Here is a 52,270-nt window from a genome sequence, read left to right as displayed (position 1 = left end):
GGCCGCGGCCCGGCCGGCGGCCCCGGTGGTGTGGGTGGCGCCGGTGCGCAGGGCGCGGGCCCCGCGTCCCGGCCCGTGGAGATATCCGGCGACCACGGTGATGATGGCTACGATCAGCCAGGTCAGCGCGCTGTCTCGCAGAAAACGGACGAGAACGTCGTAGATGGCCGCTGCCGCGTCGTGCGGCAGGGTGTCGGGCGGGACGGAGTCCAGATAGCGCTGGCGCGCGACGGCCAGCACCACGAGCAGGACGATCATCGTCACGCCGAGGCCGACGCCCAGGGCCATGAGCCCGGCGCGGTGCGAGGGCGCCAGCCACACGCCCAGCGCGGCGAGCGCCACCACGGCGACCGGCAGCCACCGGCCGAGGACGGCGAGCAGGTGCAGGGCGTCCTGGGTCGTGGTCAGGGTGTCCGTCCGCAGCAGCACGATCTGTCGGTCGACGTCGGGAATTCTGCCGGCCTGCTCGAAACCGGCGTCGGCCAGCCGCTGCCGCACACTGTCGACGATCGGGCCGATGTCCAACACGATCGTGTCGTCCTTGGCCTGTAGGACGTTGCTGCCCTGGTCGGTGAGCACCTTCACCACGGCGGCATGCGCCCGACGGTTCGCGTTCTGCCATACCAGGGGGAACTGGTCACTGGTGACCACTCCCTGAACCACCTGATGTACCGCGCTGGTCAGGGCGTTTTTCAACGCGCCGGTCAGGGCGTCGGCGTGGTCCACGACGACGGGGGAAACGTTGTTTCGGGTGAGGACACCGTCGAGTGACGCGGTGACCTGGTCGACGTTGACGTTCCTGACGACCAGGTCGGTCAGATGGTTGATCACCATGTTCTGCACCGCGGGGTCGGTGGCGAGCGGTGCGACGGTGTCGGCGTACCGGTCCGTGTCGGAGATCGTCGTGTCCGCCCAGGTGGCGACCACGGCGAGCGGCGCCAGCACGGCGGCCAGCAGGAGCAGCAGGGATGCCCCGACGGTCCTCAGCCGGTCGTGGCGCACCGCTGCCGCGCCGCGCAGCCGCTCGTACTCCGCGCGTTCCCCGCCGGACAGGAAGGATGTGTCGTCCGAATGTGCCGGGCCGTCGGAACTGCCGCCAGCACTGGTAACCATGGTGCGGTCCCCCCTGCTTTCTGCCTGGTGCGGCTGCCAGCGCGGTCTCGCGGCCGGTTCCTGCCCGGCGAGGAGCAGCCGAAAACCGGTCGTGGACGAGGCGGAGAACGGCGCCGCGAGATTCCGGAAATATCGGCGCCTGCTTCCGCCTCCTCAACCAGGTGGGATGCGCCGACCCTCACTTCGGGTGATGCTGTGGGAGTGGGTCGGCGGCGGGGAGGAGTCGGCGTCCGGGATAGCCGCGAGTACTCGGAAAGGCGCCTTTCCGAGGCTCGGAGGCGGGCGCAGAGAAAATGCGGAGGGTATCGGGAAAGGTGGCGCGGTTCGTCGGCGGAGGGCCTGGCCTGCCAGTTGTGGGAAAGTGACCTGATAAACGGGGCGATGACTCTCGCCGCGCTCATCCTGATGCTGTTCTTCCCGTTTGTCATCACGCTGGCCGCGGTGTCGCCGCTGCGCCCCGGCGGCGCGGCCGAGATCATCGTCCGGCGGATGGGGCTGAACCACGACGCCGCGCTGGCCGTCGAGCGTCTGTTCACCCCCCACAGCGGCGGATCCGCGCAGGCTGAGTGGACGGTCCTCGGTGCGGTCTGGCTGAGCCTGGGGGGACTGAGCCTGGCCGGGGCGGTGCAGTCGGTCTATCTGCGGGTCTTCCGGGTTCCGGCGTTCGGTCTGCGCGGTGTGCCGGCCCAGGCGGTCTGGCTCGCCGGACTGATCGTCTTTCTGGCTGGCACCACCGCCACCGGGGCGGCGCTCACCGGCACGGTCGTCGGCCAGGTATGCCAGGCTCTGATCGTCATCGCCGCGATGGGGCTGCTGTTCTGGATCGGCACCTGGGTTCTCGTCCGCGGTCGGCTGGCCTGGCGGGACATCCTGCCCGTGGCCGTGTTCACCACGATCGGCCTGACCGGCCTCGGGGTGGTGAGCCGGCTGCTGTTCTCGACGTCGATCGTGGAGAACGAGCGGAACTACGGCGAGATCGGAGTCGTTTTCACACTTCTTTCCTGGCTGATCGGACTCGGGGTCGTGCTCACCGGAGGGGCGATCGTCGGGGCCTGGTACAACACGCAGGAAATATCCGTGATCGGCACGGTCGGACGGCGGGTGAGATCCCTGTTCAGGTGCTGAACCGTGGCCATCTGAGGCCACCGGGTGCAGGTCAGTCGTGCGGGCCGATAGCGGGCCGGCCGCCATCCGGTGCGGTGACCGTGGAAGCGGTCCGGGACATCAGCACGGCGGCGACCAGGCCGCCGACGCCGAGGACGGCGAGGGTGGCCATGGCGGTGGCGTAGGCGTTCGTGGTCAGGCCGGCGACGAGGATGGTCCCGGCGATGGCGGTGCCGAAGGAGGAACCGAGGTTCGAGACGCTGCGGGACAGGCCGGAGATCTCGCCCTGGCGTTGTTCGGGAAAGGAGGACTGGACGACGTTGACCGAGGGGGTGAGCATCACCCCGAGGCCGAGACCGATCAGCAACAGCCCGGGGGTGAACGCCCAGGGGCTGCGTGATCCGGCGACCAGGCCGATCAGGACGATGATTCCGGCGATGGCCAGGGCGAACCCGGCCGTGATCAGGGCGCCCTGGGAGTGACGTTTCGCGAGCCGCTCAGCGGCGGTCGACGAGGCGAGCAGACCGACCGTGGCCGCGGTGAAGATGAGGCCCGTCCTGATGGCGTCATAGCCGCGTACCACCTGCAGGAACGTGGCGACGGTGAAGGACGAGCCCATCAGCAGCAGCCACTGGATGTTCTGGGTGATCAGGCCGAGGTTCGAGACCCGGTTGCGAAACAGGCTGGTGGACAGCAACGGCTCCCGGCCGGCTCGCTCCTCGCGGCGTACCCAGTGCAGGAATCCGGCCAGCACAAGCAGTCCGGCGACCAGAAGTGCGGCGGTGAGTGCCAGGTCGTCGTCGGCGGCGAGGATGCCCAGGACGATCAGGGTGAGACCGCCTGCGGACAGGACCGCGCCCGGGATGTCGAAGTGACGGTGCGGGTCCGCCGGGAGCGGGTCGGTGATGGACCGGCTCAGCCCGATGACGAGTGCGATGATCAGGGCCTGGAAGGCGAACGCCGCGCGCCAGCTGATCGCGGAGGTGATCAGGCCGCCGATGAGCGGGCCCGCCGCCGCCCCGAGGCCGCCGCCGGCCATGATGACCCCGAAGGCGCGGGCCCGGGCGGTGAGGTCGGTGAACAGCACCGTGGTGAGGATGTAGACCGGGGGAATCAGCAGGGCGGTGCCGATGCCCTCCAGGATCGAGTTGCCGAGAAGCAGCACGCCCACGCCCGGTGCGGCGGCGCTGAGCAACGCACCCGTCCCGTACACCGCGAGCCCGACGAGAAAGCAGCGTTTGCGACCGAGCAGGTCGGTCAGCTTGCCGCCGGGAATCATCAGCGCGGCCATGACGAGCAGGAAGACCGTGATGACGACCTGAACGGCCTGGACGGTCGTGTCGAGGTCATGGCTGATGTCGTTGATCATCACGTTCATGTTCGACCCGGCGAAGCTGCAGATGAACTGCGCGAGCGCGAGCGGTGCCAGGACTCGCCGGTCGGCGCCGGCCGACCGTGGCAGGGTGCGGAGACCCACGTCGGGCGTCTGCTCGGTCATCGTCGCCACGTACCTCGCTTTCGGTCGCGTCGCAGACGGTCAGCGGGCCGGATTCTCGGCGCGGTCGAGCTCCTCGTCGAGGGCGATGGCGGCGTCGATGAGCGCGAGATGGGTGAAGGCCTGGGGGAAGTTGCCGAGCTGTTCGCCGGACGGTCCGATCTCCTCGGCGAACAGGCCGACGTGGTTGGCGTAGGTGAGCATCTTGTCGAAGGCGTAGCGGGCCTGGTCGAGGCGGCCGGCGCGGGCCAGGGCCTGCACATAGAGGAAGCTGCAGAGGTTGAAGGTGCCCTCGGAGCCCCGCAGGCCGTCGGGAGAGGCGGCGGGGTTGTACCGGTAGACGAGGCTGTCACTGACGAGTTCGTCGTTCATGGCGTCGAGCGTGCTCAGCCAGTCGGGGTCGGTCGGGGCGAGGAAACCGACGCGCGGCATGAGCAGCAGGGAGGCGTCGACGACGTCGGTGTCGTAGTGCTGGACGAAGGCATGGCGCTTGTCGTTCCAGCCGCGGTCGATGATCTGGTGGAAGACGGTGTCGCGGGCCGTCCGCCAGCGGGTGAGGTCGGCGGGACGGGAGTAGGCGGTCGCGATCCCGATGGCCCGGTCGAAGGCGACCCAGGTCATGAGGCGGCTGTAGGTGAAGTTCTGCCGGCCCCCACGCGTTTCCCAGATGCCTTCGTCCGGGCGGTCCCAGTGGTCGGTGAGCCAGTCGATGACGGCGGCGAAGGCCTTCCAGCCGCGGACCCCGCCGATGTCCTTCGCCTCGGCGAGGGCATAGGCGGCCTCGCCGTAGATGTCGAGCTGGATCTGGTCGGCGGCGGCGTTGCCGGCGCGGACCGGCGCGGACCGGCGGTAGCCCTCCAGATGGTCGAGGACCTCCTCGGTCAGGTGGGGTTCCCCGTCGACGCGGTACATGATCTGAAGCGGTTCGCCGGAGGCGGTCCAGCCCGCGTCGAGGCGCTCGCGCAGCCAGCGGCGGTAGGCGTTCGCGTCGCGGGTGAAACCGAGGGTGCTCAGGGCGTGGACGGACAGCGAGGCGTCGCGGATCCAGGTGTACCGGTAGTCCCAGTTGCGTTCGCCGCCGATCTGCTCGGGCAGACCCATCGTGGCGGCGGCGATGGGAGCGCCGGTGGGCGCGTAGGTGAGCAGTTTCAGGGTGATCGCCGAGCGGGTGACCATCTCCTGCCACCGGCCTCGGTAGCGTGACGCCCGCAGCCAGCTCAGCCAGAAGGCGCGGCAGGCGTCGAATGCGGCGGTGATGCTCTCCACCGTGGGTGGCGGACCGCCGAGACGTTCGCCGCGGGTGGCGGCGTCACCGCTGTCGCTGGTGAGGACGACCGCGGCCAGCTCGCCGGCGTCGAGGGTGAAACGGGCGGAAACGTCGTGGCCGTCCGGATGAAGCGCGATCGGGGCGGTCGCCTGCACGTGCAGATCCGTGTCAGGACCGTGGAACACCACCGATCCGTCGTCGAGATGGCGCAACGTGTGGGCCGCGCGACCATAGTCGAACCGCGGCCGACACAGCAGCTCGAAGGGCAGACTGCCCCGAACCACCCGGGCGACCCGGATCAGCCGGTGGCGCGTCGACGGGGTGGTGGAGGCATCGGGCTCCATGAAGTCGACCACCTCGCCCACCCCGCCCGGGGCCATGAACCGGGTGACGAGCACGGCGGTGTCGGTCAGGTAGAGCTGCCGGACGCCCACCTCGTCGGCCTCGCCGAGATCAGCGGCCAGGCGGCAGTGGCCCCCGCGATCGCTGTCGAGCAACGAGGCGAACACGCTTGGCGAGTCGAACCGCGGGGTGCACCACCAGTCCAGGGTCCCGTCCGCGGCGACCAGCGCCGCGGTCTGCAGGTCGCCCACGAGACCGTGGTCCGCGATCGGTGGATAGGCGTTCATGCTGGTTCCTCCCGCGATCGTCGCGTGCCACTTGAGAACCCAGGGCGGCTTCCCGCTTCCTACCCGGGCGGCTGTGGACGGAAGGTGCGCTGATGGGGCGTCTCGGTGACGACGATGGCCGTGGACGGGGGTATTTCCCGCCATACCCCGGGTAGTTCGCTCAGCGGTTCCGACAGGATGGCGCGGGCGTCGCCGGGTATGTGCCGCAGGCGTTCGTGCTCGGGGTAGAGCATCCGGATCGCGTCGACGCTCTCGCTCATGTACAGCGTGTTGACCACCGGCCCGCTGGCGTATCTGGCCGCGAACAGTGTCTCGCCGTCGGCCAACCCGACCGTCATCTGCAGGGGCTCGGCAACACCCGCAGCGGCTCCGACGCTCTCGACGAAACCGGCCATGCGTTCCAACCCCCCGACGGGATCTTCCTCCAGACCGAACGTCAGGGCAAGATGGAACATCACCTCGGAGTCCGTGGTGCCTTTTATGTTGCTGAAAAGGTCAGGATGTACGGCCATCAGCAGCTCACGGCGAAGCGAACCGAAGCCGTCGATGTACCCGTTGTGTACGAAAATCCATTTCCGATAGCGAAACGGATGGCAGTTCGTCTTCTGCACCGGTGTTCCGGTGCCCGCCCGCACGTGCGCGAGGAACATCGGGGAACAGATCTCCTCGGCCAGTTCCCGAAAGTTCTCATCACCCCACGCGGGTGAGTCGCTGTGGAAGATGGCCGGGGTCCTGCGCCGGCTGTACCAGCCCAGACCGGTCCCGTCACCGTTGGGTTCGAGCAGGTCCGGTCCATGCCTGACGCTTTGGGCAATCAGTGATCTTTCGGGTTCGTACAACAACGCGTATGGGACGATGGGATCGCCCCGATACCCCATCCATCTGCACATGCCACCCTCCAGTCCGCTACGGCAAGGGTGCCCACGCGGGGCCGGGGCAACCGCCGTTTTTATGGCCAGATCTTTAATGTTCGGAGTTTGACCATGGAGCGCTGAACCAAGGGTCAGGCCGGTTTGGCCGGGGAAGAAGGTGAGGATGCGGCGGCGGTACTGAATACGTCCGAGCAGGGTCCTGATCGTTTTTCGGCCCTACACGGAGGATTCCCAGCCGTCTGCGCCTTCCCCTGATCACCTGGGCGAGTCGATGTGAGACAGGAGCACAGCATTGGAGTCCGCGGTCGCGGTCGTGGCGGTGACGCTGCTGGCCTACGCGCTGGTGGAGCGGCGCCTGCGGCAGACGCCGATCAGCGGCGCACTGGTGTTCACCGCGGCCGGCCTGCTGGCCAGCGGCCAGGTCTCGGGACTGATCAGCTCGTCCATCGGTGAGCATGGCGTCACCGCCGTGCTGGAACTGACCCTCGTGGTCGTGCTGTTCACCGACGCGATGGGGGCCGGTCTGGGCCCCTGGGCGACCGAGTCGCCGCTGCCCGGCCGGCTGCTGGGAATCGGGTTCCCGTTGACCATCGCCGTCGGCTGGCTGCTGGCGTCCGCGCTGTTTCCCGGCCTCGGCGGGTGGGAGACGGCGCTGCTGGCGGCCATCCTGGCGCCCACCGACCTGGCCCTCGGGCTGCCGGTCATCAACAACACGCGGGTTCCCCGGCTGATCCGCCATGCCCTGAACGTCGAAGGTGGCCTGAACGACGGCCTGGCACTTCCGTTTGTGACCATTTTTCTGGCCCTGGCACTGGAGGAGGAGAAGACCGTCGGCCGCGGACATGCCGTGTCGGTGTTTCTGCGCGCTCTGGTGGCCTCCGGCGCCATCGGGATGGCGCTGGGCGCCGGTGGCGCACTGGCCCTGCGGTGGTCGGTGCACAGGGGTTGGTCCAGCCGGTTGTGGCAGTCGCTTGCGCTGCTGGCTGTGGCGGCCCTGGCCTACGTCCTGGCAGACCTGATCGACGGTAGCGGCTTCATCGCGGCCTGGGCCGCCGGCCTCGTGGCCGGCCTGGTCGCGGGCGAGAGCCTGTCCGCGGCGCAGCAGACGCCGCAGGATGTCGCCCAGCTTGGTGTCTGCGTGAGCCTTGTGCTGTTCGGCGCCCTGCTTCTGGCGCCAGCCCTCGCACACGCGACCTGGACCGCGCTCATCTATGGGCTGCTCAGCCTGACCGTCGTCCGGATGATCCCGGTCGCCGTCTCGCTGTGGGGATCAAAGGTCGCCCCTCCGACCGTGGCATATGTCGGCTGGTTCGGGCCACGGGGGCTGGCGTCGATCGTCTTCGCGGATCTGGTCGCCACCAGTGGACTGCCCGAACAGCACCAGATCGTCCCGGTGGTGATGCTGACCGTGGGTATGAGCGTGGTCCTGCACGGCCTCACCGCGCCGTGGGGCGCGCGCAGCTACGGACGCTGGTACGAGGCCGCGGCAGCGCGCCACCCCAGGATCCGCGAAGCCGCCGAGGCACCGCCGCCAGACCGCCTCGCCGTCCCGCCCATCCCGCCCGTCCCGCCGACGGGCAGGTGATCGAGACCGGACGGTGACCCCGCACCACCCCCACCGGGACGGTGGTGAGGACGAGGCCCGCGACCAGCGGCGAACGGCCCCCGACCCGCTGCGGCATGCGCGGGAGGAAATGTCATGCCCGATGACGCGCCGGAGCAGTGGCATCCCGTCTGCCATATCGACGAGATTCCCGAGGGCGAGGCCGTCGTCCTCCCCACGACCCCGCCCATCGCGGTGTTCAACGTCGACGGCGAGCTGTTCGCCACTGACGACACCCGCAGCCACGCAGAGTCGTCCCTGGCCGAGGGCTACATCGAGGACGGCACGGTCGAGTGCGTGCCGCACTTCGCCCGGTTCTGCCTGCGCACCGGCAAGGCGCGCTCTCCCCGCCCGCGGCCACGTCGGCACCGCCCGACGGCCACGCACCGCGGCACGTCCCTCGACCATGGTTACCTTCTGTGACGCCGCTTTCAGCAGGCTACGGGTGTGCAGGGTGCACGCGGGTCGCCGTGGGGGTGTTCGTGTCCGATATGCCCCCCACGGCGACCCGTATAGATGGATCTTGCTGTGGGGTCGGTTGCGGGGGGGATCACAGCGCTGCGGTTGCCACCGAGCCGGCCGGCAGAGTCATGGCCGTTCCATTCGTCGGCGCCAGGAGCCGTCCCCGCGGGGTCCGGGCCCGGGCTGACTGCCCGAGACTCGGGTGGTGTCACCCCTGGTCGGGGTCGTTGCTGGGAGGTGCTGATCCCTGACGTGCCGGTGCGGATCCCAACCCGTGCTGGCTGGCAGCGCGGGACAGGTCCATAACGGCTGCAAGGACGACGGGGACGGCGGCGAGGAGAAAGCCGCCGCTGACGACGTTGTTCGCCGCGCCCCACGGGTAGTAGCGGATCGACTCGGCGATGGGCATCAGTGACCAGGCCGCACCGACGACGAAGACCGCGACGGCCCAGCCGGGTCGCCTCAGGCTGATCACGGTCGCGGCTGCAACGCCCACGAGGACCGTGGCCGGGAGGATCCTCTGGATGCTGTCGACCAGACCGTCCGGCCCTCGGTAGGCGGCGAATGGGTTGTTGTAATACACGTAGCCATTGGAATGGACGAGGGAGAGACTGTAAGTTCCGGCCGCCGCCAAGAACAGGCAGAACAGTGCCGCCGCGGTGAATAGGTCGCGGCGGCGGAGCGCCGTTGGCATCCCCGCCGACGCCATCCCCGCCTGCAGGAACAGCACCGCGAGCAGATAGAGCGGTGGCCGCGCGATATCGGTCCACGCGGCCACGAGCACAGCAGCGCACACCGCGATGCACGTCAGACCCAGCAGCACGCGAGCTGTGCGGCGTGCGCCGGCCGACGCGGCGACGAGGGCGGCAACCGGCAGCGGATAGATCGCCGCACCGAGGGTGACAAACGGCCCGAAGGTCAGACCGGCGCTCGGCGGATTGCCCGCATAGGCCGGCAAAGGTTTCGGTATCACCTCCGCGACTACGAACAGCCCCGCCGACAGCACCGCGAGGGACGACAGGGCCAGGATCGCGGTCCGCTGCCGCACCACCACGGGCACCAGGCCCAGCGATGCGCCGAGCCGGGTGGCCAGACCGTGGCCGACCAGATCCGCGATGTCCGCCGGGCTCGGTCTGGTGTGACCGGTCGCGTCGGCCAGGTCCAGCAGGGTGGCGATGAGCTCGTCCCCGTGGTCGTGGCGCCAGCGAGGCGGGTAGCAGCGGAGCAGCCGACGGTAGGCGATCTCAAGCCGGGAAGCGGTCATGCCGGTGCCGTTCCCAGCCGCCGCCGGGACCGCAGCCGGCGGTCGGCTTCGGCGGCGTTCGACCGAAGGCGGTCAACCTGCGCAGCAAGAATCTCGGCGCCCGGGTCGGTGAGGTCGTAGTAGCGGCGCAGCCGGCCCTCGACCACCTCCTCGCCGCTCTGGCGCACCAGGCCCTCCCCGGTCAGCCGGTCGAGCGCGGCGTACAACGTGCCGGCCCGTAACGTCACCCGCCCGCCGGAGATCGCCGAGACCTCCCCGATCAGCGCATACCCGTGTTTGGCCCCGTCGGCGAGCGCCGCCAGTACCAGGAATGTGGGTTCCCGCATCTCCTCGATACCCATGTGGTCAGCATATACCGATGATCTTATTGTAAGTCTGACCGGCGCTGAGCGCACCATGGCCTACTGCCGGGCGCGGGCGACCACTTCCTCGGTGGTGAGTGGCCCGCGTGGGTGGTAACTCAGGCTGAGGGGCGTTCGGATCTTGCGCGGTGCCTCGCCCTCCAGCGCGACGTAGAACTCGCCGGTGCGTAGGCGGGAGATGTCCGGGACATCTCCGCCCTTGGCCTTCGCCATCTCCCGGGCCACTTCCACCTGCGTGGGGCTGTTGAGCAGGCCGTACATCTGGGTGGCGGCATTGCCTGGCACCCGGTTGTGCAGGGCGCGCGGTGCCTGGGTGGCGAACACGAGGCCGAGACCGTACTTGCGGGCCTGGGAGGCGAGGGCGAGTGTGCTCTGGGTGCACGCGGTCATCGCACCCGACGGGACGAACGTCTGGGCCTCGTCCATGACCAGCAGCCCGAGCAGGGGACGGTCCACCGCGGGGTTCTTCTTGATCCAGGAGAAGAGCGCCATCTGAAGCTGGTTCACGAAGCTCTGCCGGACGCCCTCGTCGGGCAGACCGACGAAACTGATGACCGAGATGCGGGCACGCTTTCCCGCCGCCGGGGTGAGCAGGACGCCGGGGTCCGCGGGCGTGCCGGAGCCGCCGAACAGCGGGTCGTTGACCATCGCGGCGCTGAGTGTCTGGGCGAGCCCCGCAGCTATCTTCTCGGCGCCGTCCAGGTCGATGATGTCCGCCGGTAGATCGGCGAGAAGGGAGATCAGGCCGGTCAGCCGGGTGCCACCCCGGTGGCCGAAGTGCTCGACGGCCCGGCGCAGCACCGCGCGGCCCAGATGTGCCTTCGCCGCCCTTCCGTCCAGCATCGCCCGCGGCACCAGGGCGGCGACCGCCACTTCCACGGCCTCGGCGAACTCGTCAGGGTCGGCCAGGGTGGCCGGGAAGTCCGGCAGGGGCTGAAAGCTGAGCGTACGACCGGCCTCGCGGCGTGGGGTCCACACCACGACCTCGGTGTTGTCCAGGTACTCCACGGCTCTGGGGCCGTCGTCCGCACCCCAGAGGCTCGGCGGCTCTGGCCAGGCGTCCCCGAGGCGAGCCAGGTCGTTGTTGGGATCGAGCACGATCGCGGATACGCCCCGCAGGGCGCATTCCTCGACGATGCGGCGCAGGAGCACCGTCTTGCCCGAACCCGAGCCGGCGATGACGATCAGATGCTTGCGCAGGGCCTCCAACTCGAGTGCCACGGGCTCCGCGGTCGCGTGATCGTGTCCGATATCGAGGGTCGGTCGCACCAGCGGGGGGGTCCCGGTGGTTCCGGTGCTCCCAGCGGTATCCGCCACGGAGGTCGTCTCCGTGGGCGTGCCCTTGGGTCGCGTGACGGTGGCGCTCGCTTCCGGGGGCAGCCAGTCGGCGACATCGCGGAGCGCCTTACCCAACACCGTGACCGTCTCGGTGGGGCGTCGGGCCAGCAGCCACTGGCCCAGGTCGGACGTCCCGTGGCTCGGTGAACTCCGGTCCTCGTCGAGCATCGTCCGCAGCGCCGAGAGGATGCGCAGATCCTCGTGGTCGAGCGCCAGGGTGTCGCCGTGGGAGGCTTCCACGACGTCCAGCGACTCGCGCGTCTTGGCCCCGGTCGACCAGTCCTCCTGGCGGAGTAGAAAAAGCTTTCGCTTGCTGATCTCCGGGTCCAGGGCGGCGGCTGTGATGGATCTGCGGAGTCGGTTCAGCGCGGCGTTTCCGTGGTGCCCACCACTGACCGCGCGAAAGCACCAGTGAACCTCATCCTCGATATCCTCGGCGAGGGTGAGGCGCAACCGGGCGTGCAGGTCCGGCCGCCCGCTCGGCGCGGGATCGATCGAGAAGCGTTTCGGGCTGTCCGGCCGTTCCAGAATCCACGCGGTGAGGCCGGCGGCCAGCAGGGGCGGCACCGCGGTGTCCTCGGTTTCGGGCTCCAACGGGGTGATCACATCCGCCTTGTGCTTCAGCTCGGCGAATCGCTCGTCGTAGCGGGCGAGAACAGTCGTGCTGATGGTCGGAAGGTCGGGATCCACCTTCAGGGGTGGTCCCGTCGTCTTCTCCTTGAGGGTGCGCATTTCAGTGGCCTCATCGCGCAGTCGGCAGGCGCGGATGTGGGCGTCGATGAGGATGAGAAGTTGCCGTGGGGTGAAGTCCCCGCCGGATGAGAAGGCGTCCGGATGAATGGGCCAGGTCGGATACGGTGGATCGAAATCGGCCGCCGTGAAGTAGGGCTTGAAACGCTGCGCCACGATCTCACGGGCCAGGTCCGGGCGGTTGATCGACTTCAGCTGTGGAGCTTCCCGGAAACGGTCGCGGACAGTGTCGACCGCCTTCTTTTTGATCAGATCCCAGGAGCCGGGGATGCAGGCGACCACCGTCAGGGTGCGCCTGGTCCGTTCGCGCAGGGTCATCAGACCCCCGGCGATGCTGTCGAGCAGAAGCAGCTGCGCCTGGCTGGGAGCGTGGCTGGGCTCGCTGCCGGCCGCGGCGGAGTCGACGAGCAGATTGGACTGCGAGAGCAGGACGTCGATCTGGTCGAAGGCCATCACCGAGGGGCCGGTCAACGCGATCAGGCGCGACAGCTCCTGGACGATCTCCTCCGCGGTGCGGGTGGTGCGACGCATTCCCCAGAACGCGCGGTCTCCGGGTGTGCTCTCCTCGTCGCAGGCGAAGTAGTCGTCGGCGATGTTCTGGTGGTCGGTGCCCGGGGACGCGCTGAGGGCCAGCGCTCGGGCGGTGTCCCGACTGGTCCGAAAGACGTAGCCGTCCGACGCGGAGATCGCGGAGATGAACAGGTCCAGCTTTTCCTTCGTCAGCTCGGTCTCGCCCAGCAGCGCACGTCGCTCCGCGGGCGGAACGCCCACTCGGGCCGAGAGTCGCCGTAGGAGCACGCGAAGCTGGGTCTCACCGTCCGCCATCGGTCGGGCCAGCCCGTCGAGCATGGACGTCAGAACGCTTACCCAGATGTCCTTGGTGCTCAGAAGGCTGACGAGAAAGAAATAGCCACCCTGCTCCTGGGCCTCGCGCCGTAGCCAGCCCAGCAGGTGGGTCTTGCCGGAGCCACGCTGGCCCTGCAGCACCAGACCGATGGGGCTGGCGTCCGCGCTGTCCGCGGCTTCGCGCAGACCGATCTCCACCGCCTGGACCACACCTGGATGCAGGCCGTCCACATGGTAGGAAAGCGACCGCCAGACGTCGTCCGGTACCGGCGCCCAGGTGAGCTGGATCGAATCCAGGGCGGCCCGCTGCGCGCTGTCCATCACACTCCGATGGCGAGCAGATGCTTGTCCTGACCGCCGATGCTCACCGACGCGGCCCAGTCGGCGTCGGTGAGCATCTTCTGGTTGTTCTCCGGGACGAGGTTGACGTCGCCGCCCCGGCTGAGAATGACCAGCGCCGCATCGAGGTCGGCCGGCGCGACGTCGGTGAAGAACGGTCGGATTCTGGTCAGTGACACCCAACCCCCGGGCTCCGCGGTGAGTGCCGTGTAGGCACCGCGCAGCCGGATCTCCAGGTTTCCCGGCCGGCGCGTCGGGGTGACAGCGGCGCGGGAGAACATCTCGCCGAGACTTTCGAACTCGCTGCGGGGCACTACCCGGTTGAGCAGGTTCAGGTGTACCGCGAGCAGAGCTCCGCCGATGGCCCGTGCCCGCGGGCTGCTCACATCCACCGGCGTCTGGAGCCGCACCCAGCCCTTCTCGTCCAGGTCATGCTGATAGGTGCGACGGGAGCGCACGCTGCGCAGCAGCCGCAGCCGGTTGAGCTTGTCCCGCTGAGGCTTGCGGACGTCGATGCCGTAGAGCTCGAAGAGCTCGGTGTTGAGCATCGCGCGGGCCTCCGCCATCAGGGCGAGTAGGACGGCTCCGTCGGAGGGGGTGAGATCGTCGTCGGCCACGGTTTCCCTTTCGCGGGTCTGCTGTCCCGCATCGGCCCGCCCGGAGGCGTGCTGGATGGTCACGGTGTGGTGGTGGTGGTGGTGGCGGCGGGCCGGCCGTCGGCATCCAGGCCATAGGCCCGGATGGTGCGTACGGTGATCCGGTCGACCGTGGAATCGGCGGCCAGCAACGCCAGATATCGCTCGGCGGCCCGGTGGGTACCGGCGTTCACCTCGGCCAGCAGCCCGAACCGGTCGCCCGCGTCGAAGAGCAGTTGGGTCAGCTCGTTGGCTTCGGCCTCGCGGCCGCTGTCGGCGACCGCCCGCAGCTGGTTCAGCTGATCCGCGGACGGTGGTTCGCGGGGCTTGTCGCGTACGCGCACCAGGTGGCGTCTGGCGGCGGCATCGGAGGCGTTCGCGCGTGCCTCCAGCTCGGAGACCCGGCCGAGGCTCGCGAGCAGCCCGGCGAGCAGCTCGGCCGCCATCCATTCACCGCGCTGGGCGAGTTCCCGTAGTTCGACGACGGCGCCTCGCTCGGCCAGGAGTTCGGCGAGGTTCTCCGCCGCGCGGGCGTTGCCCCGCTCGGCGAGGCTGCGTAGCTCGTACGCCCGTCCTCCGTCGGCCAGGAGTTCGGCGAGCTGCGCCGCGCTGTGGGGATCGTCCTTCGACGGGTCCCGGAGCTTGTCGACGTGTACCTGCAGTCGGATCAGGGCATCCCAGCGGTCCCGTCGCTGCTGGTCGGCGGGCTTCGCCGCCAGCGACACGTCGGCGACCTCGAGGGCCTCGTCGAGCCGGTCCTGGCGGCGCAGGAGCGCGATGAGCTCCGCGCTGGCCGCGGAGTCGTCATGTTCGTCGTGGAGCCGGCTCAGTGCGCGCTCGGCGTAGGTGTAGCGCATCCGGGCCAGCGCCGCGCCGGCCAGCCGGCGCAGATCCTCGGCGCCGCGCAGATCCCTGGCCAGCGCCTGCCACAGGCTCTCCGGCGGGCAGATGGTCCGGCGGGCCCGACCGATGTATTCCGTCAGATAGTCCGCCGCGCGGTAGGAGACGGCCGCTTGGTGGTCGCCGAACGTCTCCGCCGAGCCGTCGTCGCCGTCCGGGACGAGCGCGGTCACCTCACCGTGGCGCGGGCTCGCGGCGTGCGCCAATGCGCGTTCCAGCCAGGTCCGCGCGGGCGAGGCGCGTTGCGAGCGGGTCAGATAGCCGGCCATCGCCGTGGCGAGGGTGTCGGTGGACAGCGAGACGCGTACACCAAGCCGGCGCGCGTCCGCCGCACTGGAGATGGCCGCCTGACAGTACGGAGTAGGCGGGACCTCCCACAGATGGACGAGGTCAGGTGCGGCCGCCAGGACCTGGGTGAATCCCGTGTCGACCATGCTGAGAGCGGTCGCCACGCGCTGATCGGTGGGCGCGAGCGCACGAGCACGCCGCAGTTCGCCCTCGCTGAGCTGGGCCGAGACTGGGATCAGCTCCGAGGCTTCGAGGATCTTCCGATCCTCGGCGTAGATGTCACCGGTATCGCCGTAATCCAGTTGTCGGCGTGAATGATAATGGACGGGCCAGACCGTGCCGACGATGATCATCCCCGCTTTGCGGAGGGCTTTGAAGTCCGCCTGACGCAGCGGCGGATCGGCACCGAGGAACTGGTGGAAGTCATCCAGCCAGAGCACGGTGTCCTCGGTCGGCACCTGGACGAGATCGCGAATCTCCTGGGTGGTCGTCGGCTGCGCCAGCCACCACGAACCTGGCACGAGCTCCCGGACGGCTTCGAACAGCGATCGGGTCTTACCGCAGGAGGAGCCGCCGAGCAGCAGGACGAAGACGCCCTCCTGTAGACCCTTTTTGATCATCTCGCGGAGGGTCTGGTCAAAATCCCGTTCGACATAGCGGGGAAACTCGCTGCTGCTGCTGCTGCTGCTGCTGCTGCCGCCGCCGGTGGTTGGCCGGCCGAAGCCGTCGGAAAGCGGAATCGCGGGATGGACCCCAAGATCACGGCCGGTTGCCTCGGCGACGTGGCCGGCGAGCGCCGGCCCCTGGCCGACGCTCGTGCTCAGCCGCTGCCATGCCCGCCGTACCTTCTGTCGTTCCTCGGACGGCACCTCCAGGACCTCGAGCAGGGTCCTGAGCAGGTCGTTTCTGATCGTCCTGCGGCCGTTCAGCGCGTCGCTCACGGTGCTGGTGGGCAGTTCGCAGTACGGCGAACCCGAGACCGCGAGTTTCTTTGCTGCTCGCTGGATATCGCCGAGGCTCAGGCCGCTTCGTTTCTGGATGCCCTGGAGATGGGCGGCGAGATCACTCCACGAACGCACCGTCAAGAGATCACCGGAATCGGCTGCGCTCAGCGTTGTCATCCCTCCGGCCCCCCGCCTCGGACGTTCCGGGACAGCATACGAGCACGCGCCGCCGCGCGTCATCGTGCAGGTCAGGGATCTGGCATCGTTAGCCGCTTCCGGCTTCCGCCGGGTTCATCCGTAGCCATCGACCGGTCAATATTCATCCTGCTGCACTCGGTCCAGTTCAACGGAAACTGTGACTGGTTGCGGGGTGTGCAATGGAGAATCAGGCCGTACGAGGACGGTCAACGGGAAAGGTTGCTTCGGCGGTCAGTGTCCGTCAGGTGATGACGATGCTGGGTCGGCACGGCCTGAGCGTGCGTGGCTACGACATCGAACATGTGCGTGTTCTGCCCGGGCCGCGGGGCCAGCCCGCGTTCGGAGCGAGCCCGCACGACGGAGGCGGCCGGCCGCTTCTCGGGTCACGGCGGCGACCACTCATCCAACTGTCGGACCTTGCCCTCACTGACAGGCGGACGGCGATCATCACGATCTTCCACGAGATCGCGCATCACCGCTCCTTTCTGGCGGCCGGCCATGGTGGGAGCGAGTACGAGGCGGAACGGTTCGGCGAACGGATGTACCACCGGTTCGCCCGGCGGCTGGCATAGCGCTCCGGGCCTCTTGCGCTTTCACGCCACGCTGACCTGTTCCGACCTACCCGCAGGCCATCCGGTGTGGGCGTGCGGCGCGGGCCAGATCGAGCACGGCGACCAAGGCTGTGGGGCCGAGAACGAGGACGAATCCGCCGCCGGTGTCGGTGCCACCTCGCGACCGCGCAGATATCGCCGTGTCGAGAAATGCCGACCGTGCTAATTGTGTTGGTTGCTTGTCGCGGCGGCGAGAAACCAGGACTCGAACTCGCGGTTGGCGAGCACGACGGCGATGTGCCGGTCGGGCCGGGTGGCCTGGGCACGAGAGAGCAGGGTCGGAGCCAGCGCGGCAGGACAGTCGTCGTCGGCATCGAACACGACGAGGATCGCCGGCGCGGTGGGAGTGAGGACGGCTACCTGCTCGATCGTGCAGTCCCAGCTCGGGGTCCTCGACGGCGACGAGCGGGACCACGCCGGTCCAGGTGCCGGGCTGGAACAGCGCGGTGAGCAGCCCGGCAGCAGCCAGAGTTCCATCGGACATCGCGACCGCGGGGAACACCGCCACGCCCTGCTCGGCGGTCGGGTCGGCCATGCGCAGCCGGACGGTCTGGTACTGGTCGATGGTGAACGTGTCGATTCCGAGCGCGCCGGGCAGGATCGCGCCAAGATAGTCATCGACGCGCTGTTTCGCGGCCGGGTTACGGGCGGCGAGCTGGTCGAGGATCTCGGCGAGCCGCCCGCCGGCCGGGTCCAGGGTCAGCTGCGCGGCACGCGGGTGCGCGGGCCGCATCGCGGCCGGGCTCAGGGCGTGGAACGCCATCCCGCGCAGCGCGGCATGAACGGGGGCGAACGGCAGCCAGCGGGCGGCGGCGGGCAGCACCAGGGTGCCGGTGTCCGCGACCGGCCCCATCAACTGGTCAGGACCGCGAAGAACCCGGCCGTGGTGGGCCAGGTAGCTCGCTGACATTCCAGGTTCGGCGCTGGTGACCGTGCATTCCTCGTGTTCGATCACCGTGCCGGCCTCGGCTTCGGCCGCATCGTCAAGCCGAAGCCCGATGGCGTAGCGGGCCGTCAGCCGCTGGGCACCGGTGCTGGACGAGCCTGTTGGCGGACGCACCTCGACGTGTACCTCGAGGTGCACTCGGCCCGGACCTGCAGGTGAAGGCCCACGGTGAAGCACCACGGCAGGGCCCTGGCGGTCGGTGACAGCTTGGCCCGGAGAGCTGGCCAGCGCGTCGCCCACGAAGCGCACCGCGTCCAGAACGTTGCTTTTGCCTGCGCCGTTCAGCCCGAGCAGCACCGTCAGCGGCCCGAACGTCACCTCCGCGTCGCGGATCGACCGGAAGCCCTGTACCCGCACCCGGCGCAGAAACGGTACCGGCTGAGCGCTCCCGTCCACCCCACGACCTCCCACCGCACCAGCCTACGGCCCAGGATGTCGGCTTCCCGTGCTGCGCGCAGTAATCACCCGGATGGCCTGTGCGGAGGTGATTGCGACCAAGCGTGGCCACCAGTTCGCTCTGGTCGTACAACAGTGGTCTAGTCTCCCTCATTGCGACAAATGGGGGTGCGGCGTCTGGGGGTGGGCGTCGCGACGACGGCGGGGGTCGGTGTGCGCGAGGGGGAGGGCCGGTGGGAGACGGTCACGGCGTCGCAGTTCTCGCATGAGCGGGAGGCCCTGGAGCAGGTCAGGGCGCTGCTGCCGGATGCCGAGCCCTACCGGGCCTGGTCGAACTTCACGTTCACCGCGACGACCGGGCACATCCGCGAGGTGGACCTGCTGGTCATCGCCCGCGGCGGGGTCTATCTCATCGAGATCAAAAGCCTGGCCGGGCGGCTGACCGCCTCGGGGTCGAACTGGACCCAGCATCGTGCCACCGGTCAGCCGCGGATCTTCGACAACCCGCTGCACCTGGCGAACCAGAAGTCCAAGGAGCTGCGCTCCCTGCTGGAGAACGCCAGCCGCGCGCACGGCAAGGGGCGGGTCCGGGTTCCGTTCATCCAACCGGCGGTCTTCCTGTCGAACCCCACCCTGCGGGTCGAGCTTCCCGACCACCAGCTGCACTGGATCTTCGGCCCCGCTTCGGCCACGGGCACCGCCACCAGGAACGCGCTGCCGTCGATCTGGTCCGGTCTGCTGGACGCGCCCCTGCGCGACGAGCGGCAGCGGATCCTCCCCGACCTGTCGAAGGCGCTCGCCAAGCTGCTGCCGGCGGTCGGGATCGCGCGAAGCCGCCGCCACCAGCAGGTCGGCTCCTGGCAGCTGGAGTTCCCGGCGTACGACTCGGGCCCTACCTGGCAGGACTACCACGCCGCCCATGCCCAGGTCGCCTCCGAGCGCCGCCGGGTGCGGATCTACCTCGTCGAACGGGCCGCGGGCGAGGCCGAGCGGGCAAGCCGCGAGGCAACCGCCCGCCGCGAGTTCCTGGTGCTGCACGGAATCGACCATCCGGGCATCGTTCAGGTCGACGGACTGGAAAGCCACGAGGCCGGCCCGGCGCTGATCTTCCGGCATCGGCCGGACGAACTGCGCCTCGACCAGTATCTCGACCGCTACGGCGACCGCCTGAACGCCGAAACCCGACTCGGAATGATCCGCCAGCTGGCGGAGGCCGTCGCCTACGCGCACGGCCGCCACCTCTATCACCGGGCGCTGGCGGCCCGCAGCGTTCTGGTCGTGCCCTCGGGCCGCCACAGCAGCCGACAGACCGGCGACGAGCAGGGTTGGCTCGCGCCCCGGCTGGTCATCAGCGACTGGCAGGCCGCGGCCCGCGACGTCGGCTCCGGGTCGGGTACGGGCGTCCTGACCAGCGCGATGAGCAAGACGTCGATGGCGCTGGCGATCGAGCCGGCCGCCCGGTTCCTGCCGCATCTGGAGCTGGCCACCGCCGGCTACCTGGCACCCGAGATCGGCGCGCCCTTTCCGGACCCGGTCGGGATCGACGTCTTCGGCCTGGGCGCACTGGCCTACCTCATCCTCACCGGCCAGCCGCCCGCGGACGGTCCCAACGCCCTGAAGGCCCGCCTGGAGCAGTCCGGCGCCCTGCATCCCGCCGAGGTCGTCGACTCGCTGTCCGAGACCGCGAACGATCTGGTCGCGGGAGCAACCCAGCCGCTGCCCGAGGACCGGCACGCGAGCGTCGGTGAATTCCTGGACTGGCTTGTGCTCGTGGAGGAGGAGCTCCGTCCGGACTCAGCCGCAGCGGCCGGTAACTCCGCGGCGGGGGATGCTGCGGCCGGCGACTCCGGGGTCTCCGGCGACGCGGACGCAACGGGGACGGCGTCGCCGACGAACCCGCCGGGCCAGGACGAGCCGGAGCCCGACCCCCTGGAGGCCCAGCGCGGCGATCTGCTCGGCGGCGAGTGGCGCGTGCGCGAGCGCCTCGGCACCGGCTCGACCAGCCGGGCGTTCCTCGCGCACAACGAGCGGACCAACCGCGACGAGGTCCTCAAGGTCGCCCTCTCTGACGAGCGGGCGGCGCGGCTGGCACATGAGGCCTCGGTCCTGCGCCGCCTCGGCGACTCCCGGGTGATCCGCCTGGCCCGACCGGACACCCTGCTGATCGGCGGGCGCGCCGTCCTCGTCCTGGACCATGCGGGCGAGCAGACCGTGGCCCGCAAGCTGCGCGAGGGCCGCCTGTCGGTCGACGAGCTGGAGACCTACAGCGACTACCTGTTCGGCGCCGTCGACTACCTGGACGGCGAGGGCGTCGCCCACCGCGACCTGAAGCCCGACAACATCGTGATCAGGCGCCGGCCGAACCGCACCTACCAGCTCGTCCTCATCGACTTCTCGCTGGCCAACCACTCGGTGCGCGACGTCGCCGCCGGAACCCCGCGCTACCTGGACCCGTTCCTCGGCACCGGCCTGCGCACCACCTACGACGACCACGCGGAGCGCTACGCGCTGGCCGTCACCCTGCACGAGATGGCCTCCGGTGAGCTGCCGCTGTGGGGGGACGGCTCGGCCGAGGCCCGGTTCACCCAGGGACCGCCGACCGTGGCGACGGAGGCGTTCGACCCCGCGATCCGCGCCGGCCTCACCTCCTTCTTCCTGCGAGCGTTCGACCGGGATGCCACCCGGCGCTTCGCGGCGCTGAAGGACATGCGGGACGCCTGGCACGCCGTCTTCCGCGCCGCCGACTCGACCCCGCCGACGAACACCGCTCATCCCGCGGCGCACGACGGAGCGGGCCCGTCTGGCCGTGCATCCCTCGTTGTCGCCCCCGGGTCGGTGGTGGCCGGGGGCGACAACGATGAGGAGTCCGCGCGACGGGCCCGTGACGCGGCCGCCGCGGTGGCGACGAGCGAGACCCCGCTGGAGGCCGCGGGTCTGTCGCCGCGGGCGGTTTCGGCGGCACACCGGCTGAACGCGACGATTGTCGGCGACCTGCTCGCCCTGGGCTCGAAGGAGATCATCAGTCTGCCGGGCACGGGTGCGAAGACCCGCCAGGAACTGCAGTCCCGCATCCGCCAGTGGCGCCGCGCCCTCGCCGCCGCCGCCGCAGCAGCAGCGGCCGGAACTGGCACGACGACCGGCGCCGCCCCGGAGACAACGGCTGACCAGCCTGGCTCGGCCGGCCAGCAACCGCCCTCGGCGGACGCCCCGGGCGCCGCGGCCGACTACGCCCGGATGCCCGTCGAGGAGCTGGCCGGCCGGTTGCTGCCCCGAGCCCTGCCCGGCGGTCGCAACGCCACCGAACGAGAGGCGACCCGTCTGCTGCTCGGCCTCCCCGACGGCGAGGGACGGCTCCCGGAGGTGCCCCTGTGGGCGCCGCAGCAGCAGGTAGCCGAGCGGGTCGGGGTCACGCCGGGCCGGATCGCGCAGGTGCTCATCGCGCGCCGCAAGGCCTGGCATGCCGACCGCGCGGTCCGCTCGGTCCGCGACGAGCTGGTCGAGATCCTGGCCGATGCCGGCCGGGTGATGGGCTTCGAGGACCTGGTGACCGCCATCCTGGCCGGTCATGGCAGCGGACGGCCGCCAGCGGAGCGCCGGGCGCTGGGAGCGGCCACGGTCCGCGCCGCCCTGGAAACCGTCGACCGGGACAGCGAGCCCACCCTCGCGCGCCGGAAGTTCTACGACCGGACGCTCGTGGCCCTGGAGGCAGCCGAGGACGACGGCCCGCTCACACCCACCGCGCCCGCGCTGTTCGCCTACGCGATCGCCCTCGGCAAAGCCGCGGACCGGCTGGCGAAGGCCGAGGAGATCCCCGCACCGGCGACCGTGCTGCGGGAGCTCGCAGCCGTCCGCGCCGCCGCCCCGGCCGCGGGTAACGCAGGCAACGCGGACGAGGCCGGTTCGGCGGGCGATGCCGCGGGGGTGATTGACGGGCTCGCCGGGCTGCCGGCGCTCGACGAGCAGCGTCTCGTCCGGCTCGCCGCCGCCGCGTCCCGTAACGCCGCCGCCAACGCCCGCCTCGAGATCTACCCGCGCGATCTGGGCCTCGTCCGGGCGCTGCGACTGGCACAGGCCGGAGTGCTGCCACCCCGGCCGGCTCCGATCCCGGCACAGCCGGGCGGTCCGGGTGAACGCCCCGACCGGCCGCTGCTCGAGGTGCCGGCCATCCATGAACGCGTCACCACCCGCTTCCCTGGGCTGACGACCAGGCTGCCCACACATCCCGCGCTCGACGGCCCCCTGGCGGACGCCGGGTTCGTCCTCGAATGGGACGCGGCCCGCGATGGCTACGTGCCGCCCTATCGCCTGCTGACCTCGACCGGGCTCGGCTCGCGGGCGACACCGTCGGTGCGCCAACCCACCAACCTGGGCAGCCGCCCCGCCCGGCAGGTCCACGACAGCCCCGAGCAGGCGGCCGCGTCGCTTGCCGAACAGCGACTCGTCGCCGCCGCCGAGGCCGGCGGGTTCCGGGCGCTCACCGTTCGGCGCAGCCGCTACCTGGCCGCCCGTGCGGAGCTCGCCCTGCCGCACCGGTTCGCCGCCGAGCCGGTTGACGTCGCCGCCGTCTTCCTCGACGCGCTGCACGCCCAGGTCGACCCCCGGCCCAGGCCGACCTGGGCCACGATCCTGCGCGCCGACACCGCCGAGCCGGGCAGCCGCGCCGCTGGCAACCTCGCCGAATACGTCCGGACGGCCTGGGACCGGGCCGCGCCTCTGCTCGCCGGGCTGATCGACACCCCCGGCCGGACCGGGCCGCACGGTGGACCGGCGCCGCTGCTGCTGCACGACGCCGGCATCTTCGGCCGCTACGCCGGCCGCGGCATGGACCTGCTGTTCGCGCTCGCCGAGCGGGCCCGCGCCGGCGGACGGCCCGTCTGGGTGCTCTGCCCGACGACCGAGCCGACCCGCCCGCCACGCCTCGACGGCGCCCTGGTCCAGGTGGCGACCGAGAGCGAATGGATAGCACTGCCGGACGCCTGGATTACCAACTGGCACCGGTCCGGGTCCGGGTCCGGCGATGCCGGGCCGGGTCGGGCCGGGAAGGCGTCCTGACCACTGGAAAGCCGCTGATATCTGTTGTGCGTGGGTGGGGGAGAGGCTTGTGATCGACCGGGTGGCGTTGCTGAAGGACGCTCAGCGGCAGGTGAAGGACCTGGAAAAGGATCTGCGGGCGCAGGTCGACGAGGTGACCGAGGTCGGAACGCGGCTGCGCGCCGAGTACGACCGGGCCTTCAAAGTCGGCCGGACGGCGGCGACCTGGTCGGCCTGGCTCGGTGAGCGGGTCACCCAGGCGGCGGTCGCCTGGGTGCTGGGCACCGTGTTTGTCCGCTTCTGCGAGGACAACGGCCTGATCGGCGACCCGTACCTCGCCGGCCCCACGACGGCCCGCCTCACCCTCGCAGAAGAGCGCACCGAGGACTTCTACACCCGCCACCCGGAGAAGACGGCCCGCGACTGGCTGCTGGCGAGCTTCGACGAGATCGCCAAAGTATCGGTCGGCGCCGCCCTGTTCGACCGACGGCACAACGCCCTGTTCCAGATCCCGCCCACCCACGACGCGGCCAAGAACCTCCTTGCCTTCTGGCGGCGGCGCACCGAGTCCGGCACCCTGATCCACGACTTCACCGACGCAACCTGGGACACCCGTTTCCTCGGCGACCTGTACCAGGACCTCTCCGAAGACGTTCGCAAGAAGTACGCCCTGCTCCAGACCCCGGAGTTCGTCGAGGAGTTCATCCTCGACCTGACCCTGACCCCCGCCATCGACGAGTTCGGCTACGACGTCGTCAAACTCATCGACCCCACCTGCGGCTCCGGCCATTTCCTGTTGGGGGCGTTCCGCAGACTGCTCGCCGAGTGGGAGAAAAACGCCCCCGACCGCGACGTCTTCGAACGGGTACAGCTAGCACTGGATGCGGTGCACGGCGTCGATGTCAACCCCTACGCATCGGCCATTGCCAAGTTCCGCCTGACCATCGAGGCACTTCGTGTCGCCGGGGTGACGGTCTTGGACTCGGCGGCCGGCTACACATTCCCATTGCATGTCGCCACCGGTGACTCGCTGATCAAGTATCGTCAACCAGACCTCTTCGGCGATGCCCGCGACGAACTCGCGGAATTCACCTACGCCACAGAGGATCTTGCTGCTCACCCTGGGATTCTCGACGAGGGTCGTTACCATGCGGTCGTGGGGAATCCTCCTTACATTCAGGTGGCAGATAAGAAAATTTCTAAAGCTTATCGCGATCGTTACGCATACTGTCATCGTGAATATGCTCTAACTATCCCATTTTTCGAGCGCCTTTTTAAACTTGCGCGTCCGGACGGTGCTGCCGGTGGCGGTGGTTTTGTTGGACAAATCACAGCAAATTCATTCATGAAGCGTGAGTTTGGCACAAAATTGGTACGTGACTTCCTCCCGGAAATTACTCTAAATAGAGTGATCGATGTTTCGCTGGCACATATTCCACACCATGGAACGCCGACCGTAATTATTCTTGGCCGCCGGCAGTGGCCCAGCAAGGGGGGTGTCGTTCGGTCGGTACTCGGCATTCTCGGCGAGCCAAGTATCCCGACCGATCCTTCCAAAGGGCTTGTATGGTCAGCCATCAAGAAGCAATATGATCATCCAGGAAGCGTGAGCCCATGGGTATCGTGTGCCGATGTTCCGATCGGCCGGTATTTCCGGCATCCATGGAGCTTGTCTGGCGGTGGAGCCGCCGACCTAGCCGAATGGCTGAATATTGGACGGCCGCCACTCGCCAAAATAATTGACACAGCCGGGCGAATGGTGACGACCGGCGACGATTCCGCATATGTCGTTAGACGAACAGCGACCCTCGGGTCTGAGGTCTCCCTAAGCTGCGCTGTCGAGGGTTCATTTGTGAGAGATTGGGGACTGGTCGAGCCTGTATGGATCCTAACGCCGTACTCGGCAAAGTGGGAGTTGCACGCCGCCCACAACCTCGGCATGATACTTCATCTTCTTTGGCCGCTGAGAACGCCACTTTCACTCCGGAAGCGGTTCGGTGTTCCGCTTCGTGATCTTGGTCGGCCTTGGTATGAATGGCGAGAGTTGTACCACTCCAAGATGAACGGTACTTCCACAATCGCTTATCCGCGTGTTGCTACACATAATCACTTCTTTCTTGAGCGCGCGGGAATTCCAATAAAAGACACAGCGCCAGTTCTGAAGCTGCCGATTAATGCGAGCGAGGGGGAGCATCTGGGGTTACTGGGCGTACTGAACAGCTCGACGGCGTGCTTCTGGCTCAAGCAGGTCAGTCATGATAAGGGTAGTCAGGGTGTAAATGAGGGTGTTAAGTCCCAGGCTTGGGAGCGGTTTTACGAGTTCACCGGTACCAAGCTTCGAGATTTCCCGCTGCCAGCGGAGTATCCGTTGGACCTGGCGCGGGAGCTGGATGGCCTGGCGCAGGGGCTGACGGCGGTGAGCCCAGTGTCGGTGGCTGCAGACGAGGTGCCGACGCGAGGCCGGCTGGCCGCGGCACAGGTCGAGTGGGAGTCCGTCCGGGCGCGGATGATTGCGTTGCAGGAGGAGTTGGACTGGCAGGTTTATCGGCAGTACGGGCTGCTCGCCGATGAGTTGACGTTGCCGATGGACGATGTTCCTGAGATCAGGTTGGGGGAGCGGGCGTTCGAGGTTGTGCTGGCGCGGAAGATCGCGGCCGGTGAGGAGGCATCGGAGTGGTTCGCCCGGCATGGCTCCACCCCGATCACCGAGCTGCCCGAGCATTGGCCGGCCGAGTACCGGGCGTTGGTGGAGAAGCGGATCTCCGTCATGGAGACCGATCGGAACATCGGGCTGATCGAGCGGCCCGAGTACAAGCGCCGGTGGGCGACCGAGGGGTGGGACAAGCTTCAGGATGCGGCGCTGCGGGACTGGCTGCTTGACCGGCTGGAGGCCCGCGAACTGTGGTTCGCCGACGTCGACGACATGGTCCAGCCCCGGCTGTGGACCACCGGGAGGCTCGCCGACGAGCTGGCCGGCGACGCGGACTTCGTCGCCGTCGCCGAGATCTACCGGCCGGGCGAGAACCTGGCCAGGGTCGTCAGGGATCTGGTCGAGAACGAGCATGTCCCGTTCCTCTCCGCCCTGCGTTACAAAGACTCTGGTCTGGTCAAGCGGGCCGACTGGGAGTTGGTCTGGGACCGGCAGCGTGCCGAGGACGCCGCCGCGGATCCGGAGGCCTCGAAGGCGATCCGCGACAGCATTCCGGTGCCGCCGAAGTACGCCCCGGCCGATTTTCGCAAGCCCAGCTACTGGCGAGCTCGGGGCAAGCTGGATGTTCCCAAGGAGCGGTTCATCTCCTATCAGCCGGCCGGGCCGGACAACGATCCGACGCTGCTGATCGGCTGGGCAGGCTGGGACCACCGCGAGCAGGCCCAGGCGCTGGCGACCCTCATCGTCGAACGCCAGGACAACGACGGCTGGAACGCCGAACGCCTTACTCCGCTGCTCGCCGGCCTGCACGAGGTGATGCCCTGGGTGCGTCAGTGGCACAACGAGGTTGACCCGATGTACGACGGCTCGCCTGCCGAGGTCTACGACGCGTTCCTCGCCGACGTGATGGGCCGGAACAACTTGACCGCCGACGCCCTCACCGGCTGGCGCCCGGCGCCGGCCGCCCGTGGCCGGAAGGCGGCGCAAAAGTGACGGACCCCGTCCGTACCATCCGTACTCGGATGCATCAGACCACTCGCCTGACCACCCGAGGTGGCTCATGACCAGCCCGTCGTCCCAGCCGCTGCTGCGCGAGGTCATCGACATTCCGGAGCGGACCTCCGACAGTGACTTCGTCCTCAAGCTCACCGAGGGTGTCGCCGACGCGGCCGCGACGATGCGCGATTACGTGCTGACCGATCGGCTCGTCGGGAACTTCGACGAGGGGCTCGGCCTGATCGCGCAGGCGGTGAGCACCGGGGCGTCGAAGGGCGTCTACCTGCATGGTTCCTTCGGCTCCGGCAAGTCGCACTTCATGGCGGTGCTGTATGCGCTGCTGCTTGGCGAGCCGGCCGCCCACAGCTTCGACGACCGGCTGACCGATGTGCTCGGCAAGCACGACGCGGGCTTGGCCGGCAAGAAGTTCCTGCTGGTCCCGTTCCACCTGCTGGGCGCCAAGTCGATCGAGCAGCGTGTCCTCGGTGGCTACGCCGACCACCTGCGCACCCTGCATCCGGGCGCGCCGGTCCCCGCGGTGCACCGCGCCGAGGCGCTGCTGGACGAGGCCCGCAACGTGCGGGCCAAGGTCGGTGACGCCACCTTCCTCGCCGAGCTGAACCGCGCCGGCTCCAGTGGCGACACGCAGAGCCTCGGCGGACAGGGCCTCGGTGGGCAGGGCGGTGGCGAGCAGGACGAGTGGGGCGACGACGCCTCCTGGACGGCGGCCGAGCTGGATGCGGCGCTCGCCCCGGCCGCCCACGACGCGGCCGCCCGTCGCCGGCTGGTCTCCGACCTGCTCTCGACCTGGTTCGCGAACACCTACCGCGACCTGCGCGAGGACGCCGAGGGCTTCATCTCCCTGGACGCCGGCCTCGCCGAGATCGCCCGGCATGCCAAGGACCTCGGTTACGACGCGGTCATCCTGTTCCTCGACGAGCTGATCCTGTGGCTGGCGAACAACATGGGCGACCCGTCGTTCGTCTCCCGTGAGGTCCAGAAGGTCACCAACTTCGTCGAGGGCGGGCTGGGCGCCCGGGCCGTTCCGATCGTCAGCTTCATCGCCCGCCAGCGTGACCTGCGCGAACTGGTCGGCGAGCAGGTAGCCGGCGACGTGCGGCTGAGCTTCCTCGACGTCCTCACCCTCGCCGACGGCCGCTTCGACAAGATCATCCTGGAGGACCGCAACCTCCCGCTGATCGCCAACCGCCGGCTGCTGAAACCGTCGAACGCCGACGCCGCACGCGCGATCGAGAAGGCGTTCGAGACGACGGCGAAGGTCCGCGCCGAGGTGTGGGAGACGATGCTCGGCGGCAGCTCCCAGATCGGCGCCGACCGGGACGCCTTCCGGCTGTCCTACCCGTTCAGTCCGGCGTTCATGGACACCCTCGTGCACGTGTCCTCCGCGCTGCAGCGCAACCGGACCGCGCTGAAACTGATGCGCCAGCTGCTCGTCGACCACCGCGACGACCTGCGCCTGGGCCAGGTCGTCCCGCTCGGTGACCTGTGGGACGTCATCACCTGGGGTGCCGACACGCCGTTCACCGACGTGCTCAAGGCCGAGTTCGACGCCGCCCAGAAGCTCTACGGCCGCCGGCTGCGTCCGTACCTGCTCGATGCCGAGGGCCTCGACGAGGAGGCGTTGGCCCAGGTCCGCCGCGCCCAGGCCACCGGTGCGGCGGTCGACCAGGTGCTTGCCACCAAGGTCCGCCGGTTCACCGCCGACGACCGGCTGGTCAAGACGCTGCTGCTCGCGGCCCTCGCCCCGAGCGTCCCGGCGCTGCACAACCTCACCCCGCGGCGGCTCTCGGCGCTCAACCACGGCAGCATCACCAGCCCGATCCCGGGCGGCGAGGCCGGTCAGGTCGGCAAGAAGGTCGAACGGTGGGCCGGCCAGTTCGGCGAGATCAAGTACCTGCCTGTCGACGGCGGCGACCCGGGGGTCGGCCTGGAGCTGGTCGGCGTCGAGGTCGACAGCATCCTCAACTCCGCCGTTGGCTACGACAGCGCAGGCAACCGGCGGGCCCTCGTGCGGCGGATCCTCGTCGAGGAGCTGGGGGTCACCGTCACCGGCGATGCCTTCGGTGACCGGCTCGACCTCGTCTGGCGGGGTAGCAAGCGCTCCGCCGAGGTCGTCTTCGCCTCGGTGCGTGGCGCGGAGCTGCGTGACGACCAGCTCGCCCCCCTCGACCCGGAGTCCTGGCGGATCGTCGTCGACTACCCGTTCGACGACGCCGCCGAGCCGCCGGTCAACGCCCGCGCCCGGATCGAACGGCTGCGCGGCGCGGGCGTCCAGCACCGGACCGTCAGCTGGATACCGGCCGACTTCACCGCGGCCCGCCTCGTCGACCTGGGCATGCTCGTCCGCCTCGACCATCTGCTCGCCGGTGGCGGCCACCGGTTCGACAGCCACGCCCAGCACCTGAGCGCCGACGACCGCCAGCGGGCCCGCAGCGTGCTAAAAAGCCGTTATGACGCGCTGCTCACCAAGACGAAAACGACGCTGCGCTCGGCCTACGGGCTCACCTCCAAGGACGAACACGACGTCACCGCCGACTTCAACGACCATCTGCGGTCGTTGTGGCCCGGCCTGAACCCGACCCTGCCGCTCGGCGCGTCGTTTCGGGACGCGGCACGGCGGCTCGTCGGCGACCTGCTCGCCGACCAGTTCCCCGGCCATCCGGATCTCGACCCCGACCAGACCGGCGTGCCGGTGAAGCTCGCCGACCTCAAGCTGGTGCTCGGCTACGTCACGAAGGCGGCCGAGGCCGACGGCGGATCCATCGAGGTCGCGAAGAGCGACCGTGGGCCGGTGCGCCGGATCGCCCCGGCGCTCGGGCTCGGCGTGATGCACGAGGTGCGCTTCGCGCTCGGCCGCGAATGGGTCGACCACTTCACCCGGCACGCCGCCCAGGCCGCGCTGAACGCCGGCCCGGGCTCGTCCAGCTCGGGCTCGGCCGGTTCGGGCGTCAGCGAGCTGCGGGTCGCCGATCTGCTGCGCTGGATCGACGAACCGAAGGCGCGCGGTTTGGACGATCACGTCGCCCATCTGGTCGTCGCCGCATATGCCGAGCAGACCGACCGGGCCTGGTACCGGTATGGCGGCCTGCTGGCACCGCCGCCCGAGCTGACCGCGATCAGCAAGGACATGACGCTGCGCGAGCAGCCGCTGCCCGACCCGGCCGAGTGGGCGGAAGCCGGGGAACGTGCCCAGGCCCTGTTCGGGGTGCGACCGCCGGCTCTGCTGCGAGGCCGGCTGCTGCGCGCCTTCACCGAGGAGCTGGTCGCGAAGGCCAGGCTTCGCTGGTCGGCCAGCCAGGAGCTGGTCGCGGTCCTGGAGGCGCACGCGGCCGATCTCGGGATTGATCCGCAGACCGGTGTCGGCGCCAGCGCCGGCGCCGAGTCGGCGGGCGAGGGCACGGCCGGCGGCCGGCTACGCACCGCGCGGGCCGCTCGCGACCTGCTCTCGGCGCTGGACGACCCCAAGGCCGGCCCACAGATCGTGGCGCGCCTCGCGCGGGCCGACCTCGGCGGTTCCGCGAAGCGACTCCTGGTCAGCATGAGCCACGCCGCCGAGCTCACCGCGGCGATCACGGCAGCGCCCTGGGACGAGACGTTCGGCGTCATCGCCGGCCTGCCCGAGCCGTACCAGACCGAGGCTCGAGAGATCCTCGATCGGATCCGGGCCGTCGGCGCCGCCGACGAGAACGTGATCAGCCCGCTGGCCGCGGTGCTCAGCGACGCCCGGGTCAAGGCGACGGCACTGCTTCGACGCGCCACCCAGACGACCACCAAACCGATCATCACACCTCCGCCGGTGGTGACACCGCCACCTGTCATCACACCGCCACCCGTGATCACACCGCCGGTCATCATCACGCCACCGATCGTCGATCCATCGAAGATCGAGCCAGTAAAGGTCGAGCCACCGACCGGGGCGGCGCGGCGGTGGCGGATCCGTGCCAGCGACCTGGACCAGGCCCTGGCCGAGCTACGTGCCCATGTCGGCGACCAACCCGGCGACATCGAGATCGTCTGGCAGCCGGCATCGTGACCATCCCGGTAGCCACGACGAGCCCCGCGGGGACCGCCGCACCCCGGGTGACCCCGGCCGTCGTGCAGGTCCGGGTCGGCCGGCTGCAACGCGCCGTGCACACCAACCCCGGTGGTCAGCCGCGCGTCCTGCTGGTCCGTGCCCAGCCGGACTGGCCGGCGCCCGTGGAGCTTGCTGCCGGCGGCCGGCCGGTGCGGGTGGTGCCCTGCGTGTCACCGCTCGCGGTGCTGGAGGAGATCACCCGCTGGGCCCGTGACCCCGTCGAGGACGGCTGGCTGGTGCTGCTCACCGACGCCGACGAGGAGGTTCTCGGCGACACGGTGCTCTCGCAGGTCCACCGCCAGCGGGTCGACGTCATCGAACCGTGGGCGGCCGTGCTGGAGGATTTCGGTGCCACCCAGGCCGATCCGCGGCTGCGTGCCCCCGAGGATCGCTGGATCATCCAGGCGCTGCTGGAAGCCCGCCCGCCCGCCGGTTGGCCGCGCCGGCCCGGCGGCCTGCTCAGCCGTGAGGACGCGCTCGCCGAGCTCGCCGCCGTCCGGCTCGGCCTGAGCGAGTTTGGTCTCGGCGCCGCCGACCTCGACATCGCCACCCTGCTGCGCTGGACAACCGTCCCCGGCGCGACCGAGGCGGTGCACCGGCTCGGCGACGACGAGCGCACCGGCCTCATCACCTACCTCGGCGACCGGACCGGCCGCGCCGGGCGGACCCTGTTCACCCTGGTCGCCGCCGGCAACGGCGATCGGGCGCTCGCCCTCGGCCTGGTGTGCGACTGCCTCTGGCCACACCCTGACCCGGACGGCTCCGCCCGACCGGCCGCCGTGGAGGCCGCGGCCGTCGAACGGGCCAAAGTCCGTGTGGAACGCTACTTCGGCGATGCCCGGCTCGACGAGACGTCCATGCGTGCGTTCGCCGACGCCACCCGCGAGGTCGTGACGACCGCACTCGTGGCAACGCGCCCGGGCACGAGCCGGCTCGGTCTCACCCTCAGTGCGGCCTCGTCCACCCTGCACCCGGACGACGAGCTCCCGACCCTGCTCGACACCGCCGAGCGCCTGCTCGACGAGCTCGACGGCCGAGCGGCCGGCGCCGCCAGCGACATCCTGCGGACCGGGTTGCGCCATCGGCTGTCGCTCGTCGCCACCACGATCCGCGACTTCCTGACGTCCGCCGAGTCGGGCGTCAACCGCGCACTGCTCGCGACCGCCGCGCACGACGTCGTGGCCGCCGTCGGCGCGCTGCGCGCGCACCACCTGGCAGGCATCGACCGGGCCGAGGTCGAGCGGGCGGTGATGGCGGTGCGGATCGTGGGCTGGCTCGCCACCCAGCCCACCGGTTCGCTGCGCAGCGTCACAGCCGGCGAGATCGGCACGTCCGGCATGTCCGGCATGTCCGGCACGAAGCGTCGAAGCAGGGACCGACCGGACGAGCCGACGACGCTGCCCGCCGCCCTGCACGCCCACCTGGACGACTCGGCGTGGGTCGACGTCGCACTCGGCCACCTGGCCAGCGGAGAGCTGGTGCCCGCCATCGGCACGGTGTACGGCGATCTGTTCCGCGTCGCGACCCGGCGGCGGCGTGCCCTCGACGCGTCCTTCGCGCGGCTGCTCGCCGACTGGACGGCCGGCCCGGCTATGCCCGGCGGGCCACTGCTCGTCGAGGAGATTCTTGACCGGGTTGTCGCACCGGTCGTGACCGCCAGCGGTGCCAGCGGGGGCAGGCGCGCGTTGCTGGTCGTGCTCGACGGTATGAGCGCCGCCGTCGCCACCCAGCTCGCCACCGAGCTGCGCCGCGACCGCTGGCAGGAGTGCGACCCGCTCGGCTCCCCTGCGGGCGAGGCCACGGGTGAGCCGGCCAGCTCCGCCCGCCGGCAGGCCGCCCTCGCCGTGCTGCCAACCATCACCAAGACCTCGCGCACCTCGTTGCTGGTCGGCAAGCTGGCCAGTGGCGACAAGGGGACCGAGAAGGTCGCGTTCGAGCACCATCCACGCTGGGGCAGGCACCGCGCCCGACTGTTCCACCACGCCGATCTGGACGGCGCGCCCGGCTCCCCGCTGGATCGCGACCTCACCCAGGCGTTGACCTCCGACACTCCACTGGTCGCCGTCGTCATCAACACAGTCGATGACAGCCTCGACAAGGGCCGCCAACGTGAGGACGTCGGCTGGAGCCTGGCCGACTTCGGCAGACTGCGTGCGGTGCTCGCCTACGCCCGCAACGCCGACCGGGTGGTGATCGTGACCAGCGACCACGGCCATATCGTCGATCATGGCGCGGTGGGACTCGCGGCGGCTGACGCCGCATCGGCACGGCATCGCGTCCCGGCCGAAAACGACGGCAACGCTAGCGACAACGCGACCGGCGACAACGCGACCGGCGATGGCGAGGTGGTGCTCACCGGGCCACGGGTGCTCGCACCCGGCGGTCGCATCGTCGCACTCTGGGACCCGGCGCTGCACTATCTGGGCCGTAAGGGCGGTTATCACGGCGGGGCGTCGCCGGCTGAGGCGACCGTTCCGGTGCTGGCCTTCCTGCCGTTCCGGCTGTCCGCGACATCGACGCACCGTAAACTGCCCCCCGGCTGGCGTCCGCTGCCTGATCAGCGTCCCCGCTGGTGGTCCCTGCAGGCGCCCGAGTGGCTCCCCAGCCTCGACGGTGACACCGTCCGCATCGGCTCGTTCACCGCCGATCGCGAGGTCACGGGCGGGGCAGCGGAGACGGCCCTTGCTCCGCGCAAGCGTCGCCGGCCCACGACGGAACAGGCCGGCCCGGCCCTGTTCGAGCTGCCCCAGCCGGCCAGCAGCGGAGTCGATCCAGGCCCCGCCACATCCGCCGGCAGTTCGACGTCGACAGCCCCGTCCCCGCCGGGTGGCCAGAAGGATCCGGTCGAGCGCCTCGTCGCCGGGCTACTAGGCTCCGAGCTGTTCCAGTCCCAGCTCAGGGGCCTGGCTCGGCCGTTGGACGTGGGCAAGGTGGAAGCCGCGGTACGGGCGCTGCTGGACGCGAACGGCACGCTGGCGACAGCCGTCGTGGCCGAACGGGCCGGCGAGCTCTCCCGGCGGGCCAGCGGCTTCGCAGTCAACCTGCGCCGCCTGTTCAACATCGACAACTATCCGGTGCTGGACGAGCTCGACGACGGCCACACGCTGCGGCTCAACGTCGATCTGCTGCGCCAGCAGTTCGGGCTGCCACAGTGAGCGCCGCAGGCACGGGGAGCGCCGACGGCGTCAGCGCGGCACGGCGCCGGGATGTGCTGGACGCGCTGCGCCGTGGCGCGGTTCCAGCGGTCGGGCTGGACCTGCTCGCGGTCGGGCTGGACCGGTTCGAGCGGGCCGCCACCGAGGACATCGCCGCCGTCGCCGCCGGCGGTTCGGTGTTCAAGGCGGTCCGCGGCGAATACGGCTCCGGAAAGACGTTCTTCACCCGCTGGCTAGCCGAACGCGCCAAGAAGGTGGGGCTGGCCGTCGCCGAGGTGCAGATCTCGGAGAACGAAACCCCACTGCACAAACTGGAAACCGTCTACCGCCGCCTCACCGAGCGCCTCACCACCGCGACGTTTCCGCCCAGCGCACTGCGCCAGGTCGTCGACGGCTGGTTCTACGCGCTGGAAGAGGACGTCCTCGCCACCGATGTCGCGGCGGGGGTGAACGCCGAGGCGTTGGACCGGGCCGTGGCCGACCTCGTCGACCGCCGCCTCGCCGACGTCGCCCGGACCGCACCCGCGTTCGCCGCCGCGCTGCGCGGATATCGGGCCGCACTCGCAACCGGTGACGAGGCGACGGCGGCGGCTGTGCTCGCCTGGCTCGGCGGGCAGCCGCACGTCGCGGCGAGCGCCCGACGGGCCGCCGGAGTGCGTGGCGACCTGGACCATTTCGGCGCCCTCGGATTCCTGCAGGGCCTGCTGGCGGTGCTGCGCGACAGCGGCTTCCGCGGTCTGCTGGTTGTCCTCGACGAGGTCGAAACCCTGCAACGGGTGCGTTCCGACGCCCGCGACAAGGCCCTGAACGCGCTGCGCCAGCTCATCGACGAGGTCCACAGCGGCCGGTTCCCGGGGCTGTTCCTCGTCATCACCGGGACACCGGCCTTCTACGACGGCCCGCAGGGCGCGGCCCGGCTGGCCCCACTCGCGCAGCGACTGGCAACCGACTTCACCGCCAACCCGAAGTTCGACAACCCGCGGGCCGTACAGCTGCGGCTGACCGGTTTCACCGAGGCATCACTGGTGGAACTCGGCGGACGGGTCCGCGACCTGTATGCGGCCGGAACCTCCGGTGCGGCAGCGGGACGGATCGAGCACCTTGCCGACGACGCCTATCTGCGGGAGCTGGCCGGGGCGGTCGCCGGGCGCCTCGGTGGGAAGGTCGGCGTCGCCCCCCGGCTGTTCCTGAAGAAACTGGTCGGCGACGTCCTCGACCGCGTCGACCAGTTCGACGACTTCGACCCCCGCCGCGACTACCCGCTCACCCTCACTTCGGCCGAGATGAGCGACCTGGAACGTAACGCCGCCGCCACCAGGGCCAATGACATCGACCTGGACCTGGGATGACCGAACCGGAGCCGCCGGTTCCACCAACACTGCCGGTTCCACCAACACCGCCGACGCCGCCCTCCCACGGCACGGACGCGGACGTCGTCGACCTGCTGCACCCGGTCGTGCTGCACCACATCGTGAACACCCTGCAGTGGCCGGGGCTGCGGCCGTTGCAGGAGGCGGCCGTCGAGCCGCTGCTCGCCGGAACGGACGCACTGCTGCTCGCCCCGACCGCGGGCGGGAAGACCGAGGCGGCGCTGTTTCCCACGCTGTCGCGGATGGCTGCCGAGAACTGGCAGGGATCGTCCGTCCTGTACCTGTGTCCGCTCAAGGCGCTACTCAACAACCTCGCGCCGCGGCTGGAGACCTACACCGGTTGGCTCGGCCGACGCGCCGCCGTCTGGCACGGGGACGTCACCGAAAGCCGTCGCAACCGGATCCGCCGCGAACATCCCGATGTCCTGCTGACCACGCCCGAGTCGCTGGAAGCGATGTTGGTCAGCGTCCGCACCGACCACCGCGACTTCTTCGCCGGCGTTCGCACGGTCGTCGTCGACGAGGTGCACGCGTTTGCCGGTGACGACCGCGGCTGGCACCTGCTCGCCGTCCTCGAACGGCTGCGACGCGTCGTCGCCGCCGGGGAACAGCTGCAGGTCATCGGCCTGTCGGCGACGGTGGGTAACCCGCCGGAGCTGCTGCGCTGGCTGCAGGGTTCCCGCGCCGGCCACCGCCCGGCCCAGGTCATCGCCCCCGACCTGGTACCCGCCTGGCCCGGGTCGCCGTCCACCCCAAAGCTGGCCGGCGTGGCGCCGACAGCCGGCACGCCTGGCACGCCACTGGCCGGCGAGATCGAGCTGGACTATGTCGGCTCGGTCCCGAACGCGGCGAAGGTCCTTGCGGCACTGCACCGGGGCGAGAAGCGGCTCGTCTTCTGCGACTCGAAGAAGATCGTGGAAGAGCTGGCCCAGGCATTGCGGTCGCTCGGCGTGACGACGTTTCTGTCGCACGCCTCGCTGTCGGTCGACGAGCGGCGCCGCTCCGAGGAGGCGTTCGCGCAGGCCCGGGACTGCGTGATCGTCTCGACCAGCACCCTCGAACTCGGCATCGACGTGGGCGACCTCGACCGCGTCATCCAGATCAACGCCCCGGCGACGGTCGCCTCGTTCCTGCAACGCCTCGGCCGCACCGGCCGGCGGCCGGGAACCGTGCGCAACTGCCTGTTCCTCGCCCTGTCCGAAAGCGCCCTCGTCCACACCGCGGGACTGCTGCTGCTCTGGGGACGCGGCTGGGTCGAGCCCGTCGTCCCCCCGCCGGAACCGCGCCACATCGTCGCCCAACAGCTGCTCGCCCACTGCCTGCAGGAGAACCGGGTCGGCGACCGGACGTGGGTCGAACAGTGGAACGGCCTCGCCCCGTTCGACCGCTCTGCCGAGCCCATCGTGCGTCACCTCGTCCGGATGGGCTACCTGGACTCCGACGGCGGCATGCTGTTCATCGGCCCCGAGGCGGAGCGTGCGTTCGGCCGTCGCCATTTCGCCGAACTGACCGCGGTCTTCACCGCCGCGCCCGAGTTCACTGTGCTGTCCGGCCGCGAGGAGATCGGGCGGACCGACCCCGTGCTGCTCACCGATGAGGTGGAAGGTCCGCGTCTGCTCCTGCTCGGCGGTCGCAGCTGGCGGGTCACGCATATCGACTGGAAACGTCGCCGGTGCTTCGTCGAACCCGCCGACCGCGGCGGCCGGGCCCGCTGGCTGGGTTCCGCCGACGCAGCCCTGTCCTTCGAGCTGACCAGAGCGATGCGGGACGTCCTTCTCGGCGCCGACCCGGCGGTGCCGCTCACCCGCCGTGCCCAGGAGCGGCTCGCGACCGTCCGTGCCGGCCATCTCGACGTCGTCCACCCCGGCGGCACGATGATCGTCCGGACCACGGACCTGACCGACGTCCGCTGGTGGACCTGGGGCGGTGAACGCGCCAACCGCACCCTGACCGCGAGCCTCGGTGATCTCGCCGATGCGCTGCAGGCCCCGACTGCCGCCTACCTTCGCCTACGCACCGACCTGACCCCACAGCTGTGGCGGACCGCGACGGCGGACCTCGAGTCCCGCCTCTGCCTGCCGCATGTCACCGAGGAGGCCCTGGCCGGGCTGAAGTTCAGCACCGCCCTCCCACCCCGCCTGGCCGAAGCCACCCTCGCCACCCGCCTCGCCGACCTCACCGGCGCCTCCGCGATCCTGCGACAACCCGTCCGCTTCACCCTCCTGCCGAACTGACCCTGCCGAACTGACCCTGCCGAACTGGCTCGGCCCCGCCGGGCGGAGTTGCCCTCCGTGGTGCCGCGGCCTCCGTGGTGCTGCGGTCAGATGCCGCGGTCAATGGTGGGTACCGACCGCGGTTTTCCGGTTCGTCCCACGCCATGGGCGGACTATTCTGGGCGGGTTGCTGCGGTTCGTGAGGTCATGATCGCCGTCCGCCACCGGTAGCCGGTCGTCGGTACGGGCCGACGCGGGCTGTGTCTGGCGGCGGAGGAGCGTGGATTGGTGGATCTGGCGCGGCGCCCGGAGGATGCGGCGCCGGCTGGCCCGAGCGTGCGCGAGATCGCGCTGACGCGTTGGGGAGTGGATCCGCCGCTGGCCCGGGCCTGGTTCGGCGATCCGGGCTGGTCCTACGTGGAGGCGGCGCCCCGCGGCTGTCCGGACTGCGCGGGAACTTTGCACTGTCTGCGGCAGCGACACGACTACGGGGGCCGCACCATGGCCGGCGTGGCGCTGGTGTGCCCGAGTTGCCCGGCGACCTACACCCTCGCTGATCTGGGCGTCCGGCAGTATGCGCAGCTGGGCGGGCCCCGGCGGGCCGAGTCGGTCACCGCCGGCCCGTCGGAACAGCCGGTGACGCGGGTGACGCCGAGGAAGCCGTCGGCACCCCGGCCGGCGGCTCGACGCGCGGCCAGCGGGGGCGGCGGAGTGCAGTTCGGCCGGGTATCGGTGGCGGTGGGTGATGCCACCGGTGCCCGGGCGCTGGCCGCCGCGCTGCTTGATCCCCGCAAGAGCCCGGCCGCGTTCCCGCCCGCGCCGCAGATCACCGAGCGCCGGCTCCTGCAGTGGTACAAGATCGCCGACCCTTGGGCGTCCACTCCTGACCGTGCCCCCGGCGTCGACGCGCGGGTGCTGCTGCCCGACGCGCCCGAGTTCGATGCGCTGGCCGCCCGGCTCGGTTCGGCCGGTATGCCGCACCGGCGGGTCCGCCATCTCGTCGAGGACGAGACGGTCTCCACGGTCAGCCCGAACGGCCGGCTCGGGCCGATGCAGGTGATCACCGGTCTGCTGCCGGTGACGAATCCCGCCCGGCATACTCCGAGCCCGCGTACCGGCACCGCGGCCGAGGCCGCGCGGGACGCGTTCGAGCTGGCGTGGGACAGCCACGACGGCCCGTTCGACGCGACCTGGGCGCCCGTGGACGCGACCCGGTTCGTCCCCGCGGACTGGGCTCGTTACCTGCCCCGGCCGGGGCTGAACCCGGCCCAGGTCGCGGCGGCGCCGCACCTTCTCACCGACGGGCACCTGCTGGTCGTGGCGCCCACCGGCGCCGGCAAGACCATGATCGGCATGCTGGCGGCGCTGCGGGCGATTCTCGGTGACGGACGCAAGGCGGCGTGGCTGGTGCCGCAGCGGTCGCTGACCGACGAGCTGGACCGGGAGCTGACCGCCTGGCGGACGCTCGGACTGCACGTCGAACGGTTCTCCGGCGAGTACGTCACCGACGTCGAACGGGCCCGCCGCGCCGACCTGTGGGTGTCGACGACGGAAAAGTTCGAGTCGGTGTGCCGGGCAAGCTCGCTGCGCTCCGCGTTGGCCGAGGTCTCCTGTCTGATCGTCGACGAGATCCATCTGGTCGGCAGTGCGGGACGCGGCCCGATGCTGGAGGCGCTGCTGGCCCGGGTGCGCGGTGCGCGGTGCGCAGTCGCCGGTGCGCGTCGTCGGGCTGTCGGCGACGGTGGCGAACGCCGGCGACATCGCCGCCTGGCTTGGCGCCAGGGTCGTCACCACCGACTGGCGTCCCACCCGGCTGACCTGGCAGCTGCCGATGATTCCCGCGACCCGGGACCGGCGCGCGGAGAACAGCTCCCGGGCGCGGGCCGCCGTCGCCCTAGCCCGGCAGGTCACCGGCGACGGCGGCAGCGTTCTGGTGTTCTGCGGCAGCCGCCGGATCGTCCGGACGACGGCACTGGCCATCGCGGCCGACCGCGGCGCCACCATCACCGGCGTCGACCCGGACGACGTCGACCGGGTGCACCAGGTCTGCGCGAGCGCCCGGGTCGGACTGCACTACAAGGACTGGGAGCATCGGCACGCCGCCGAGCGCGACTTTCGAGCCCGGCGCCTGGACGTCCTCGTCGCGACGACGACCGTCGCCGCCGGGGTGAACCTGCCCGCCCGCGCCGTGGTCGTCCGGGACACTCAGGTGGGCCTCGACCAGATCGACGTCGCGACCGTGCAGCAGATGTTCGGCCGGGCCGGTCGCGTCGGTGCCGGCGAGACCGAGGGCTGGGCGTTCCTGGTCTGTTCGGAGACCGAGCGGACGGCCTGGCAGAACCGGCTCGTCGACGGCTACACCGTGCGCTCGCGCATCGAGGACGGCCTCGCGGACCATCTGCTGGCCGAGGCCGCGTCGGGCCGGGTGCCGACCCTCGCCGACGCCGAGGCCTGGTGGCTGCGCACCCTGGCCCACCACCAGGGTGCCGACGGTGGCCACGCGGTGCGCGACGCCGTCGACCTGCTGGTGACCGGCGGATACCTGACTGTGGTGGGCAGCCCGCACACACCTGCCGACGCGGCTCTGATCGTCACGGAACTCGGGCAGCTGACCAACCGCTTCATGATCCCGGTGGAGGTCGGGATCGAGCTGCGCGACGCACTCGACGCCCTGTCCGTGCCCACCGATCCGCAGGAGGCGGAATGGCTGCTGGGCGGCGCCGTCGCCCGGCTTGTGGCGTCGTTCGCCGAAGCGCCGGTCAACGATGACCTGCGTCCACGGGTGGCCGCGCTGCTGCGCGCCCGCGGCCGCCCGGACCACGTCGAGCAGGCCCGCCCTGCCCCGGGCCTCGTCCCGCCGACCGGGATCGAACCCGGCGACCTGGCGCAGGTCGCCTTCGGGCTGGTCGCCGCCAGCCCGAAGCTGTTCACCCGGCCGGCCCGCACCGTCGCCGGCCTGCCCACGTCCATGCTGACGCCGATCCTCGCGGAGGCACCGCGGTACCTCGCCTGGCTCGCGGCGCAGGGCGCGCTCGGCACGGTTCACCCGTGGGCCGCCGTCAGCGCCGGTGACCTCGGCCGGCGGATCCGCTGGCGCCGCCTGGGGGCCCCGCGTGGAGCCGGCCGGCTGCTGTGGATCTGCGAGCGGATGGCGACCGCGCAGCTGGCCGACGAGGTCGTGCCGGCACTGTTCACCGCCGCCCGGCGACGGGACGTGACCAACCCGGACTGGCCGGTCGGCCGCCCACCGAAGGACTGCCGCCTGGACGGCGCCGACTATCTGGCACTGCTGCGCGACCGCGCCACCGACGCGTCCGCGGTCGAACGCGGACACCAGGTGTCGATCAACGGCCCGGCGTCGCTCACGGCCGTGCTGTGGGCCGGCCCGCACCGGCACGTCGTCGCGGATCTCGGCGCCGACCCGGTGCCCTACCCGACGGGGGACGCCTCGTCGGACCCACGATCCACGCAGACCAGCGCGCCTTCGGTGGATCGTGGGGTGGCATTGTTCACCCGTTCGGGTGACTGCCGCTGCTCGGGCTGGCTTGCCGTCTACAACGGCATCGAGTCCAGCGCCGGATCACTGCGGGGGGCCGACTGATCCGGACGGGTCAGAGGTCTCGTCAGGCAGGTGCTCGGTCAGCTCATGGCCCCCGGGGTGTGCGGCGCCGTGGCGGGCTGAGGAGAGTGTCGCCGTGCGGGCTGGCGAGACGTCGTTCCAGGTAGGTGAAGGCATCGATGGCCTCGGGGGCCTCGAACGCGCGGTTGCGGCGGCCGACGGTGACCTGGCGGAGAACGTCCGCGTCGACAAGTCGGTGGACGGCCTCGTTGACGGCCTGCGCACTCCGGCCGGTCAGGGCCGCGGCCGAGCGGACCGTGAGCACGGGTGCCACGGGCAACAGGCCGAGGATGTGTTCGAGTGCGAAGCCGGCGCGGACGGGGCCGAGCCGGCGCGGACGGGGCCGAGCCGGCGCAGCCAGTCGTCGTGCAGCAAGACAAGCCGCTGCTCGATGTCGGTGGTGTCGGCCGCGGTCGCCGCGTCCAGCCGCTACTGTTGGCCGACCAGCGGATCCGGTAGATACGCCTCGTACTCACAGCTGAGCCGGTCGCGACGGGACAGACCCGCCCCGAGATCACTCTCCCGGTGCAGCCTGAGCAGTTCAGCGATGGCGACCAGCCTCCATGTTCACGATTATTGCGCAACCTTGACTATGGGAAACGTTGGTCAAGGCTACCGAGCTCAGGTCGTGGTCAGCAGGGTCTTGCCGATCGCGGTGCGGGCTTCGATGGCGGCGTGGGCCGCCGCGGCGGACTCCAGAGGGAAGGTCTGGCCGATCGTGGGCCGCAGCGCTCCGGCCGCGGTGAGCTGGAGTGCCTCCTCGGTCAGGGCGAACAGGTCGTCCCTGGTGGCCCCGATCGCCTGCAGCGGCACGACGGTGATCTTCCGGGTCGTGGCGTCGGCCTCGTCGATCGTGCCCCAGTGGCCACTCGCGGCGCCGTGCGGCAGATAACGCCCGCCCGGCCGCACGAGGGGGAACAGCGTGTCGGTGATGGCGGAGCCGATGCCGTCGAAGACCACGTCCACCCCGTCGGGCAGCAGGTCCCGAAGCCGCCGCTCCCACGCGGCGCCGCGGTAGTTCAGGCCGTGCTGGGCGCCGAGGGCACGCGCGTGGGCGACCTTGGTGTCCTCCCCGGCGAGGGCGACGACCTGCGCACCGCTGGACACGGCGAGCTGGACGAGCAGGCTCCCGACGCCCCCGGCCGCCGCGGTGACCACGACGACCTCGCCGGGCCCGGGGTGGGCGACCCGGTGCAGCCCGACGGCGGTGCGGCCGTCGGCCAACACGGCGGTGGCGTCGGCGCCGGCCAGCGACGTGGGGATGCGGTGCAGGTCGTCGGCCAGGGCCAGCGCGGCGCTGGCGTAGCCGCCGGAGCCGCCGGTAGCGGTGACAACCCGGGCGCCGAGCCAGGCAGGATCCACGTCCGCGGCGACGGCGTCCACGGTCCCGCCGACCCCGTTACCGAGGATCACCGGAAAGGTGACACCCGGCCCCGGCGAGGCGCCCGCTCGTAGCTGGGTGTCGATGAAGGTGATGGCGGCGTGTTCCACGGCGACCCGGACCTGCCCGGCGTCTGGTCGCGGGTCGGGCAGCTCGATAGGGCGCAGAACTTCGGGGCCGCCGGGACGGTCGGCGATGATGGCGCGCATGGCATCCTCCGGGGATCTGCTGTCGGCCTGGGTAACCGATGGGCGATCAGGTATGCGAGTACATCATGTTGACAAGTCCGATCGGGATGGGTGATTGTGGTCGGCATGTCGACGAGCGTGCGTGGCGAGGGCCTGACCCTGCGCCGCCCTGTCGACCTGAAGCGCATCTGCAGCGCGCTCTGTTCGCGCTGACCCTCCAGAACCGTCCGCTCGTCTTCTTCGGCCCCCGATCCCGGGGTGTCTGATCTTTTTTCGTCGTTTGGCTCTGTAACCGGCCCATCGTCTGCGGCCGGATCTGCCATGCTGCCCAAGAACTGGGATCCCCGTGCGTTCTCGTCTCGTTTCTCGTATTGCCAGCCTTCTCCTTTCCGTGGTTTCGCTGGCAGTGGTGCTCACCGCGTGCGACAGCAGCGCGTCGACCCGCCCGGAGAGCGCCACCACGGCCACCGCCACCCCGGTGGCCGTGGGCACGACCGTCCCGGCCGGAACGACGCTACGGGTCGGGGACCAGCTGGACTTCCTCAGGAACCTGCTGCACGTGTCCGGTCAGGACACCGGTTTCTCCTACCAGGTCGAGTACTCGGCGTTCATCGGCGGCCCGCCGATGCTGCAGGCCTTCGAGGCCGACGCGCTCGACACCGGTTTTGTCGGCAGCACGCCGCTGATCTTCGCGCAGGCCGGTGGGCAGGGGCTGCGCGCGGTGGCCGGGTTCAGCTACAAGACCGGCGGCTACCAGCTGCTCACCGCCCCGGGGCATCGTGAGATCACCGGCTGGGCGTCGCTGAAGGGCCGGAAGGTGGCCTACCAGAAGGGCACCGCGGGCGAGGCGGTGGTTCTCCAGGCCCTCGACAGCGCCGGGCTGAAACTGTCGGATGTCACCACGGTCGACATCCCGCAGACCCAGGTCGCCACGGCACTGCAGGGTGGTTCGGCCGACGCGGGTGTGTCCGTCGAGCCGCTCACCAGCGCCTATCTGGCGAAGAACCCGACCGCCGCGGAGGTGGGGACCACCAGGGAACTGCCCGACCGTTCGAGTTTCGTCATCGCCGGCGAGTCCGCGCTGAAGAACAGCGCCAAGACGGCCGCCGAGGCCGACTACCTCACCCGGCTGGTCAAGGCATTCGCCTACCTCGAATCGCACCCCGGTCGCTACGCCGAATCCATCTACGTCAAGCAGTACGGCCTGACCTCGGAACGGGCGAGCGCGATCGTCGCCCGGACCGGCACGCCGAGCTTCTTCCCGCTTCCCGGCGACATCGTGCCGGCCCAGCAGCGTCTCGCCGACCTTTTCCGCGACGCCGGCGAAATCCCGGCAAAGGTAGACGTCGCCAAGGAGTTCGACCCCCGGTTCAACCAGGTCGTCGCCAAGGCCCAGGGCCAGTGACGAGCCTCGAGGTGACGCCGGCAGACGTGACGCCGAAGGGGACGCGGGCCGTGGCGCCTTCGGACGTGGTGGCTTCGGACGACGCAACGCCGGACGTGGTTCCCGACGTGGTTCCGTTCGACGTGGCTGCGGCAGAGGTGGCGCGGGTGGCTGGCGGCGGGGAGGCTGCGGTCGCGCCGCGGGGGCTGCTCCGGCTGCCGACACGCCGGGCTGGGGAGGAATCGCGGTCACGGTGGCGGGTCCCGCGCGGCGTCGAGCGGCTGGCGGGGGTGGTGCTGCTGTTCGCCGGCTGGCAGCTCGCGGCGAGCGTCGGCTGGCTCAGCCCGCGGGTGCTCGCAGGGCCGTCCGCGGTGCTCACCGTCGGCTGGGATCTCGTCCGCGACGGGACGCTCGGCAGTGCGCTGTGGGCGTCGCTGCGGCGGGTCCTGTGGGGGCTCGGGATCGGCATCCCGCTCGGGGTGGTGCTGGCGCTGGCCTCCGGCCTGACCCGTGTCGGTGACGATCTGGTCGACGCCAACGTCCAGATGCTGCGCTTCGTGCCGATCATCGGCCTGCAGCCGCTGCTCATCCTGTGGCTCGGGCTGGGGGAGACGGCGAAGATCAGCCTGATCGTGATGGGCGTGGCGTTCCCGATCTACGTGAACACGTCGGTGGCGGTGAAGTCGCTGCACCCGGGCTGGCGGGAACTCGCCGACGTCACCGAACTCGGCCGCGGCGCCCTGATCCGCCATGTGGTTCTGCCGGGCGCGCTGCCGGGCTTTCTCGTCGGGCTGCGGCTGGCCGCGGCCGTCGCCTGGCTGCTGCTGGTGTTCGCCGAACAGATGAACGCCCATTCCGGCATCGGCTATCTCATGATCCGTGCACAGACGTTCTTCCAGTCGGACGTGATCGTGCTCTGCCTCGTCGTCTACGCCCTGCTCGGCCTGATCTCGGACGGGCTCATCCGACTCCTCGATCGAAAGGTGCTGAGATGGCAGCCGGGACGGTGAGCACCCAGGTGGGCTTCGAGACGCGTGGTCTCACCCGGTCGTTCGGGCCGCGCGAGGTCCTGCGCGGCATCGACCTGCAGGCCGCGCCGGGGGAGTTCGTGGCGCTGCTCGGGCGCAGCGGGTCGGGCAAGAGCACGCTGCTGCGTGCGCTGGCCGGCCTCGACCCGGACGCGGGCGGGGACCTGTTCGTCCCACCGCGCCGAGCCGTCGTCTTCCAGGATCCGCGGCTGCTGCCGTGGAAGAGCGTGCTCGACAACGTGACCCTCGGTCAGCGCGGCGCGGCGGCGGCCGAACGGGGCCGGGCGGCGCTGCGCGAGGTCGGCCTCGACGGCCACGAGCGGGACTGGCCGAAGACCCTGTCCGGCGGCGAGGCGCAGCGCGCCGCCCTCGCCCGAGCTCTCGTACGTGAGCCGCAGCTGCTGCTGCTCGACGAACCGTTCGGCGCCCTCGACGCCTTGACCCGCATCCGGATGCACGCCCTGGTCCAGGAACTGTGCAGCCGGCACGGCCCCACCGTCCTGCTCGTCACGCACGACGTGGACGAGGCGATTCTGCTCGCCGACCGTGTGCTCGTTCTCACCGACGGACATCTCTCCCTCGATCTCCAGGCCGAGCTGCCCAGCCCCCGACTGCGCGCGGACGGCGCGTTCACCGCGCTGCGCACCCGGCTGCTGCAGGAGCTCGGCATCGACGAGAGGGCCGCCGGCACCCACCACGAAGGAGTCCCGTCATGACAGTCACCACCGACACGAACACCAGGATCGCCGACCTCCGGGCCGCCGCCACCGAAGCGGCCGTCACCGCAACGGCCACCGACCGGACCCGTGCCGGGTCTGCGGCGCCCGACCTGCCGTTCGACGTCGTTCCGCTGTCGGGCAACATCGGCGCCGAACTGCGCGGCCTTGACCTGCGCACCCTGGACGACGCCCAGATCGCCGCGATCCGCAGCGCCTGGCTGCACTACAAGGTGGTGTTCTTCCCGGGCCAGGACCTCACCCCGTCCGAGCACCTCGCCTTCGCCCGCCGCTTCGGCGAGCCGACCGAGGGCCACCCGGTCATCCCGGGCCTGGCCGACCAGCCCGAGGTGTTCGAGATCGACTACAGCGCGGCCCGGCAACTGGCCGCGGCCTACGGGAAGATCGGCGGCATCTCCCGCGGCCTGCACTGGCACACCGACGTGACCTTCGTGCAGCGCCCACCGCTCGGGTCGATCCTGCGGGCGGTCGTCGTGCCTGCGGCCGGCGGCGACACGCTGTTCTCCAACCAGGAGGCCGCCCTCGCCGACCTCAGCCCGGCGCTGCAGGGGTTTCTCGGCACGCTCACCGCCGTGCACGACGGCGAGGACCAGTTCCGGGCCATTCTCGACCTGGTCGGCGAGGGGCACTGGGAGGGAAAGTCGTTCACCAGGCTCGAGTCGGTCGAGCACCCGGTCGTGCGCACACATCCGGAGACCGGTCGCAGGTCGCTGTTCGTGAACCCGGGCTTCACCACCAGGATCAAGGAGCTCGAGATCGCCGAGAGCGACGCCCTGCTGGCCTTCCTCTACCAGCACTCGGTTAGCCCGGAGTTCACGGTGCGTTACCACTGGCAGCCGGGAACCGTCGCCTTCTGGGACAACCGCGCGACCCAGCACGCCGTCACCGGCGACTTCGGCGACGCCCACCGCGTGATCCAGCGCGTCACCCTGCGCGGCGACGAACCCCGCTGACCCGACCACCCGCGCCCCGCCGGGCCGGGGCACAGCAACCTCCACCTCGGCCCGGCTCGGCAGGCATCGGATGTGTACACAGTTGGGAGTACACTGCTGGTCGTGGGAGCCGAGCAGAACGAGGTAAGTGTGCGGGATGCCCGTGCGCACTTCGCGGAGGTGATCGGGCGGGCCCAGGCGGGTTCGCCGACGGTGATCACTCGTAACGGCCAGCCGGTGGCAGCGGTGGTGCCCATCGAGGATTTCAACGCACTCGAGGACGCCGTCGATCGGCACCTGTCCCGCGAAGCCGACCGTGACCTGGCCGAGAATCCCGAGGCCAGGACGTACAGCATGGCCGAGGTTGCCGCTGCGATCTTCGAGGATGTGCCCGACCAGGGCGTTGCGTGAAGTACATGTTCCGCTGGCGCGAACGGGCGGTACGCCAGCTTCGGGCGATTCCGCAGCCCACCGCCCTCGCGTTGCTGCAGGCGCTGAGTCTGCTTGGAGATGATCCGCGGCGGCCGGGCTCCCAGGTGAAGAAGCTCGCCGGCCACGAGGACCGCTACCGCCTGCGGGTGGGCGACCACCGCATCCTCTACGAGGTGGACGACGGCGTCCTCGTGGTGCTGGCGGTGGGGGTCGGCCACCGCCGTGAGGTGCACCGCGGGATGTGACCATGAGGTCGCTCTACGCGCACCCCCACCCTCTGTGGTGCTGCCTGCCTCGTACCCCCTGCTTCTGTGGTGTCGGGGGTGCCGTTACCCCCTCCTTCTGTGGTGCTGGTGGGTGGTCTCGGCCGGTGCGAGATGACGAACCGCGCTGCCTGAGCTGACGAGTCACGGCCACGTCAGCGTCCACGAGGAGCGACCGTGACCAGCCCCAGCCCTCAGCCGGCTGACTCCGAACGATGAGCCGGGAGGGCCAGGGCCGGCTCATCGGGACGGTCAGACCTGGGCGGGCAGGACGTGGTCGCCGACCCTGTCGGTGGACAGGTCCAGGGAGCAGATGTAGGCGTCGTGCGTCGCGCACCGCACCATGTCGGGGCGCTCGTACTCCTGCTGGCAGACGTGGCAGGTCAGGGTCGCACCGGACGGGTTGCCGTACTCGTCGTACATCGGCAGGTCGATGCCGTCGTCGGTGCGCCGCAGGTAGTACTTCCCCTTGGTGGCCACGGCCAGGACCGGCGGCAGGACGAGGGCGAGCACGATCGCGACCAGGGGAGAGTAGGGCTTGAGGGCCGAACCGAGGCCCCCGTAGAAGTCGATGATGGAGATGCCGGCGGCCAGGATCATCGAGCCGAAACCGACCGGGTTGATCGCGTAGAGCATGCCGCGGCGGAACTCGGGCCGCAGCGGTGAGATCTTCAGCAGGTACTTGTTGAACACGATGTCGGAGGCCACCGCGACCACCCAGGCCATGCCGCAGTTGGCGTAGAAGGCGAGGATCGTGTTCAGGAAGCTGAACATGTCCGCCTCCATCAGGATCAGCGCGACCAGCAGGTTGAAACCGAGGAAGACGAGCCGTCCGGGGTAGGTCTTCGTGATCCGGGTGAACGAGTTGGTCCAGGCCAGCGAGCCGGAGTAGGCATTGGTCACGTTGATCTTCACCTGGCTGATCACGACGAGCGCGACGGCGAGTGCCAGCGCCGCCCAGTGCGGCAGGATGTCCTGGTAGATCTCCAGGAACTGGTGCACCGGCTGGTTCGCCACGCCCGCGCCGTCCGCGACGTTGGCGATGAGGTAGACGGCCAGAAACATGCCGATGATCTGCTTGGCGGCGCCGAAGAAGACCCAGCCCGGCCCGGCCAGCACCATCGCGGTCCACCAGCGGCGCGAGTTCTCCGGGGTGCGCGGCGGCATGAAGCGCAGGTAGTCGATCTGCTCGGCGATCTGGGCGATGAGCGACAGGCAGATGCCGGCGGCCAGGAAGACCGAGCCGAGATCGAACCCGCCCTTGCCGTGCTGCCCGCCGTAGTCGAAGAACGCGCTGATCGAGTCGGGATGACGGATCAGCAGATAGCCGAACGGCAGCACCATCAGCACCAGCCACAGCGGCGTCGTCCACAGCTGGAGAGTCGACAGCAGTTTCATCCCGTAGACAACAAGCGGGAAGATGATGAGCGTGGACGTCAGATAGCCCAGCCACAGCGGGATGTGCAGGCCCAGTTTCAGGCCCTGGGCCATGATGGAGCCCTCGAGGGCGAAGAAGATGAACGTGAACGACGCGAAGATCACGTTCGAGACGACCGAGCCGTAGTAGCCGAAGCCGCTGCCCCGGGTGATCAGGTCCAGGTCCAGGTTGTAGCGGGCCGCATAGAAGGCCAGCGGGAAACCGGTCAGGAAGATCACCACGGTGAAGACCGCGATGCCCCACAGGGCGTTCGTGGTCCCGTAGGACAGACCGATGTTCGCCCCGATGGCGAAGTCCGCGAGGTAGGCGATGCCACCGAGGGCCGAGATCGCGACCATCCCCGTGCCCCAGCGCCGGTAGCTGCGCGGCGCGAACCGGAGGGTGTAGTCCTCGAGGGTCTCCTTCCCGGCCCCGGACGCGGCGCTGGAGCCGGCACCGGTGTGGTCGGCGGGTGGGCCGGGATGGGTGGTCGGATCGTGCGCAGGGCTGGCGATGCTCATCGCGGACTGCCTTTCTCGGGGGGCACAGGCGCGGGTCCGAGGCCACCACGGGAGCGGGTGGCTGGGCGACGGGGGCGGCGCTGACCCCTGCTGGTCAGCCAACAGGCCACCGCTTAGCAACCGCCAAGCAGCGGCCAAGCGCCCTCGCCCCCGAATCGGCCGGGCACCCAAGCCGTCAGCCGCATGCCGGGGTCAGCCGGGCACCGAAACCGCCGGTCGGACGCTGGGGGCCGAGCGAGAACCGTGGTCTGGCGGCCACGGTGGTCAGACGAGGGTGCGCAGGGCGGCGGCGACGCGGGCGTGTTCGGCGGCGATCTCCGGTAGCAGCAGGGCGATCTCGTCGTCCGCGCCGGGCCGGGTCTCGATCTGCTGGCACAGCCGGGCGAGGACGGTGGCTCCGAAGGTGGCGCAGAGACCCTTCAGGGTGTGGGCGGCGCGGTGAACCGAGCCGGGATCGGAGCCGGCCGTGGTGAGGGTGTCCAGCAGCTTCGGGGCGTCGGTGAGGAAGTCGGCGATCAGGCTGGACCGGGCCGCGCGGTCATCTCCGACCAGCTCGCCCAGCCGTTGGAGGGCGGCGGGGTCCAGCGTGGGGCCGCCTCCGGGCGACGGCGCCCGCGCCAACGCGGCGACCAGATCGGCGATCACCAGCGGCTTGGTCAGGTAGTCGTCCATGCCCGCGGCCAGGCAGGCCTCCCGCGCACCGGGCTGCACACCCGCGGTGAGCGCGATGATCCACGGGCCGCGCCCGTCGACGTGCGCCCGGATCTGTCGGGTGGCCGCCAGACCGTCGATGTCGGGCATCTGGACGTCCATGAGCACGATGTCGTAGTGCGCGCGCCGCACCGCGGCCACCGCCTCGGCGCCGCTGCTCACCAGATCGGCCCGGTGACCGAGGCCGGTGAGCTGTAGGAGCACCACCCGCTGGTTCACCGGATGATCGTCGGCCACCAGAACCCGCCGGGCCGCGGCCGGGCGGGCCGCCGTGGTGGCGAGAGGCGTGGTGGCGAGAGGCGTGGTGGCCGAGCGGACCAGGGTCGTCGTCCGCGACCGCGGGACCGGACGGCCGGGCCGGGCCTCCCGCCGCGGCATCTCCGTCGCCGCCGCCGGCAGGATGACGGTCATCGTGGTGCCGGATCCGGGGTGGGAGGTGGCGGTGATCGTCCCGTCCATGAGGGTGGTCAGCCGCCGGCAGATGGCCAGGCCCAGTCCACTGCCGCCGTGGCGCCGTGAGGTGGACGCGTCGACCTGGGTGAACGACTCGAAGATGGATTCCAGGTGTTCGGCGGGGATGCCGATCCCGGTGTCACGCACGGTGAAGCGCCACTCGTACCTGCCGTCGGACGGACCGTCGGCTGTGCCTTCGGACGGACCTTCGGTGATGCAGGCGGCACTGCCGTCGGTGGTGCCCGAGCGCGTGGCCACGGCGGCCGGCGACGCGGCCACGGTGATGGTCACCTCGCCTCGATCGGTGAACTTCACAGCGTTGCTCAGGAGGTTCAGCAGGATCTGTCGGACCCGGGTCGGATCGCCGACCATGGCCTGCGGGGTGCCGGCCTCGAGAGTGCAGGCAAGCGTGATGCCCTTGGCCGCGGCGTCGGCGCGGACGAGATCGAGAACGGCCTGCACGCAGGCGCCGACCTGGAACGGCATCCGTTCGAGGCTGAGCTGACCAGCCTCGATCTTGGAGAAGTCGAGCAGATCGTTGATCATCAGGAGCAGCGAGTGGGCGCTGTCGTGGACGACCTCGGTGAGATGGCGCTGGGCGGCGTCGAGCGGGCTGTCCAGCAGCAGCCCCGACATGCCGATGACCGCGTTCATCGGCGTCCGGATCTCATGGCTGATGGTGGCGAGGAAGTCGTTCTTGGCGGCGTTGGCGCGCTGCGCGGCGGACGCGGCGTCGCGCAGCGCATCGGCGTTGCGCATCCGGTCGGCGACCTGACCGAGCTGGGCCGCGACGTCGGCCAGCAGGGCCAGCAACGTGTCGTCCGGGGCAGTGGCGTCGGTGGTGCGGAACTCCAGCACGGCGACCACCTGCGCCGCCTCGCCCCGTCCGGTCCGCACCGCGATGGCGATCCCCGGCAGGTCGGGCAGCCACACGGCCTGGCCGGGCGGGGCGGCATCGCCCGCGAGCGCGGCCGGCGTCATGGACGGGAGTGGCGGGACGCCGTCCACGTGGATCGGCGGCACCAGCCGGTCGCCGTCGCGGTGATAGGCCCGGCCGGCGGGCCAGCCGGTGTGGGCGCGGACCAGATCGACCACGTCGGTGGCGGCCGTGGCGAGGTCGGTGGCGCGATGGGCGGTGTCGGCCACCCGGTGCAGCAGCTGGAGTTCGGCGGTGCGGCCCCGGACCCGGCCGGTCATCTCGTTGAAGCGCCGGGCCAGGGAGCGCAGCTCGTCGACCCCGGCGACCCGGGCCGGGGCGTCGGTCTGCCCGGCGGCGATCCGGGCGGTCGCGGCGTCGAGCTCCGCGACGGGACGCAGCACCGCGCGGCGGG

31 protein-coding genes and 1 pseudogene are annotated in these 52,270 nt (G+C 70.4%); 18 read left to right on the top strand and 14 right to left on the bottom strand.

Translation table 11 applies throughout. The features are described 5' to 3' along the window. On the bottom strand, nucleotides 1-1,113 hold a 1,113-nt coding region (locus ND747_RS21885; protein ID WP_251735927.1), incomplete at its 3' end, for a hypothetical protein. 381 nt (nucleotides 1,114-1,494) lie between these two features. On the opposite strand from ND747_RS21885, the gene ND747_RS21880 reads away from it, so the two are divergent. Then, on the top strand, nucleotides 1,495-2,238 hold the full coding sequence (locus ND747_RS21880; protein WP_251735926.1) for a ribonuclease BN: 744 nt from the start codon (nucleotides 1,495-1,497) through the stop codon (nucleotides 2,236-2,238). Between the two features lie 31 nt (nucleotides 2,239-2,269). Here the strand turns inward: ND747_RS21880 and ND747_RS21875 are convergent, their stop codons facing one another. From ND747_RS21875 to ND747_RS21865, 3 genes are read right to left on the bottom strand one after another with little or no spacing between them, the layout of a single operon-like run. Then, complete coding sequence (locus ND747_RS21875) at nucleotides 2,270-3,715, bottom strand: MFS transporter (protein ID WP_251735924.1); 1,446 nt, start codon at nucleotides 3,713-3,715, stop codon at nucleotides 2,270-2,272. 39 nt (nucleotides 3,716-3,754) lie between these two features. Next, entirely contained in the window at nucleotides 3,755-5,608 is a 1,854-nt protein-coding gene (locus tag ND747_RS21870) for a glycoside hydrolase family 15 protein (protein ID WP_251735922.1), read from the bottom strand. 59 nt (nucleotides 5,609-5,667) lie between these two features. After that, the gene (locus ND747_RS21865) at nucleotides 5,668-6,498 is read right to left on the bottom strand and encodes a class II glutamine amidotransferase (RefSeq protein ID WP_374216292.1); all 831 of its coding nucleotides are present in this window, start codon (nucleotides 6,496-6,498) and stop codon (nucleotides 5,668-5,670) included. A gap of 274 nt (nucleotides 6,499-6,772) precedes the next feature. Between ND747_RS21865 and ND747_RS21860 the strand changes: the two genes are divergently transcribed. Together ND747_RS21860 and ND747_RS21855 are read left to right on the top strand one after the other, a co-directional pair. Next, nucleotides 6,773-8,065, top strand: a complete 1,293-nt coding sequence (locus tag ND747_RS21860) for a cation:proton antiporter (RefSeq protein WP_251735919.1) — start codon at nucleotides 6,773-6,775, stop codon at nucleotides 8,063-8,065. A gap of 114 nt (nucleotides 8,066-8,179) precedes the next feature. Then, on the top strand, nucleotides 8,180-8,506 hold the full coding sequence (locus ND747_RS21855) for a Rieske 2Fe-2S domain-containing protein (protein ID WP_251735917.1): 327 nt from the start codon (nucleotides 8,180-8,182) through the stop codon (nucleotides 8,504-8,506). A gap of 247 nt (nucleotides 8,507-8,753) precedes the next feature. On the opposite strand, the gene ND747_RS21850 is transcribed toward ND747_RS21855, so the two are convergent. Genes ND747_RS21850 through ND747_RS21830 form a run of 5 tightly spaced genes read right to left on the bottom strand, consistent with a single transcriptional unit; the run spans nucleotide 8,754 to nucleotide 16,352 of the window. Beyond that, complete coding sequence (locus ND747_RS21850; protein WP_251735915.1) at nucleotides 8,754-9,809, bottom strand: hypothetical protein; 1,056 nt, start codon at nucleotides 9,807-9,809, stop codon at nucleotides 8,754-8,756. Beyond that, complete coding sequence (locus ND747_RS21845) at nucleotides 9,806-10,150, bottom strand: PadR family transcriptional regulator (protein ID WP_251735913.1); 345 nt, start codon at nucleotides 10,148-10,150, stop codon at nucleotides 9,806-9,808. Before ND747_RS21845 ends, ND747_RS21850 begins: the two co-directional genes overlap by 4 nt. Nucleotides 10,151-10,210: 60 nt before the next feature. Next, nucleotides 10,211-13,426 carry an ATP-binding protein gene (locus ND747_RS21840; protein WP_251735912.1) on the bottom strand — a complete coding sequence of 1,072 codons (3,216 nt, stop codon included), beginning with the start codon at nucleotides 13,424-13,426 and terminating at the stop codon, nucleotides 10,211-10,213. Then, entirely contained in the window at nucleotides 13,426-14,124 is a 699-nt protein-coding gene (locus ND747_RS21835) for a hypothetical protein (protein ID WP_251735910.1), read from the bottom strand. The genes ND747_RS21840 and ND747_RS21835 overlap by 1 nt, the downstream gene beginning before the upstream one ends. Then, a complete protein-coding gene (locus tag ND747_RS21830; RefSeq protein ID WP_251735908.1) occupies nucleotides 14,121-16,352 on the bottom strand; it encodes a hypothetical protein in 2,232 nt (743 codons plus the stop codon). The genes ND747_RS21835 and ND747_RS21830 overlap by 4 nt, the downstream gene beginning before the upstream one ends. Nucleotides 16,353-16,663: 311 nt before the next feature. Between ND747_RS21830 and ND747_RS21825 the strand changes: the two genes are divergently transcribed. Then, nucleotides 16,664-16,981 (top strand): hypothetical protein, encoded by a 318-nt coding sequence (locus tag ND747_RS21825; RefSeq protein ID WP_251735906.1) that lies wholly within the window; start codon nucleotides 16,664-16,666, stop codon nucleotides 16,979-16,981. Between the two features lie 46 nt (nucleotides 16,982-17,027). Here the strand turns inward: ND747_RS21825 and ND747_RS21820 are convergent, their stop codons facing one another. After that, nucleotides 17,028-18,362: an AAA family ATPase gene (locus ND747_RS21820; protein ID WP_251735904.1), complete on the bottom strand. Its 1,335-nt coding sequence runs from the start codon at nucleotides 18,360-18,362 to the stop codon at nucleotides 17,028-17,030. A gap of 213 nt (nucleotides 18,363-18,575) precedes the next feature. Here ND747_RS21820 and pglW point away from each other — a divergent pair, with 213 nt between their 5' ends. From pglW to ND747_RS21780, 8 genes and pseudogenes are all read left to right on the top strand, one after another. Continuing rightward, on the top strand, nucleotides 18,576-23,414 hold the full coding sequence (pglW, locus tag ND747_RS21815) for a BREX system serine/threonine kinase PglW (protein WP_374216293.1): 4,839 nt from the start codon (nucleotides 18,576-18,578) through the stop codon (nucleotides 23,412-23,414). 49 nt (nucleotides 23,415-23,463) lie between these two features. Next, entirely contained in the window at nucleotides 23,464-27,036 is a 3,573-nt protein-coding gene (gene pglX / locus ND747_RS21810; RefSeq protein ID WP_251735901.1) for a BREX-2 system adenine-specific DNA-methyltransferase PglX, read from the top strand. Nucleotides 27,037-27,103: 67 nt separating this feature from the next. Further along, on the top strand, nucleotides 27,104-31,093 hold the full coding sequence (locus ND747_RS21805; protein ID WP_251735898.1) for a phage resistance protein: 3,990 nt from the start codon (nucleotides 27,104-27,106) through the stop codon (nucleotides 31,091-31,093). Further along, nucleotides 31,090-34,290, top strand: coding sequence for a BREX-2 system phosphatase PglZ (gene pglZ / locus ND747_RS21800; protein WP_251735896.1), 3,201 nt, complete (start codon nucleotides 31,090-31,092; stop codon nucleotides 34,288-34,290). Before ND747_RS21805 ends, pglZ begins: the two co-directional genes overlap by 4 nt. Further along, complete coding sequence (brxD, locus tag ND747_RS21795; protein ID WP_251735894.1) at nucleotides 34,287-35,639, top strand: BREX system ATP-binding protein BrxD; 1,353 nt, start codon at nucleotides 34,287-34,289, stop codon at nucleotides 35,637-35,639. The genes pglZ and brxD overlap by 4 nt, the downstream gene beginning before the upstream one ends. Continuing rightward, a complete protein-coding gene (locus ND747_RS21790) occupies nucleotides 35,636-37,894 on the top strand; it encodes a DEAD/DEAH box helicase (RefSeq protein WP_251735892.1) in 2,259 nt (752 codons plus the stop codon). The genes brxD and ND747_RS21790 overlap by 4 nt, the downstream gene beginning before the upstream one ends. 480 nt (nucleotides 37,895-38,374) lie before the next feature. Then, a pseudogene (locus tag ND747_RS29875) lies at nucleotides 38,375-39,505 on the top strand (DEAD/DEAH box helicase); the annotation flags it as partial. Nucleotides 39,506-39,566: 61 nt separating this feature from the next. Then, the gene (locus ND747_RS21780) at nucleotides 39,567-41,474 is read left to right on the top strand and encodes a helicase-related protein (protein WP_251735891.1); all 1,908 of its coding nucleotides are present in this window, start codon (nucleotides 39,567-39,569) and stop codon (nucleotides 41,472-41,474) included. 43 nt (nucleotides 41,475-41,517) lie between these two features. Here the strand turns inward: ND747_RS21780 and ND747_RS21775 are convergent, their stop codons facing one another. Together ND747_RS21775 and ND747_RS21770 are read right to left on the bottom strand one after the other, a co-directional pair. Further along, nucleotides 41,518-41,766, bottom strand: coding sequence for a hypothetical protein (locus ND747_RS21775; RefSeq protein WP_251735889.1), 249 nt, complete (start codon nucleotides 41,764-41,766; stop codon nucleotides 41,518-41,520). A 347-nt stretch (nucleotides 41,767-42,113) separates the two neighbouring features. Continuing rightward, entirely contained in the window at nucleotides 42,114-43,082 is a 969-nt protein-coding gene (locus tag ND747_RS21770; protein WP_251735887.1) for a zinc-binding dehydrogenase, read from the bottom strand. 385 nt (nucleotides 43,083-43,467) lie between these two features. Between ND747_RS21770 and ND747_RS21765 the strand changes: the two genes are divergently transcribed. The 6 genes from ND747_RS21765 (at nucleotide 43,468) to ND747_RS21740 (ending at nucleotide 47,819) form a co-directional block, all read left to right on the top strand. Next, nucleotides 43,468-44,466, top strand: a complete 999-nt coding sequence (locus tag ND747_RS21765) for an ABC transporter substrate-binding protein (RefSeq protein ID WP_251735885.1) — start codon at nucleotides 43,468-43,470, stop codon at nucleotides 44,464-44,466. 11 nt (nucleotides 44,467-44,477) lie between these two features. After that, nucleotides 44,478-45,455, top strand: coding sequence for an ABC transporter permease (locus ND747_RS29870; protein WP_251735883.1), 978 nt, complete (start codon nucleotides 44,478-44,480; stop codon nucleotides 45,453-45,455). Beyond that, entirely contained in the window at nucleotides 45,437-46,189 is a 753-nt protein-coding gene (locus ND747_RS21755) for an ABC transporter ATP-binding protein (RefSeq protein WP_251735881.1), read from the top strand. Before ND747_RS29870 ends, ND747_RS21755 begins: the two co-directional genes overlap by 19 nt. After that, entirely contained in the window at nucleotides 46,186-47,163 is a 978-nt protein-coding gene (locus ND747_RS21750) for a TauD/TfdA family dioxygenase (protein ID WP_251735879.1), read from the top strand. The genes ND747_RS21755 and ND747_RS21750 overlap by 4 nt, the downstream gene beginning before the upstream one ends. A gap of 72 nt (nucleotides 47,164-47,235) precedes the next feature. Continuing rightward, nucleotides 47,236-47,553, top strand: a complete 318-nt coding sequence (locus ND747_RS21745; protein ID WP_251735877.1) for a type II toxin-antitoxin system Phd/YefM family antitoxin — start codon at nucleotides 47,236-47,238, stop codon at nucleotides 47,551-47,553. 5 nt (nucleotides 47,554-47,558) lie between these two features. Beyond that, nucleotides 47,559-47,819, top strand: coding sequence for a type II toxin-antitoxin system RelE/ParE family toxin (locus ND747_RS21740; protein ID WP_251735928.1), 261 nt, complete (start codon nucleotides 47,559-47,561; stop codon nucleotides 47,817-47,819). A gap of 270 nt (nucleotides 47,820-48,089) precedes the next feature. On the opposite strand, the gene ND747_RS21735 is transcribed toward ND747_RS21740, so the two are convergent. Next, entirely contained in the window at nucleotides 48,090-49,775 is a 1,686-nt protein-coding gene (locus ND747_RS21735) for a cytosine permease (RefSeq protein ID WP_251735875.1), read from the bottom strand. A gap of 264 nt (nucleotides 49,776-50,039) precedes the next feature. After that, nucleotides 50,040-52,270, bottom strand: a 2,231-nt coding sequence (locus tag ND747_RS21730) for an ATP-binding protein (protein WP_251735873.1), incomplete at its 5' end; no start/stop codon positions are given.

This window comes from Frankia sp. R82, assembly GCF_023716925.1.
In the GTDB taxonomy this organism is placed as follows: domain Bacteria; phylum Actinomycetota; class Actinomycetes; order Frankiales; family Frankiaceae; genus Frankia.
Note: the sequence above shows the minus strand (reverse complement) of the source record. Positions and strands in the feature narration are given on the sequence as shown.

What these genes read in the sequence shown, in the direction of transcription:
- ND747_RS21880 (WP_251735926.1), top strand. Translation starts at nt 1,495, where the DNA reads ATGACTCTCGCCGCGCTCATCCTGATGCTGTTCTTCCCGTTTGTCATC.
- ND747_RS21875 (WP_251735924.1), bottom strand. Translation starts at nt 3,715, where the DNA reads ATGACCGAGCAGACGCCCGACGTGGGTCTCCGCACCCTGCCACGGTCG.
- ND747_RS21870 (WP_251735922.1), bottom strand. Translation starts at nt 5,608, where the DNA reads ATGAACGCCTATCCACCGATCGCGGACCACGGTCTCGTGGGCGACCTG.
- ND747_RS21865 (WP_374216292.1), bottom strand. Translation starts at nt 6,498, where the DNA reads ATGTGCAGATGGATGGGGTATCGGGGCGATCCCATCGTCCCATACGCG.
- ND747_RS21855 (WP_251735917.1), top strand. Translation starts at nt 8,180, where the DNA reads ATGCCCGATGACGCGCCGGAGCAGTGGCATCCCGTCTGCCATATCGAC.
- ND747_RS21850 (WP_251735915.1), bottom strand. Translation starts at nt 9,809, where the DNA reads ATGACCGCTTCCCGGCTTGAGATCGCCTACCGTCGGCTGCTCCGCTGC.
- ND747_RS21845 (WP_251735913.1), bottom strand. Translation starts at nt 10,150, where the DNA reads ATGGGTATCGAGGAGATGCGGGAACCCACATTCCTGGTACTGGCGGCG.
- ND747_RS21840 (WP_251735912.1), bottom strand. Translation starts at nt 13,426, where the DNA reads ATGGACAGCGCGCAGCGGGCCGCCCTGGATTCGATCCAGCTCACCTGG.
- ND747_RS21825 (WP_251735906.1), top strand. Translation starts at nt 16,664, where the DNA reads ATGCTGGGTCGGCACGGCCTGAGCGTGCGTGGCTACGACATCGAACAT.
- ND747_RS21805 (WP_251735898.1), top strand. Translation starts at nt 27,104, where the DNA reads ATGACCAGCCCGTCGTCCCAGCCGCTGCTGCGCGAGGTCATCGACATT.
- ND747_RS21790 (WP_251735892.1), top strand. Translation starts at nt 35,636, where the DNA reads ATGACCGAACCGGAGCCGCCGGTTCCACCAACACTGCCGGTTCCACCA.
- ND747_RS21770 (WP_251735887.1), bottom strand. Translation starts at nt 43,082, where the DNA reads ATGCGCGCCATCATCGCCGACCGTCCCGGCGGCCCCGAAGTTCTGCGC.
- ND747_RS21755 (WP_251735881.1), top strand. Translation starts at nt 45,437, where the DNA reads ATGGCAGCCGGGACGGTGAGCACCCAGGTGGGCTTCGAGACGCGTGGT.
- ND747_RS21750 (WP_251735879.1), top strand. Translation starts at nt 46,186, where the DNA reads ATGACAGTCACCACCGACACGAACACCAGGATCGCCGACCTCCGGGCC.
- ND747_RS21740 (WP_251735928.1), top strand. Translation starts at nt 47,559, where the DNA reads ATGTTCCGCTGGCGCGAACGGGCGGTACGCCAGCTTCGGGCGATTCCG.
- ND747_RS21735 (WP_251735875.1), bottom strand. Translation starts at nt 49,775, where the DNA reads ATGAGCATCGCCAGCCCTGCGCACGATCCGACCACCCATCCCGGCCCA.